The organism is Pseudomonas sp. ACN8 (genome assembly GCF_002303925.1).
Classification (GTDB): Bacteria; Pseudomonadota; Gammaproteobacteria; order Pseudomonadales; family Pseudomonadaceae; genus Aquipseudomonas.
Genome location: NZ_MRCS01000055.1, coordinates 1 through 43,096, shown reverse-complemented (window position 1 = coordinate 43,096; position 43,096 = coordinate 1). Strand labels below are relative to the sequence as shown.

Genomic DNA, 43,096 nt, shown 5'->3' with positions numbered 1-43,096 from the left:
CGCTCCTACAGTGGGGTTGTGGTGTTATCGAGGGCGAATTGCGGGCATAAAAAAGCACCCCGCAGGGTGCTTTTTTGTCGCTGGAAGCTTAGCGCTTCAGCGAGGCTGGCAGGTGCGGCTGGATCGCCGTCAATACTGCCTTGAAGCACTTGGTGTTACCGGCAACGACGTGGCCTTTTTCAAGGAAGTCGTGACCGCCGGTGAAGTCGCTCACCAAGCCGCCAGCTTCCTGGATCAACAGGGCGCCTGCAGCCATGTCCCACTCGGACAGGCCCGACTCCCAGAAGGCGTCGAAACGGCCGGCGGCCACGTAGGCCAGGTCCAGGCTCGCCGAACCTGCGCGGCGGATGCCGGCAGTCTGGCCAACCAGGGCGCGGAACATGCCCAGGTAGTTGTCGAGGTTGTCCATCTGGTCGTCACGGAACGGGAAGCCGGTACCCAGCAGGGCGCCGTCCAGGCTGGTGCGGCCGCTGACGCGCAGGCGACGACCGTTCAGTTGAGCGCCGCGACCACGGCTGGCGGTGAATTCTTCCTGGCGAACCGGGTCCAGAACAACAGCGTGCTCAAGACGGCCGCGGTATTTGCAGGCAATGCTGACAGCGAAGTGAGGAATGCCGCGCAGGAAGTTGGTGGTGCCATCCAGCGGATCGATGATCCACAGGTACTCTTCGCCTTCGATGCCGGTGCCGGCGTGCATGCCGGTCTCTTCACCCAGGATCGAGTGATTCGGGTAGGCCTTGCGCAGGGCGTCGATGATTTTCTGTTCGGCGGCGCGATCCACCTCGGATACGTAATCCTTGGCGTCTTTTTCGTCGACCTTGATGGTATCCAGGCGCTCGATGGAGCGGAAGATCAATTCACTGGCGCTGCGGGCGGCGCGCAGCGCGATATTCAGCATGGGCTGCATGGATGTGTCACCTAAGGTTGTTAAAGAAAGCCGGGCATTCTATCAGAAAGTTTCTACAGGAGAAGGACGGCGTTCGCTTTCATGGCTTAACGGTAGGATGAGCTGTAAGATTCCGCTCCCGATTATCGTGTTCGAGAGCGCCTCCCTTGCTGCAAAACATTCGTGTCGTCCTGGTCAATACCAGCCATCCGGGCAATATCGGCGGGGCTGCGCGTGCCATGAAGAACATGGGGCTGTCGCGGCTGGTGCTGGTCGAGCCTCGTGTGTTCCCGCATCACGAGGCCGATGCCCGCGCCTCCGGTGCCGGTGACATCCTTGAAAACGCGCAAGTCGTCGCCACCTTGGAAGATGCCTTGGTCGGTTGCAATCTGGTGCTTGGCACCAGTGCTCGCGACCGGCGCATTCCCTGGCCGCTGCTCGATCCCCGCGAATGCGGAACGAAAGTGGTCGAGGAAGCCGGGCAGGGCGCGGAAATCGCTTTGGTGTTCGGTCGTGAAGACTCCGGCCTGACCAACGAAGAGCTGCAGCGATGTCATTATCACGTGCACATTCCATCAGACCCGGAGTTCAGTTCGTTGAACCTTGGGGCGGCGGTGCAGGTGTTGGGTTATGAAGTGCGCATGTCCTGGCTGGCGGCCCAAGGTCAGCCGAGCAAGGTCGAGAAGGAAGAAGTGGCTTCGGTCAAAAGCGCCGAGCTTGCGACCATGGATGAGCTGGAGCGATTCTATGAACACCTGGAACAGACCCTGGTGGCCATCGAATTCCTCGATCCGGAAAAGCCACGGCACTTGATGGCGCGCCTGCGCCGGTTGTACGGACGCAGCTCGGTCAGCCGGGCGGAAATGAATATTTTGCGTGGCATCCTCACGGAAACCCAGAAAGCGGCCCGTGGTGAGCTCCTTAAGCGGAAGGATTAATGATGTTCGAGCGTTTGCGTGAAGATATCCAGAGCGTATTCCACCGAGACCCGGCGGCGCGTAACGCTTTTGAAGTCCTGACCTGCTATCCCGGCATGCATGCCATCTGGATTCACCGTTTGTCGGCGATGCTGTGGCGCGCGGACCTGAAGTGGCTGGCGCGGCTGGTGTCGAACTTCGGGCGCTGGTTGACCGGGATCGAGATCCATCCGGGGGCCAAGGTCGGCAGGCGCTTCTTCATTGACCATGGCATGGGCATTGTCATCGGTGAAACCGCCGAGATCGGCGATGACGTGACCATTTATCAGGGCGTAACCCTCGGTGGTACCAGCTGGAATAAAGGCAAGCGCCACCCGACGCTGGGTGATGGTGTCGTTGTCGGTGCCGGCGCCAAGGTGCTTGGCCCGTTCACTGTTGGTGCGGGAGCCAAGGTCGGTTCCAACGCCGTGGTGACCAAGGAAGTGCCGCCGGGCGCCACTGTGGTGGGTATTCCGGGGCGGATCATCGTCAAGCCCGACGAAGAACAGGACGCCAAGCGCAAGGCCATGGCCGAGAAGATCGGTTTTGATGCCTATGGCGTGACTGAAGACATGCCTGACCCGGTGGCGCGTGCCATTGGTCAACTGCTTGATCACCTGCAGGCGGTCGATGGGCGTCTGGAGGGGATGTGCGGAGCGTTGAAGGACTTGGGCAGCAATTACTGTGCGAAAGATCTGCCTGAGTTGCGTGAAGAAGACTTTGCCTGTGTGAAGGACAAGGATCAGAGTCAGGCCAGTTAGACCGAGTTGGGCTTATCGCGAGCAGGCTCGCTCCTACATTTGAAATGCGTTCCCCTGTAGGAGCGAGCCTGCTCGCGATGAACGATGACTCGGTATTACTGGCTGTTCACAGCCAGCCTTTGCTATGATGCTGCCGCTCTTTTGCGGGTAATCCTGACTAAAGTACTAGGTCTTATAGTTGACTTAAATACTCGGGAATTGCATACTCGCCTCATTCCGATTTCCGTGGTAATTGTCCATGCGACTGACTACAAAAGGCCGATACGCCGTGACCGCCATGCTCGATTTGGCGTTGCACGCGCAGCACGGGCCCGTGTCCCTGGCCGATATCTCCGAGCGCCAAGGCATCTCCCTGTCCTACCTCGAACAGCTTTTTGCCAAATTGCGCCGTAGCAATCTGGTGTCCAGCGTCCGTGGTCCAGGCGGCGGCTACCAGCTGTCCCGCGACATGCAGGGCATCCAGGTCGCCCAGGTGATCGATGCGGTGAACGAATCGGTCGATGCAACCAAATGCCAGGGGCAGGGTGATTGCCATTCCGGCGACACTTGCCTGACCCACCACTTGTGGTGCGATCTGAGCCTGCAGATTCACGAATTTCTGAGCGGTATCAGCTTGGCTGACCTTGTGACTCGCCGTGAGGTGCAAGAAGTAGCCCAGCGTCAGGACCAGCGCCGTTGCAACAGCAAGGCGCCACGCCTGGACAAGATTGAAGCGTCCGCCGTCGAATGACAGCCGAAGAGCTAGCGGCACGCCAGCCAGCCTGATTTAGGAGATAGTCCATGAAATTGCCGATTTACCTTGATTACTCTGCGACCACCCCGGTTGATCCGCGTGTTGCGCAAAAAATGAGTGAATGCCTGCTGGTCGACGGAAACTTCGGTAACCCGGCGTCCCGTTCCCACGTGTTCGGCTGGAAAGCCGAAGAGTCCGTCGAAAACGCCCGTCGTCAGGTCGCTGACCTGGTCAACGCCGACCCGCGTGAAATCGTCTGGACCTCCGGTGCCACCGAATCCGACAACCTGGCAATCAAGGGGGCGGCGCATTTCTATGCCACCAAGGGCAAGCACCTGATCACCACCAAGATCGAGCACAAGGCTGTCCTGGACACCATGCGCCAGCTGGAGCGTGAAGGTTTCGAAGTGACCTACATCGAGCCTCGTACCGATGGCCTGGTGACCCCTGAGATGATCGAAGCCGAACTGCGCGACGACACCATCCTGGTTTCGGTCATGCACGTGAACAACGAAATCGGCACCATCAACGACATCGCAGCGATCGGCGAACTGCTCCGTTCCAAGGGCATCCTGTTCCACGTCGACGCCGCTCAGTCCACCGGTAAGGTCGAGATCGACCTTTCGAAGCTGAAAGTCGACATGATGTCGTTCTCCGCCCACAAGACCTACGGCCCTAAAGGCATCGGCGCCCTGTACGTCAGCCGCAAGCCGCGCGTACGTATCGAGGCGACCATGCATGGTGGCGGCCACGAGCGCGGCATGCGTTCCGGCACCCTGGCGACCCACCAGATCGTCGGCATGGGTGAAGCTTTCCGCGTAGCCAAGGAAGACATGGCTGCCGAGAACGCGCGCATCAAGGCGTTGAGCGACCGCTTCTACAAGCAGGTCGAGCACCTGGAAGAGCTGTACGTCAACGGCAGCATGACCGCCCGCGTTCCGCACAACCTGAACCTGAGCTTCAACTACGTTGAAGGCGAGTCGCTGATCATGGCGCTCAAGGATCTGGCGGTGTCGTCCGGTTCGGCCTGCACCTCGGCATCCCTTGAGCCTTCGTACGTGCTGCGCGCCCTGGGCCGCAACGACGAACTGGCGCACAGCTCGATCCGCTTCACCTTCGGCCGTTTCACCACCGAAGAAGAAATCGACTACGCCGCGCAGAAAGTCTGCGAGGCCGTTACCAAGCTGCGCGCTTTGTCGCCGCTGTGGGACATGTACAAAGACGGCGTCGATATCTCGAAGATCGAGTGGGCGGCACACTAAACAAAGAAGCCGCCGGATACAGGTCCTGTAGCAGCGCGGCGGTAAACGCAGCGTAACTACAGGGTCTCAAGAGCGGCCCTGATGAGTGAGGATTGAGAATCATGGCTTACAGCGAAAAGGTCATCGACCACTACGAAAACCCGCGCAACGTCGGCAAGATGGACGCGCAAGATCCTGATGTCGGCACCGGCATGGTCGGCGCTCCGGCGTGCGGCGACGTGATGCGCCTGCAGATCAAGGTCAACGACGCCGGCATCATCGAAGATGCCAAGTTCAAGACTTACGGCTGCGGTTCGGCTATCGCCTCCAGCTCCCTCGCTACCGAGTGGATGAAGGGCAAGACCCTGGACGAAGCGGAAACCATCAAGAACACCCAGCTGGCTGAAGAACTGGCCCTGCCGCCAGTGAAAATTCACTGCTCGGTACTCGCTGAAGACGCCATCAAGGCGGCTGTTCGCGATTACAAGCAGAAGAAAGGCTTGATCTGATTTTTGGCGACGAGTAAGGAGTCACCGATGGCTATCAGCATGACAGAAGCGGCTGCTCGACACGTGCGGCGCTCCCTCGACGGGCGCGGCAAAGGTGAAGGGATTCGTCTGGGTGTTCGCACCACAGGCTGTTCCGGCCTTGCCTACGTGCTGGAGTTTGTCGACGAGGTGGTTGCAGAGGACCAGGTGTTCGAAAGTCACGGCGAAAAAGTGATCATCGACCCGAAAAGCCTGGCCTACCTGGACGGCACCGAGCTCGATTTCGTCAAGGAAGGGTTGAACGAAGGCTTCAAGTTCAACAACCCCAACGTACGCGGTGAATGTGGCTGCGGCGAAAGCTTCAACATCTGAGGCTTGTCGTGGGTACTCCTTGTCATTTCGCTTTATTTGAGCTGCAGCCGAGTTTCGATCTGGACCTCGATCAGCTGGCTACGCGCTACCGTGAGTTGGCGCGCAGTGTTCATCCAGACCGCTTTGCCGACGCTTCCGAGCGTGAGCAGCGCTTGGCGCTGGAGCAATCGGCGAGCCTCAACGAGGCCTACCAGACGCTCAAGAGTCCGCCCAAGCGCGCGCGTTACCTGCTCGCCCTGAATGGTGGCGAGCTGCCGCTGGAGGTCACGGTGCATGATCCGGAGTTCCTTCTGCAGCAGATGGAGTTGCGTGAAGAGCTCGAAGACCTGCAGGACAGCGCCGACCTCAATGGCGTTGCCGTCTTCAAGCGTCGCCTGAAGGCAGCCCAGGATGAACTGAACCAAAGCTTCGCAGCTTGCTGGAACGATGCCGCGCACCGTGAACAGGCCGAACGCCTGATGCGGCGCATGCAGTTCCTCGACAAGCTCACCTACGAAGTGCGCCAGTTAGAAGAGCGCCTCGACGATTAACCCAGTGCCGCTCCGGTCGCACGCCTGATATACAGATAAGTCCTGATAACGATGGCCCTACTGCAGATCGCCGAACCCGGCCAAAGTCCTCAACCGCACCAGCGTCGTCTGGCTGTGGGGATCGACTTGGGCACTACCAATTCGCTGGTCGCTGCATTGCGCAGTGGTCTTTCCGAGCCGCTTGCCGACGCAGAAGGGCGGGTCATCCTGCCGTCTGCCGTGCGCTACCACGCCGATCGCGTCGAGGTTGGCGAATCCGCCAGGCTGGCCGCCGCCACCGATCCGTTGAACACCGTGCTGTCGGTCAAGCGCTTGATGGGGCGTGGTCTGTCCGACGTCAAACAGCTGGGTGATCAGTTGCCGTACCGCTTTGTCGGTGGCGAGTCGCACATGCCGTTCATCGAGACGATCCAGGGCCCGAAAAGCCCGGTGGAAGTGTCCGCCGACATCCTCAAGGTCCTGCGCCAGCGCGCTGAAGCGACTCTGGGTGGTGAATTGGTGGGTGCGGTGATCACCGTTCCGGCCTATTTCGACGACGCCCAGCGTCAAGCCACCAAGGACGCGGCCAAGCTGGCCGGTCTGAACGTGCTGCGCTTGCTCAATGAGCCGACCGCTGCAGCCGTGGCTTACGGCCTGGACCAGCACGCCGAAGGCCTGGTCGCGATCTACGACCTGGGCGGCGGTACCTTCGATATTTCGATTCTGCGCCTGACCGGCGGTGTCTTCGAGGTTTTGGCTACCGGTGGCGACAGCGCCCTGGGTGGTGATGACTTCGACCACGCAATCGCTGGCTGGATCATCGAGAGCGCCGGCCTGTCCGCCGATCTCGATCCGGGCGCGCAACGCAATTTGCTGCAAACTGCCTGTACGGCCAAGGAAGCCCTGACCAATGCGGCGGCCGTTGAAGTGGCCCATGGCGACTGGAAAGCCGAGCTGACCCGCGAAGCCTTCAATGCGCTGATCGAGCCGATGGTCGCTCGCAGCCTGAAAGCCTGCCGCCGCGCCGTTCGCGACTCCGGTATCGAACTGGACGACGTGCATGCCGTGGTCATGGTCGGTGGTTCGACTCGTGTGCCTCGCGTTCGCGAAGCCGTTGCCGAAGCCTTCGGTCGCCAGCCGCTGACTGAAATCGACCCGGATCAAGTGGTCGCCATCGGTGCTGCGATCCAGGCCGATACCCTGGCCGGCAACAAGCGCGACGGCGACGAACTGCTGCTGCTCGACGTGATTCCGCTGTCCCTGGGGCTGGAAACCATGGGCGGCCTGATGGAGAAGGTGATTCCGCGCAACACCACCATCCCCGTCGCCCGCGCTCAGGACTTCACCACTTACAAAGACGGCCAGTCGGCCATGGCCATCCACGTATTGCAGGGCGAGCGCGAGCTGATCAGCGACTGCCGCTCCCTGGCGCGCTTCGAGCTGCGCGGCATTCCGGCGATGGTGGCTGGTGCGGCGAAGATTCGCGTGACCTTCCAGGTCGATGCCGATGGTCTGCTGAGCGTTTCCGCTCGGGAACTGGGTTCGGGCGTTGAGGCGAGCATTCAGGTCAAGCCGTCCTATGGCCTGACCGACGGCGAAATCGCCAAAATGCTCAAGGATTCGTTCCAGCACGCCAATGACGACAAGGTTGCCCGTGTATTGCGTGAGCAGCAGGTCGACGCCCAGCGCCTGATCGAGGCGGTGCAGGCTGCTCTGGAGGCCGATGGCGAGCGCTTGCTCGACGCCGAAGAGCGCCTGGTCATCGACATGCAGGTGCAGGAACTGACCGAACTGATGAAAGGTACCGATGGTTACGCCATCGAGCAGCAGACCAAGCGTCTGTCGCAAGTGACCGACGCCTTTGCTGCCCGCCGCCTGGACTCGACGGTGAAAGCCGCGCTAGCGGGGCGCAACCTGAATGAGATTGAGGAATAACGATGCCGCAGGTCATTTTTCTGCCACACGAGAAGTTTTGCCCCGAAGGCATGGTTGTTGAGGCTGAGCCGGGGATTTCCATCCTCGAGTTGGCCCACGAGCACCACATCGAGATGGAAAGCGCCTGTGGCGGCGTCTGCGCCTGCACTACTTGCCACTGCATCATTCGCGAGGGTTTCGACTCGCTGGAAGAGGCCGACGAGCTGGAAGAGGACTACCTTGATAAAGCCTGGGGTCTTGAGCGCGAGTCCCGCCTGGGGTGCCAGGCCAAGGTCGGCACCGAAGACCTGACCGTCGAGATTCCGAAGTACTCGCTCAACCACGCAGCCGAAGCACCGCACTGATTCAAGGAATTGTCATGAAACTCAAGTGGACTGATGTGCTGGAGATCGCGATCCAGCTGGCTGAAAGCAAGCCCGACGTGGACCCTATGTCGGTCAACTTCGTCGATCTGCGTAAATGGGTGATGGAACTACCCGATTTCGACGACATGCCTGAGCATTGTGGCGAAAAGATCCTGGAGGCCATTCAGGCCCACTGGATCGAAGAACGCGACTGAGCCACGCCGCAGGTTAGGCAATACCCGAGAACCCGCGTATAATTCGCGGGTTTAATTTTTCGTAAATTACCGTTTCTGGAGTTACACCATGGCTGTTCAACGTACTTTCTCCATCATCAAGCCTGACGCCGTTGCTAAAAACGTGATCGGCGAGATCACCACTCGTTTCGAAAAAGCTGGCCTGCGCGTTGTAGCTTCGAAACTGAAGCAACTGTCCAAAGCCGAAGCTGAAGGCTTCTACGCTGAGCACAGCGCTCGTGGTTTCTTCAACGACCTGGTTGCTTTCATGATCTCCGGTCCGGTTGTCGTTCAGGTTCTGGAAGGCGAAAACGCTATCGCTCTGAACCGTGAGCTGATGGGCGCTACCAACCCTAAAGAAGCTGCTGCCGGCACCATCCGTGCTGACTTCGCTGACTCCATCGACGCCAACGCCGTACACGGTTCGGACTCCGAAGCCGCTGCCGCTCGCGAAATCTCGTACTTCTTCGCAGCTACTGAAGTAACCACTCGCTAAGCATTGGCTTAAGAGTGAAGGTGAATCCATGACTACATCGACTGTAAAAACTAACCTGCTGGGTCTGACTCAGCTGGAAATGGAAAAATTCTTCGACTCAATCGGGGAGAAGCGTTTCCGTGCCGGTCAGGTAATGAAATGGATTCACCACTTTGGTGTCGATGATTTCGATGCCATGACGAACGTCAGCAAGGCCTTGCGCGAAAAGCTCAAGACTGTTGCCGAGGTCCGTGGTCCGGAAGTGGTCAGCGAGGACATCTCCAGCGACGGCACCCGCAAGTGGGTGGTGCGCGTGGCGTCCGGCAGCTGCGTCGAGACCGTGTACATTCCCCAGGGCAAACGCGGCACCTTGTGCGTTTCGTCCCAGGCAGGCTGTGCCCTGGATTGCAGTTTCTGCTCCACCGGCAAGCAAGGCTTCAATAGCAACCTCACCGCCGCCGAAGTCATCGGCCAGGTGTGGATTGCCAACAAATCCTTTGGCAGCGTCCCGGCAACCGTCGACCGTGCCATCACCAACGTGGTGATGATGGGCATGGGTGAGCCGCTGCTGAACTTCGACAACGTCGTCGCGGCCATGCATCTGATGATGGACGACCTGGGCTACGGCATTTCCAAACGCCGCGTGACCCTGTCGACCTCCGGCGTGGTGCCGATGATCGATGAGCTGTCCAAGCACATCGACGTCTCCCTGGCGTTGTCCCTGCACGCACCGAATGACGCATTGCGTAACCAATTGGTGCCGATCAACAAGAAGTATCCGCTTAAGATGCTGCTCGAGTCGTGCCAGCGCTATATGTCGAATCTCGGCGAAAAGCGCGTACTGACCATCGAATACACCTTGCTCAAAGACATCAATGACAAGGTCGAGCACGCGGTGGAAATGATCGAGCTGCTCAAGAACATCCCGTGCAAGATCAACCTGATCCCGTTCAACCCGTTCCCGCACTCCGGTTACGAGCGCCCGAGCAATAATGCGATTCGTCGCTTTCAGGATCAGCTTCACCATGCAGGTTTCAATGTCACGGTCCGTACCACCCGTGGTGAAGACATCGACGCCGCATGTGGTCAACTGGTAGGGCAGGTGCTGGATCGCACCCGTCGCAGCGAACGTTATATCGCCGTGCGTGAACTGAACGCCGAAAACGATGTAGCGCAAGACGCCGCGAAATAACCAAGAGAGGATCTCTATGTCCCTGCGCTTTGCGCTGCTTTTGCTGTTGGCCAGCCTGTGTGCTGGCTGCGTGCTTTCGGGCGATTACAACCCGATGAAGACCAGCAAGGGCCGTGATGAAGCGCGTGAGGCGTACGTGCAACTCGGTATCGGGTATTTGCAACAAGGCATGACCGAGCGTGCCAAGGTTCCACTGAAGAAAGCGTTGGAGCTCGATAGCTCCGATCCTGATGCCAACGCGGCGCTGGGGTTGGTGTTCCAGGCCGAGATGGAGCCGGAGCTTGCCGACGAGCATTTTCGCAAGGCACTGTCTTCCCGTCCCGCCGATGCACGGATCCTCAATAACTACGGCAGTTTTTTGTTCGAGCAGAAGCGTTACAGCGAAGCCTACGAGCGCTTTGAACAAGCCGCTGCCGATACCCTGTATCCTGAGCGTTCGCGGGTGTTCGAGAACCTGGGCATGACCGCTGCAATGCTCGGTCAGCGGGATCTGGCCCAACAGCAACTGGAAAAAGCCCTGCGCCTGAACCACCAACAACCACGTGCATTGCTGGAAATGGCTGAGTTGTCTTACGAAGACAGGCATTATGTGCCCGCGCGTGACTATTACGACCGTTTTAGCCAGCTCTCCGAGCAAAATGCACGTAGTCTATTGCTCGGCGTTCGGCTGGCAAAAGTGTTCGAAGACCGCGACAAGGCCGCAAGCAAAGGCCTGCAACTAAAAAGACTCTATCCCGGTACGCCGGAATATCAGCAATACCTGTCGGAGCAATGATGAAAGCGGCGCATCCCGAAGTTGTAGCAGCGAATCGCGTAAACCCCGGTGAGACCTTGCGCCAGGCCCGCGAAAGCAATGGCTGGTCGCTGGCCGAAGTGGCCCTCAAGCTCAACCTCACCACCACTTCCCTGAGCAATCTGGAAGCCGGCGCCTTCGACAAGCTGCCCGGGCATACCTTTGCCCGCGGTTACATTCGTGCCTATGCCAAATTGCTCGGCATGGACCAGGCCGTTCTGGTCCGGCAATTCGATCAATCCACCGGTACCGATTCCCAGGGCAGCAATGTTCACAGCCTGGGTCGTATTGAAGAGCCGGTGCGGGTTTCACACACCATTTTGCGAATCGTCAGCCTGCTGTTGCTGGTCGCGGTGATCGGTGGCGGTTTCGTCTGGTGGCAGGATCAGACCTCGATGCGCACCAAGGACCTGATCGGTCTGGCACCCGAGCACGTAGAAGTCGAAGGCGCCGACGGTACGACTCAGATTCACCCGCTGGACGAGCCGGAAGACCAGGCCGTCGCGGAAGGTCAATCCGAAGGCGGAACCGCCCTCGCGCTGCCACAGGCTGATGCTCCGGCTGAAGCACCAGAACCGGCTCAAGCGACTGCGCCAGCCGCTCCGGCAGCGCCGACCACGCCAGCCGCGCCTGTTGTCGCAGCGCCGGTGACCCCGGTAACTCCGGCTCCGGCAGCTCCAGTCGTTCCGGCCCCGGTGGCGACTGCACCGATAGCCCCTGTTGCTCCAGCGCCAGCCGCATCGGTGGCCGGTCAAGGCCAGGTTCAGGTGCAGTTCACCTCCGATTGCTGGACACAAGTGACCGACGGCAGCGGCAAGGTGCTGTTCAGCGGTCTCAAACGCAAAGGCGACAGCCTGGCAGTCAATGGCAAACCACCGTTTGCCGTGCGTCTGGGCTTTGCCCGCGGCGCTCAGGTCAGCTACAACGGCCAGCCGGTCGATGTCGCTCCGTTCACCAGTGGCGAGACTGCTCGCCTGAAGTTGGGTCAATAAGTCATGCACGGCGAATCTCCAATCAAACGTCGCGAATCCCGCAAGATCTGGGTCGGTAACGTGCCTGTTGGCGGCGATGCGCCTATCGCTGTGCAGAGCATGACCAACAGCGACACCAACGATGTCGCGGCCACAGTCGCGCAAATCAATCGCCTGGAAGCGGCCGGCGTCGATATCGTGCGGGTTTCCGTACCGGACATGGACGCCGCCGAAGCTTTCGGCAAGATCAAGCAGCTGGTCAAAGTACCCTTGGTTGCCGACATTCACTTCGACTACCGGATCGCTTTGCGCGTAGCCGAACTGGGTGTCGATTGCCTGCGGATCAACCCGGGCAACATCGGTCGCGAAGACCGTGTGCGTGCGGTGGTGGATGCCGCCCGTGACCGCGGGATCCCGATCCGTATCGGCGTCAATGCCGGTTCCCTGGAAAAAGACCTGCAAAAGAAATACGGCGAGCCGACCCCGGCTGCGCTGGTCGAGTCTGCCTTGCGCCACGTCGAACACCTTGAACGCCTGAACTTCCAGGACTTCAAGGTCAGCGTGAAGGCCTCCGACGTGTTCATGGCCGTCGAAGCCTACCGCTTGCTGGCCAAGGAAATCGTCCAGCCACTGCACCTGGGCATCACCGAAGCCGGTGGTTTGCGTTCCGGCACGGTGAAATCTGCCGTGGGCCTCGGTATGCTGCTCGCCGAAGGGATTGGCGATACTATCCGCATCTCGTTGGCGGCCGACCCGGTCGAGGAAGTGAAAGTCGGCTACGACATTCTCAAATCCCTGCACCTGCGTTCCCGTGGCATCAACTTCATCGCCTGCCCGAGTTGCTCGCGGCAGAACTTCGATGTGGTCAAGACCATGAATGAGCTGGAGGGGCGCCTCGAGGATTTGCTGGTGCCGTTGGATGTTGCGGTCATCGGTTGTGTGGTCAACGGCCCGGGTGAAGCCAAGGAAGCCCATATCGGCTTGACCGGCGGCACGCCGAACCTGATTTACATCGACGGCAAGCCGTCGCAGAAGCTGACGAATGACAATCTGGTGGATGAGCTTGAACGCTTGATCCGCCAGAAAGCGGCCGAAAAGGTCGAAGCTGACGCTGCCGTTATCGCGCGCGGCTGAACCTGACTGTAGAGCCGAACGAATTTAAGGATTTAAAGTGAGCAAGTCATTGCAAGCCATTCGTGGCATGAACGACATCCTGCCCGAACAGACTCCCCTGTGGCGTCATTTCGAAGGCACCGTTTCGCGCCTGCTGGATAACTATGGTTACAAGCAGATCCGCATGCCGATCGTCGAGTTCACCGAACTGTTCAAGCGTTCCATCGGTGAAGTGACCGACATCGTCGAAAAAGAGATGTACACCTTCGACGACCGCAACGGCGACTCCCTGACCCTGCGCCCTGAAGGCACGGCGGCCTGTGTGCGCGCGGTACTGGAACACGGCATCACCGGCGGCGGCCAGGTTCAGAAACTCTGGTACATCGGCCCGATGTTTCGCCACGAGCGTCCGCAGAAAGGCCGTTATCGCCAGTTTCACCAGATCGGTGTGGAGGTGTTCAACCTCGACGGTCCGGACATCGACGCCGAGCTGATCGTGCTGACCTGGCGCCTGTGGGGCGAACTGGGCATCCGCGATGCGGTCAAGCTCGAACTGAACAGCCTGGGTACCAGCGAGTCCCGTGGCCGTTATCGTGAAGCGCTGGTCGAGTTCCTGTCGCAACACCTGGACAAGCTGGACGAAGACAGCCAGCGCCGCCTGAAGACCAACCCGTTGCGCGTCCTGGACACCAAGAACGCCGAGACGCAGGCAATTCTGGTCGATGCGCCGAAAATGGCCGACTACCTCGACGAAGAATCCCGCGTGCATTTCGAGGGCCTCAAGGCTCGCCTGGACGCCGCCGGCATTCCTTACGTGATCAACCCGAAGCTGGTTCGCGGGCTGGATTACTACAGCAAGACCGTTTTCGAATGGGTCACCGACAAGCTCGGCGCCCAGGGCACCGTGTGTGCCGGTGGTCGTTACGACGGTCTGGTGGAGCAGATGGGCGGCAAGCCGACCGCCGGCGTTGGCTTTGCCATGGGCATCGAACGCCTGGTCCTGCTGCTGGAAACCCTGGAGCAGATTCCGCAAGAGATCTCCCGTCAGGTCGACGTCTACCTCTGCGCCTTCGGTGAAGCCGCCGAACTGGCTGGCCTGACCCTGGCGGAGCGCGTTCGTGACCAGTTGCCCAACCTGCGCCTGCAAGTGAATGCCGGCGCCGGCAGTTTCAAAAGCCAGTTCAAGAAGGCCGACAAGAGCGGTGCGCTGTACGCGCTGATCCTCGGTGACGACGAAATGGCCCAGCAAGTGGTAGGTTTCAAACCCCTGCGTGGCCAGGGCGAACAACAAAGCATTGCCTGGGATGCGCTTGCTGCACACCTGGCCACCTGCGTCGTGCAGGGTTGAAGCTGTCTAAACAGCCGAATTAGCGATTAAGGAGTATTGGGGTGTCGAGTACCGAAGACGAACATTTGATGGAACTGAAGGAATGGTGGTCACGCAACGGTAAGCCCCTGGTCACTGGTGGCCTGTTGGCGCTGGTCATCGTGTTCGGCTGGCAGGCGTTCCAGAAGTATCAGAGCAATCAGTCGCAAGGCGCCTCGATTCTCTATCAGCAATTGCTCGAAACCACGCTGACGCCTGACGGCAAGCCTGATGCGGCCCGTGTTTCGGACCTGGCCGGCAAGCTTAACAGCGAGTTCGGCGGCAGCGCCTATGCGCAGTACGGCAGCCTGTTCGTGGCCAAGGTGGCGGTCGACAGCGGCAAGCTGGACGACGCGGCCAGCGAGCTCAAAGCCATTGTCGCCAAACCGGCCAACCCGGCGCTGGGCGAAATCGCCCGTCAGCGTCTGGCCCAGGTACTCGGCGCGCAGAACAAGGCCGATGAAGCACTGAAGCTGCTCGAAGGCGATGCCGACAAGGCATTCCTGGCCACTCGCGAAGAACTCAAGGGCGACCTGCTGGTGCAGTTGGGTCGTACCGACGAGGCGAGCGCGGCGTATCAAAAAGCCAAGGCGGCACTGTCGGATGAAGCGGCGGTCGGTGGCCTGCAAATCAAGCTGGACGACCTGGCCAAAGGGGATGCGTGACGTGATTCGTTGGAAACATGCAGCATTGCTGGCCCTGGCCATTTTGGCCGCGGGTTGCAGCAGCAACAGCAAAAAAGAACTGCCTCCGGCCGAACTGGTCGACTTCAAAGAAGAAGTGGTTCTGCAAAAGCAGTGGAGTCGTTCGATCGGTGACGGTCAGGGCGAAACCTACAACATGCTGGTTCCGGCCATCGATGGCGATACCATCTATGCCGCCGACGTCACTGGCGTGTTGATGGCGATGGACCGCAACACCGGCGACGTCAAGTGGAAGAAAGACCTCGAACTGCCTGTCTCTGGCGCCGTTGGTGTTGGTTACGGACTGGTCACCATTGGTACGATCAAGGGTGAAATCGTTGCCCTGGACGCGATCAACGGTGAAGAAAAGTGGCGCGCTCGCGTGTCCAGCGAAGTACTGGCGCCGCCAGCCAACAACGGCGACGTCGTGGTGGTTCAGACCCAGGACGATCGTCTGATCGGTCTGGATGCCTCCACCGGTGACCGTCGCTGGATCTATGACAGTACGCCTGCGGTACTGACCCTGCGCGGTACCAGTGCGCCGATCGTGACCAACCGTCTCGCGGTGGCTGGCCTGTCGACCGGTAAAGTGGTTGCCGTGGACATCACCAACGGCGTACCGGTGTGGGAACAGCGCGTAGCGATCCCGCAAGGTCGTTCGGAGCTGGAACGCGTGGTCGACATCGACGGTGGCTTGCTGCTGTCGGGCGAGACGCTGTATGTCGCCAGCTATCAGGGGCGCGTTGCCGCTCTGGACCTGCAAAGCGGCCGTCAGCTCTGGCAACGTGATGCTTCCAGCTATGCCGGTGTCGCCCAGGGTTTCGGTACCGTGTACGTGAGCCTGTCTTCGGGCACCGTTGAAGGCGTCGACGAGCGTTCCACCACAGCCTTGTGGAGCAACGATTCGCTGGCCCGCCGTCAACTGTCGGCCCCGGAAGTGTTCTCCAGCTACGTTGCAGTCGGTGACCTGGAAGGTTACCTGCACCTGCTGAGTCAGGTGGACGGTCGTTTCGTCGGCCGCGAGCGCATCGACAGCGACGGCCTGCGCGCCCGTCCGCTGGTGGTGGGTGACACGATTTATGTGTATGGCAACAGTGGCAAACTGGAAGCCCTGACCATCAAGTAAGAACTATGCTTGGGGTTAACCACCCCAGGCTGCTTCACTTGTGGGTATGAATGTGGGAGCGAGCCTGCTCGCGATGGACGTCAACGATTACGTTTGCGTCCTGAATAAACGCGGTGCCCTGGCGTTTTTCGTCGGAACGCCGCCCGGAGCAGGCTCGCTCCCACAGACAAGCGCGCAGTGTTGCCCCGAGCACCAGCCGCTGCCTCGCAGCGGCTTTTGTATTTTCTGAAATAACGAAGTGGAGAGCCGCATGGTTCCCGTAATCGCCCTGGTGGGCCGACCGAACGTCGGCAAGTCCACCTTGTTCAACCGCCTGACCAGGACTCGTGACGCCATCGTCGGCGACTTGTCCGGTCTGACCCGTGATCGCCAGTACGGTGAGGCCAAGTGGCAAGGGCGTTCCTACATTCTGATCGACACCGGCGGTATCTCCGGTGACGAGCACGGTATGGACGAAAAGATGGCCGAGCAGTCGCTGCTGGCCATCGAAGAAGCAGATGTCGTTCTGTTCCTGGTAGATGCCAAGGCCGGTTTCACCGCCGCCGACCAGATGATCGCCGAGCATTTGCGCAAACGTAACAAGCGTTCCTACGTGGTTGCCAACAAGGTCGACAACATCGACCCGGAAATGGCCCGCGCCGAATTCGCTCCGTTGGGCATGGGCCATGCGATTCCGATCGCCGGTGCTCACGGTCGTGGCATCACCCAGATGCTGGAAATCGCCCTGAGTGACTTCCCGAAAGACGACGACGAGCTGGAAGAAGGCGAGGAAGAAGACGTCGCCGAAGGCGAGGAAGCCAAGCGCATTCCTGGCCCAAGCGAAAAAGACGGGATCAAGATCGCGATCATCGGCCGTCCGAACGTCGGCAAGTCGACCCTGGTCAACCGCATGCTCGGGGAAGACCGGGTCATCGTCTACGACCAACCCGGCACCACCCGCGACAGTATCTACATCCCGTTCGAACGTAACGACGAGAAGTACACGCTGATCGACACCGCCGGTGTGCGCAAGCGCGGCAAGATCCACGAAGAAGTCGAAAAGTTCTCCGTGGTCAAAACCCTGCAAGCGATCAAAGACGCCAACGTGGTGATCTTTGTGATGGACGCCCGCGAAGGCGTGGTGGACCACGACCTCAACCTGCTGGGCTTTGCCCTTGAGGCCGGTCGTGCATTGGTCATCGCGATCAACAAGTGGGACGGCATGACGCCGAGCGAGCGCGACTTCGTCAAGATCGAGTTGCAGCGTCGTCTGTTCTTCGTCGAGTTTGCCGATATTCACTTTATCTCGGCACTGCACGGCACCGGTGTGGGCAACCTCTACGCCTCGGTACAGAACTCGTTCAAGTCCGCGGTTACCCGCTGGCCGACCAGCCGCCTGACCCAGATCCTGGAAGACGCGGTCAGCGAGCACCAGCCGCCGATGGTCAACAGCCGCCGGATCAAGCTGCGTTATGCCCACCTCGGTGGCGCGAACCCGCCGATCATCGTGATCCACGGTAACCAGATCGAGAAGGTGCCGAAGTCCTATGTGCGTTACCTGGAAAACACGTACCGCCGTGTGCTGAAGCTGGTCGGTACGCCGATCCGCATTGAGTTCAAGGGTGGCGAGAACCCGTACGAAGGCAACAAGAACACGCTCACCGACCGTCAGGTCAACAAGAAGCGTCGCTTGATGTCGCACCACAAGAAGGCCGACAAGAAGCGTCGCGACAAGCGCTGATTGGGGTTTTTCCTGTGGGAAGAAGAGGGCGCCAATGGCGCCCTTTTTCATGCCTGCCGTTTGGGCTATTCTCGGACTCCCCCGCGCCGCCGTAGAGCCGGGTGTAGAGCAGGGAACCACCGATGATCACCAGTAAGCTGCCGAATGTCGGCATCACTATCTTCACTCAGATGTCTCAGCTCGCGGCTCAGACCGGCGCGCTCAATCTGTCCCAGGGTTTCCCCGATTTCGATGCCCCGCAGGCCCTGTGCGATGCGGTCGGCCGGCATATCGCCAGCGGCCATAACCAGTATTCGCCAATGACCGGGCTGGCGCTGTTGCGTCAGCAGATCGCAGCGAAGATCGCCCGTAGTTATGGCGTGCAGGTGGATGTCGATAGCGAAGTGACGGTCACCCCTGGCGCGACCCAGGCGATTTTCTGTGCCATCCAGGCGGTTATCCACAGTGGCGACGAAGTCATCGTGTTTGACCCGGCGTACGACAGTTACGAACCTTCGGTGGAGCTGGCCGGCGGTCGTTGCGTGCATGTGCAGCTGGGTCTCGACGATTTCAGCATCGATTTCCAGAAGCTCGCCGATGCCTTGAGCCCGCGTACGCGGATGATCATCCTCAACACTCCGCACAACCCCAGTGGCGCATTGATCAGCCGTGCCGAACTCGACCAGTTGGCAGCCTTGATCCGCGATCGCGACATCTACGTGATCAGCGACGAAGTCTATGAACATCTGGTGTTTGATGGCGTGCCCCATGTCAGCGTGCTGAATCATGAAGAGTTGTATAAGCGCGCCTTCGTGGTCAGCTCGTTCGGCAAGACCTACCACGTCACCGGCTGGAAAACCGGCTATGTGGTAGCGCCACCGGCCCTGACGGCGGAACTGCGCAAGGTGCACCAGTACGTCAGTTTCTGCGGCGTGACCCCGCTGCAATACGCCTTGGCCGATTACATGGCCGAGCATCCCGAGCACGTCGAAGAGCTGCCGGGTTTCTATCAGGCCAAGCGTGATCTGTTCTGCGATCTGCTGGCGCCGTCGCGTTTCAGCTTCACCCGGGTGACCGGCACCTATTTCCAGTTGGTCGATTACTCGCAGATCCGTCCGGACCTCAATGACGTCGAGATGGCCCTGTGGATGACTCGCGAACATGGCGTGGCCAGCATCCCGATCTCGGTGTTCTACCAGACGCCGCCGGTCGGCCAGCGCCTGGTGCGGCTGTGCTTTGCCAAGCGTGAGGAGACCCTGCGTGAAGCAGCGGAAAAACTATGCGTGATCTGAGTGCATTGCCCAAGCTGACCGTTGCGCTGATCCAGACGTCCCTGGCCTGGCACGACCGCCAGGCCAACCTCGAGCATTTCGAGCCGTTGCTGGAGCAGGCTCGCGGCGCCGACCTGATCATTCTGCCGGAGATGTTCACCACCGGGTTCTCCATGGAATCCGAGGCCCTCGCCGAAGCGGAAAACGGCCCCGCCAGCAAATGGTTGCGGGCTCAGGCAGCAAAGCTTGATGCGGTGATCACCGGTAGCGTGATCGTTCAGGCCGCCGATGGCAGTCATCGCAATCGCCTGCTGTGGGCACGCCCGGATGGCGAGGTGCTGCACTACGACAAGCGTCACCTGTTCCGCATGGCCGGTGAGCATAACCACTACACCCCCGGCGAGCGCCAGGTGCAGTTCGAGCTCAAGGGCTGGCGCGTGCGACCGCTGATTTGCTACGACCTGCGCTTCCCGGTGTGGAGCCGTGACGCCCAGGACACCGATCTGCTGCTGTACACCGCCAACTGGCCGGGTGCGCGGCGTCAGCACTGGAACCGCTTGCTGCCGGCGCGGGCGATCGAGAACCTGTGCTATGTGGCGGCGGTCAACCGCATCGGGACTGACGGCAAGGGCTTTGCCTATACCGGTGACAGCCAGGTGCTGGATTTCCAGGGTGAGACATTGCTCAGTGCGGGGGAGGCTGACGGGGTGTTCAAGGTGGTGCTGGATGCGGCGGAACTGGCGGCGTATCGCACGCGGTTTCCGGCGAATCTGGATGCCGATACCTTCGAGTTCACCTGAAATTCGCGGCGCCTGACAGGACCTCATCGCCAGCAGGCTGGCTCCCACATTGGAATGCGATCTCCTGTGGGAGCCAGCCTGCTGGCGATGGGGCCAGAACAGGCAACGCAAAACGGACAGGCAAACAAAAAGGCCCCGAGGTTCACACCCCGGGGCCTTTTGCTTTTCGGCTGACAGTTTACGCCGCTTTCGCTTCCGGCTGGCTCAGCGAACGGTTCAGTGCGCTGAACAGGGCCTTGAAGCTGGCGGTGGTGATGTTTTCGTCGATGCCGACGCCATGCACCGCACGTTCACCGTTCACACGCAGTTCAATGTAGGCCGCAGCCTTGGCATTGGTACCCGCGCCGATGGCGTGCTCGTTGTAGTCCATGATTTCCACCGGTACGGGCAGGCCGGCCACCAGCGCTTCCAGGGCGCCGTTGCCCTTGCCGCGCCAGTGCAGGTTGGTCTCGCCCTGGCCTTGGCTGGCCACTTCCACTTCAACGGCGCTGTGACCGTTTTCTTCCTGCAGGCGATGGCTGACCAGCGCGTACGGGGTGTTGGCCTGCAAGTACTCGCTGTGCAGCAGTGCGTGGATCTGCTGGGCGGTCATTTCCAGGCCCAGGCGGTCGGTTTCACGCTGCACGACCTGGCTGAACTCGATCTGCATGCGACGCGGCAGGCTGATGCCGTATTCCTGTTCCAGGAGGTAGGCGATACCGCCCTTGCCCGACTGGCTGTTGACGCGGATCACCGCCTCGTAGCTGCGGCCGATGTCGGCCGGGTCGATTGGCAGGTACGGTACTTCCCACAGTGCATCGGATTTCTGCTGGGCAAAGCCCTTGCGGATCGCATCCTGGTGCGAGCCGGAGAACGCGGTGTGTACCAGGTCGCCGACGTACGGGTGACGCGGGTGCACCTGGATCTGGTTGCACTCTTCGACGACTTTGCGCACGCCGTCGATGTCGGAGAAGTCCAGCTCAGGGTTCACGCCCTGGGTGTAGAGGTTCAGGGCCACGGTCACCAGGTCGACGTTACCGGTACGCTCGCCGTTGCCGAACAGGCAGCCTTCGACGCGGTCGGCACCGGCCATCAGGCCCAGTTCGGTGGCGGCAACGCCAGTGCCGCGGTCGTTGTGCGTGTGCAGGCTGATGATCACGCTGTCACGACGGTTGATGTGACGGCCGAACCATTCGATCTGGTCGGCATAGATGTTCGGGGTCGCGCATTCCACCGTGGCCGGCAGGTTGAGGATCATCTTGTGCGCGGGCGTCGGGTTCCAGACTTCGATCACCGCGTCGCAGACTTCCTTGGCGAACTCCATTTCGGTGGCGCTGAAGGTTTCTGGCGAGTACTCGAAGGTCCACTCGGTGTCCGGCTGCATGGCCGCGTATTTGACGAACAGCTTGGCGGCGTTCACGGCAATGGCCTTGACCCCGTCCTTGTCCTGGTTGAAGACAATGCGGCGGAAGGAAGGGGAGGTCGCGTTGTACAGGTGAACGATGGCTTTCTTCGCGCCGCGCAGGGATTCGAAGGTGCGCTCGATCAGGTCTTCACGGCCCTGGGTCAGTACCTGGATGGTGGTGTCGTCAGGGATGTGGTTGCCTTCGATCAGGGTGCGGACGAAGTCGAAGTCGGTTTGCGAGGCGGCCGGGAACGACGCTTCGATTTCCTTCACGCCAACCTGCACCAGGGTTTTCCAGAAGCGCAGCTTCTTGACGGCGTCCATCGGTTCGATCAGCGACTGGTTGCCGTCGCGCAGGTCGGAGCTGCACCAGATCGGCGCGGCGGTGATGGTTTTCGATGGCCAGGTGCGGTCCGGAATGTCGATGGTCGGGAACGCGCGGTATTTCGAAGACGGGTCTTTGAGCATGCTCATCGGGAAATCCTTATTGTGTGGGCCGAAAAAAGGCGGCCTGCCGGTGGATCAAAAGTTCTTGGAGTACGGTTTGGGACGAGACACCACGATTCAGCCCGGCAGTCGTGCACTGACGAGGCACAGGCTGCGGTGCTGGCGGAGCTGAATGAGGGTGTGAGAGGTTTTCATGCCTTCAACCCTAACCGCGAGGGTGAAGGTTGGCAAGCAGTCGAAAAAAATTGAGAGGAATACTCGAAAGGCAAGGTTCTGCGAGATTTTATTGTGCGTAACGACACAGATTGTTTTGATGATTGCGCAGGGTTTGATTGGTGCGCAATTGAGATTTTGGTGTGCATGATCGAGTTTCGATGGCTGTGAGTCTGTCATCGCCAGCAGGCTGGCTCCCACAGGGGATTTGTATTGTGAACACGATCCAATGTGGGAGCCAGCCTGCTGGCGATGAAGGTATTCGCCTCAAAACATATCTCAAGGCTGAAACGCACCAATGAAGATAGCCGGATCGACCCGCGCATCGTTCAGGCTGATGTTCCAGTGCATGTGCGGTCCGGTCGCGCGGCCGGTCGCGCCGACTTTGCCAACCACGCCACCACGGGCCAATTGTTGACCCACCTTCACGTCGATTTTCGACATGTGGCAGAACATGCTGATAAAGCCCTGGCCATGGTCGACGAACACCGTGTTGCCATTGAAGAAGTAGTTGCCGATCAGGATCACCTTGCCGGCGGCCGGGGTTTTGATCGGTGTGCCGGCGCCCACGGCGAAGTCCAGGCCGGAGTGAGGGTTGCGCTCTTCACCGTTGAAAAAGCGCCGCACGCCGAACTTGCTCGACAGCGGCCCGTTCACCGGTTTGTCCAGCAGCAGGTTGCTCGGGGTGTTGGGGCTGAACGTGCGGTAGGCGGCAATCTGCTCGGCCAGTTCACGCTCGATGCGCTTGAGATTTTCCGGGTCCGGATTGACCTGTTGGGTGTTCTTCAGGGTGATGCGCTGTTCCGGGTATTTCTTGTTGCCAACTGTAAAACTCAGATTACGACCGCCGCTGCTGAGCGATTGAGCCCCTGGCTTGACCGTCAGCGGTACGCCGACAATGGCCAGCCAGTTGTTCTGTTCCTTGACCACCAGCACCGGTTTGCCTTGATAAGTGGCTTTTGGCGCTTGGGCGGACGTGCCCAGGTCCACTACCGCCACGCCGCCCGGCACCGGTTTGTTCAACTGGCGGGTGATGTAGCTGTCGGCGTGGGCGTTGAAGGTCAGGAGCAGCAACAGCAACGGAGCAAAGAAACGCGGCATGGATCAATCCAGTAAAGAAAGGGTGACGGGCGTCAGGTGATTGTCTTCGACCCGCACTTGCAGTTCGCCTTCGCCCAGCTTGGCCTTCAGGCGCTGGCCGGTATGGGTTTGCGCGGCGTTGCGGATGGCGTTGCCACGCTCGTCCAGCAAAATGCTGTAACCACGGCCGAGGGTCGCCAACGGGCTGACCACATGCAGCGTCTGCATCTGGCTGTGCAACTGCAGGCGACGGTTCTTCAGTCCTTCGCGGATGGCGCGTGGCAGGCGTTCGGCCAGGCTGTCGAGGCGCTGGCGCAGCATTGCCAGTTGCCGCCCCGGATGTTGTGCGGCCAGACGGGTTTCCAGGCGGATCAAGCGTTCGCGACGGGTGTTGAGGCTGCGCTCGAACGCACGGCGCATGCGCATGTCCAGGTCATCCAGGCGTTGCGCTTGCTGGCGCAGGCGCTCGCCGGGATGACGCAGGCGCCGGGAAATGCCTTCCAGGCGCAGGCGATCGCGCATCAAGCGATCACGCATGCGCATCACCAACCGCCGGTGCAGGCTTTCGACCCGACGTACCAGATCGCTGGAGTCCGGTGCCAGCAGTTCGGCGGCAGCGGAAGGGGTGGGCGCGCGAACGTCGGCCACGAAGTCACTGATCGAAACGTCTGTTTCATGGCCGACCGCGCTGACAATAGGCGTCACGCAAGCGTCGACGGCACGGGCCACGGCTTCTTCGTTGAAGCACCAGAGGTCTTCCAGGGAACCGCCGCCCCGGGCCAGGATCAGTGCGTCGAAACCGCGGGCATCCGCCAGTTTCAACGCGCGGACAATCTGCGCAGTGGCTTCGCGGCCCTGTACGGCGGTAGGGATCAGGGTCAACTGCACCTGCGGCGCACGGCGACGGAACACGCTGATGATGTCGCGGATCACCGCCCCGGTGGGCGAACTGATGATGCCGATGCGTTGCGGGTGCGCCGGCAGCGGCACCTTGCGTTCGGCACTGAACAGGCCTTCGGCGCTGAGCTTTTCCTTGAGTGCATCGAAGGCCAGGCGCAAGGCGCCGTCGCCAGCCGGCTCCACGGTGTCGAGGATCAACTGATAATCACCGCGTCCCTCGAACAGCGAGACCTTGCCGCGGACCTTGACCGCCAGGCCGTCCTTCAAGGCCTGGCGAACCCGTGCCGCGTTCTGCCGGAACAGCGCGCAACGCACCTGGGCGCCGCTGTCCTTGAGGGTGAAATACACGTGGCCGGACGCCGGGCGGGCGAGGTTGGAGATTTCGCCTTCGACCCAGATGTTGCTGAACACGTCTTCGAGCAACACCCGCGCGCGGCCGTTGAGCTGGCTGACGGTCAGGACTTCGCGGTCCAGGCCGAGTCTTGCAAAGGGATCTTTAATCATGGGGCGCAGTTTAAAGGCATTCGGTGGTCAATCTCCATGCATCCGCACAATTCCCTTGTGGGAGCGAGCCTGCTCGCGAAGAGGGAGTGTCAGGCAACATAATGTAACTGACACACCGCTTTCGTGAGCAGGCTCGCTCCTACAGGAGGTAAAGTCGTCAGCGGTATTCAAGGAAGATGGAAGAATGAATGTGTTCGAACTGTTGAACCAATGGCCCTTCGGCCCGCTGGACTGGATGGTCATCGGCGCGGGCATCGCGCTGGCCTATATCGTGTTCGGCGTCGCCGGTTTCGGCACAGCGCTGGTGGCGGGGCCGATTCTGATTCTGTTCATGCCGCTGTCGAAGATTGTGCCCTTGCTGGTGCTGCTCGATTTTGTCGCGGCATTCGGCAATCTGCTGCCTTCGCGGCGTGACGTGGCCAGGCCGGAGTTGTTGCGGTTACTGCCCTGCATGGCGGTGGGGTGCACGCTGGGGGTGATTTTCCTGCTGAACCTCAAGTCCGATCTATTGCTGCTGCTGATGGGGCTGTTTATCAGCGCCTATGCCATTTACAGCCTGTGGATAAAGGTCCGTCCGGCGCAGTTGTCCGCCGCGTGGGCGCTGCCGATGGGGACGGTGGGCGGAATGTTTGGCGCGTTGTTTGGCAGCGGCGGCTTTCTCTATGCGATCTATTTGAACAGCCGGTTGCCCAAGGAGGCGGCCCGGGCCACCCAGAGTGCGTTGATCAGTTGCAGCACGGTGGTGCGTCTGAGCCTGTTTGCAATCGCCGGTGTGTATGCCGATCTGCCGTTGCTGGCGCTGGCGGTTTGTCTATTGCCGGCGATGGTGCTGGGGCTGTGGTTCGGACGACGGCTGACCATGCGCTTGTCCCGCGAGGCGTTCGTGCGTCTGGTGACGTGGCTGGTGCTGGCCAGCGGGATCGCGTTGATCGGGCGTTACTTGAGCACTTGAACATTCAAACTGTGGCGGGGAGCTTTGTGTGGGAGCGAGCCTGCTCGCGATGATCTGTCAGCTACATGGGTGTCGACTGACACTCCATCGCGAGCAGGCTCGCTCCCACAGAAAAGCCCCGCGTAGGTTGTTTAGTCGTTGTACTGGCTCAACAACCGCTCCAGCCGCGCACTCAGGCGGCGTTTGATTTCGGTCTCGATGTGCGGGGCGAAATCGTCGATAACGTCTTGCATGATCAACTGCGCGGCGGCGCGCAATTCGCTGTCCAGGTGCAGCAAGTCATCCGGGTTCTTGCTGGCGGCGGGCGCCGGCGGCGCCGTGGTGACGGGTTCAACGATGGGGGCTGGGGTGGTCGCTACGACGGGTGGCGAAGGTTCGCTCACGGTGTCGAACAACATCGGAATCTGTTCCTGATCGCCGTCCTCGACCGTGTCGGTCAGCAGGGGCGGTTGCAGGTTGTCATCGCCGAGCAATTGGCGGATCGACTCAAGGTCATCCAGCAAGTGCGCGGACTGTTGCAGCGGTTTTGGAGTGTCCATTGGAAGGCTCAGAGTCGCTGTAATCGGTGATCTTGCAGAGGATAGCCCTGTTCGCGGTAGAAACGGAAACTCTCCCGCGCGGCCGCTCTGATCGTCGGATCCTCCACGACCACTTCCGCCACCCGGGCGAACCTGTTGGCGAAGGCCGGGACTTTCAGGTCGAGATTGACCAGCAAATCCTGATGCTGACCGCAGTCATCGCCCAACCCCAGGACAATCAAACCCTCAGGCTCGCTGTCGGCAGGGCCGTGGGGCACGAAGCTTTCGCCCTTGAACGCCCACAGCCGCGCATCGAGATCGTCACGCTGGGCCGCGTCGCTGCAGTGCAGGTAGATGCGGTGGCCCATGCGCCAGGCTTTCTCGGTGAGCTTGCAGGCAAAGTCCAGGCGTGCCGAAGGATCGGCGCTGGGCAGGATATAGAAGTCGACTTTGGTCATTGCGGTTCCAGAGCGGCAAGCGGCGTCACCGGGAAGTGACGCCGCCTTTCAACGGTTTCAGGCTTTGGCGCGGTCCAGCAGGTATTGGGTCAGCAGTGGAACCGGACGGCCAGTGGCGCCCTTGTCCTTGCCGCCGCTGGTCCAGGCCGTGCCGGCGATGTCCAGGTGCGCCCAGTTCAGATTCTTGGTGAAGCGCGACAGGAAGCAGGCCGCGGTGATGGTGCCGGCTTTCGGGCCGCCAATGTTGGCGATGTCGGCGAACGGGCTGTCCAGCTGTTCCTGGTACTCATCGAACAGCGGCAGTTGCCAGGCGCGGTCGTCGGCGGTCTTGCCTGCGCTCAGCAGTTGGTCGATCAGTTCGTCGTTGTTGCCCAGCAGGCCCGAGGTGTGGGAACCCAGGGCAACCACGCAGGCGCCGGTCAGGGTCGCGATGTCGATGACCGCTTGCGGCTTGAAGCGCTCGGAGTAGGTCAGGGCGTCGCACAGCACCAGGCGGCCTTCGGCGTCGGTGTTGAGGATTTCCACGGTCTGGCCGCTCATGGTGGTGACGATATCGCCCGGGCGCGAAGCGTTGCCGCTCGGCATGTTCTCGGCGCAGGCCAGGATGCACACCAGGTTGATCGGCAGCTTCAGTTCGAGCACGGCACGCAGGGTGCCGAACACGCTGGCGGCGCCGCCCATGTCGTACTTCATTTCATCCATGCCGGCACCCGGCTTGAGGCTGATGCCGCCGGTGTCGAAGGTGATGCCTTTGCCGACCAGCGCGTACGGCTTCTCGGATTTCTTGCCGCCGTTGTACTGCATGACGATCAGGCGCGGAGGCTGGGCGCTGCCCTGACCGACGGCGTAGAACGAGCCCATGCCCAGGGCCTTGATCTTCTTCTCGTCGAGGACTTCGACCTTCAGGTCCTTGAATTCCTTGCCCAGGTCTTTGGCCTGCTCACCGAGGAAGGTCGGGTGGCAGATGTTCGGCGGCAGGTTGCCCAGGTTGCGGGTGAAGGCCATGCCGTTGGCGATGGCGGTGGCGTGGGTCACGGCGCGTTGCACTTCAGCCTGGGCGGCCTTGATGGTCAGCAGGGTGATTTTCTTCAGGGCGCGGGGTTCGGCTTTCTGGCTCTTGAACTGGTCGAAGCTGTACTCGCCGTCCACCAGGGTTTCGGCCAGCAGGCGGGTCTTGCCATAGCTGTCGCGGCCTTTGACCACGACTTCGTCGAGGGCCAGCACTGCATCGCTGCCGCCCAGGCCTTTGAGGGTATTGAGGATGCCGGCGATGATCTTGCGGAACGGGCGGTCACCTAGCTCGTCGTCCTTGCCCACGCCCACCAGCAGCACGCGCTCGGCCTTGAGGTTCGGCAGGCTGTGCAGCAACAGGCTCTGGCCAACCTTGCCAGCCAGGTCGCCGCGCTTGAGCACTGCGCTGATCGCGCCGCCGCTCAGTTCGTCGAGTTGCCTGGCAACAGCGCCGAGCCTGCGGCCTTCGCCGACGGAGACCACGAGAGTGGCGGTCTTCAACGTTTCGGGGTTGACGCTTTTTACAACCAGTTCCATGTCCGGGTCCCTGAATTGATGGTTATCACGCATGCGCCCGACACTTTATGTGCGTCGATTGCTTATAGATAGAAAGGCGCCAGGATCGACCGGCGACAAAGGCCGCAGTTTGAACCTCGCTACCGGCGGCTGACAACCCTCGGTTGTACGATTGTAGGAGCGAGCCTGCTCGCGAAGAACCTGAGGCCGCCTCGGGGTTTCAGGCTTATCGCGTAATCGTTGACGACCATCGCGAGCGAGCTCGCTCCTACAAGCCCGGGATGCATTGCGCAGTGACAGGCGCACCCAATCACAGGATAATGCGCCATCTTTTTTCGGCGGCTCTGCCTTGCGGGCTGTCCGATACGTTTGCTTGTTTGGCCGCCTTAGCCTGACAACCCTGGAGTGTCTGGTTTGATCGTCTTCCGTTATCTATCCCGCGAAGTCCTGTTGACCTTGAGCGCCGTCAGTGCCGTGCTGCTGGTCATCATCATGAGCGGTCGCTTCATCAAATACCTCGCCCAGGCGGCTTCGGGCCTGCTCGATCCGGGCTCGTTGTTCCTGATCATGGGCTTTCGCCTGCCGGGGTTTCTCCAGCTGATCCTGCCGCTGGGGCTGTTTCTCGGGATCCTGTTGTCCTACGGGCGCCTGTACCTCGAAAGCGAAATGACCGTGCTCTCGGCCACCGGCATGAGCCAGCAGCGGCTGTTTTGCATGACGCTGTTCCCGGCCACCCTGGTTGCGCTCCTCGTGGCGTGGCTGAGCCTGAGCCTGGCGCCACAGGGGGCCAATCAGTTCCAGTTGCTGCTGAACAAGCAGGATGCCCTGACCGAGTTCGATACCCTGGAACCGGGGCGCTTCCAGGCTTTGCGCGACGGCACCCGGGTCACCTACACCGAGAGCATGTCCGATGACCGCGTCAATCTGGGCGGTGTGTTCATCTCGCAGAAAAACATCAGTTCAAACAACAAGGATCGCGGGATTTCCGTGCTGGTGGCGGAAAAGGGGCGCCAGGAAATTCGCCCCGACGGCAACCGCTATCTGATCCTCGATAACGGCTATCGCTATGACGGTAGTCCGGGGCAGGCCGACTACCGGGCGATCAAGTACGACGAGTACGGCGTATTGCTGCCAAAACCGGACGTCAGCGACGAAGTCACCGACCGTGATGCGATGCCGACCAGTGAGTTGATCGGCAGCGACGACATTCGCCTGCGCGCCGAGCTGCAATGGCGCATGTCTCTGCCGTTGCTGGTGTTCATCGTGACCTTGATGGCGGTGCCGCTGTCGCGGGTCAACCCGCGCCAGGGCCGATTCCTCAAATTACTGCCGGCGATTCTTCTTTATATGGCTTACCTGACCATTCTGATTGCCGCCCGCGGCGCCCTCGACAAGGGCAAGATCCCTGCGGTGTTTGGCTTGTGGTGGGTGCACGGGATTTTCCTGTCCATCGGCCTGGGCTTGCTCTATTGGGAACCCTTGCGCTTGAAGATGGCGAGTCGCCGCAGCGCGCTGGAGGTGGCCCGTGGTTAAGCTGGATCGCTACATTGGTAGCAGTGTGTTCATGGCGATCCTGGCGGTGCTCGGGATCATTCTTGGTCTGGCGACACTGTTTGCCTTCATCGACGAGATGAGTGAAGTCAGCGATACCTACACCCTGGTCGATGTGCTGAGTTATGTGGTGTTGACCGCTCCGCGGCGGATGTACGAAATGCTGCCGATGGCTGCGCTGATCGGCTGCCTGATCGGTCTGGGCAGCCTGGCCAGCAACAGTGAGCTGACCATCATGCGCGCCGCCGGTGTGTCGATCGGCCGGATCGTCTGGGCGGTCATGAAGCCGATGCTGGTATTGATGCTGGCCGGCTTGCTGATCGGCGAGTATGTCGCTCCGCCCGCTGAAACCGCAGCGCAGGCCAATCGCTCGCTGGCCCAGGGCAGCGGTGATGCACAAAGCGCCAGGCACGGCTTGTGGCACCGCCAGGGCGATGAGTTCATTCACGTCAACTCGGTACAACCCGGCGGCATCCTGTATGGCGTGACCCGTTATCGCTTCGACAATGAACGGCACATGCTGTCGGCGAGCTTCGCCAAGCGTGCCGACTTCGAAAACGATCATTGGCAGTTGTCGGATGTCACGACCACGCTCTTCCACGAGCGCAGCACCGAAGTGGTTTCGACCCCGGAAGAGCGCTGGGACGTTGCGTTGAGTCCACAGTTGCTGAGCACCGTGGTCATGGTGCCCGAGTCGCTGTCGATCAGCGGTCTGTGGAGTTACATCCACTATCTGGCGGACCAGGGGCTGAGCAATGGCCGCTACTGGCTGGCATTTTGGGTCAAGGTGTTGCAACCGCTGGTGACTGCCGCTCTGGTGTTGATGGCGATTTCCTTCATCTTTGGTCCGCTGCGTTCGGTGACCCTGGGTCAACGGGTGTTCACCGGCGTGCTGGTGGGCTTCTCCTTCCGCATCGTTCAGGATCTGCTGGGGCCTTCGAGCCAGGTGTTCGGCTTCCCGCCGTTGCTTTCGGTGCTGGTGCCGGCGGGTGTTTGTGCCGTTGCGGGGCTCTGGCTGTTGCGTCGAGCTGGCTGATGGCGGGCATTTTTCAACCGCTTTGACGTTAAAAACGCCCTTGTCGCAAGACCGGGGCGTTTTTTGTAGGCACCGTCTGACCTGCGAACGTGACGCTTGCGCCGTGGATCAGGTACAATTCCCGGCTATTTTTCGGCGGGCCATGCCTGCAGCCTTTTTGAGTGTTGATCCGTGAGTGATTTGAGTCATATCCGCAATTTCTCCATCATCGCCCACATTGACCATGGCAAGTCGACGCTGGCCGATCGCTTCATCCAGATGTGTGGCGGCCTCGCCGAGCGTGAAATGGAAGCCCAGGTCCTGGACTCCATGGACCTTGAGCGTGAACGCGGGATCACCATCAAGGCGCACAGCGTCACCCTGTATTACAAGGCTCGCGACGGTATCAACTACCAGCTGAACTTCATTGATACCCCCGGCCACGTTGACTTCACCTATGAGGTGAGCCGTTCGCTGGCTGCCTGTGAAGGCGCGCTGCTGGTGGTCGATGCCGGTCAAGGCGTCGAGGCGCAGTCGGTCGCCAACTGCTACACCGCGATCGAGCAGGGCCTGGAAGTGATGCCGGTGCTGAACAAGATCGACCTGCCACAGGCCGATCCGGACCGCGTCAAAGAAGAAATCGAAAAAATCATCGGCATCGATGCCACCGACGCGGTCGAGTGCTCGGCCAAGACCGGCCTGGGCGTCGACGCAGTGCTCGAGCGCCTGGTCGCCACCATTCCTGCACCGACCGGCAACTACGAAGATCCGCTGCAAGCGTTGATCATCGACTCCTGGTTCGACAACTACCTGGGCGTTGTTTCCCTGGTACGCGTGCGCCACGGTCGTGTGAAGAAGGGCGACAAGATCCTGGTCAAGTCCACCGGCAAGATCCACCTGGTGGACAGCGTCGGTGTATTCAACCCGAAGCACACCCCTACCGCTGACCTCAAGGCCGGTGAAGTGGGCTTCATCATCGCCAGCATCAAGGACATTCACGGTGCGCCAGTGGGCGACACCCTGACCTTGAGCTCGACGCCGGACGTTGATGTACTGCCAGGCTTCAAACGTATTCAGCCGCAGGTTTACGCCGGTCTGTTCCCGGTCAGCTCCGACGACTTCGAAGACTTCCGCGAAGCGCTGCAAAAGCTCACCCTGAACGACTCGTCGCTGCAATACACCCCGGAAAGCTCCGACGCCCTGGGCTTCGGTTTCCGTTGCGGGTTCCTCGGCATGCTGCACATGGAAATCATCCAGGAGCGCCTGGAGCGCGAGTACAACCTGGACCTGATCACCACGGCGCCGACGGTAATCTTCGAGCTGCTGCTCAAGACCGGCGAGACGATCTACGTCGATAACCCGTCGAAGCTCCCGGACCTGTCCTCGATCGAAGACATGCGTGAACCGATCGTGCGGGCCAATATTCTTGTGCCGCAAGAGCACCTGGGCAACGTCATTACCCTGTGCATCGAAAAACGTGGTGTGCAGGTTGACATGCTGTTCCTCGGCTCCCAGGTACAAGTGACCTACGACCTGCCGATGAACGAAGTGGTACTGGACTTCTTCGACCGTCTGAAGTCCACCAGTCGCGGCTATGCTTCGCTGGACTATCATTTCGATCGTTATCAATCGGCCAGTCTGGTGAAACTGGACGTGCTGATCAACGGTGACAAGGTCGACGCCCTGGCGCTGATCGTGCACCGCGACAACTCGCACTACAAAGGTCGCCAGTTGACCGAGAAGATGAAAGAACTGATTCCGCGGCAGATGTTCGACGTGGCAATCCAGGCCGCCATTGGCGGGCAGATTGTGGCGCGGACGACCGTCAAGGCGCTCAGAAAGAACGTATTGGCCAAATGCTACGGTGGTGACGTCAGCCGTAAGAAGAAGCTGCTGGAAAAGCAAAAGGCCGGTAAGAAACGCATGAAGCAGGTCGGCAACGTGGAAATTCCACAGGAAGCCTTCCTTGCAGTGCTCAGGTTGGATAGTTAGGTCCTATGTCGCTAAATTTCCCGCTGTTGCTGGTCATTGCCGTGTTCGTCTGCGGCCTGTTGGCGTTGCTCGATCTCTTGGTCCTGGCCCCGCGCCGGCGTGCCGCCATCGCCTCCTATCAGGGCAGCGTCAGCCAGCCTGACAGGGTCGTGGTCGAGAAGCTGAACAAAGAGCCGCTGCTGGTTGAATACGGCAAGTCGTTCTTCCCGGTGTTGTTCATCGTGCTGGTGCTGCGTTCGTTCCTGGTGGAACCGTTCCAGATTCCTTCCGGTTCGATGAAGCCAACCCTGGATGTCGGCGACTTCATCCTGGTGAGCAAGTTTTCCTACGGGATCCGCTTGCCGGTGATCGACAAAAAAGTCATCGATGTCGGTGACCCGCAGCGCGGCGATGTGATGGTGTTCCGCTACCCGAGCGACCCGAACGTCAACTACATCAAGCGTGTGGTTGGCTTGCCGGGCGACACGGTTCGCTACACCGCCGACAAGCGCTTGTTCGTCAACGGTCAATCGATTGCCGAGCAACTGGTCGGCTCCGAGCCGGGCACGCTGGGCAGCGCCGAGCTCTACAAGGAAAAACTCGGTGCGGCCGAGCACATGATCCGCAAGGAAATGAGCCGCTACCGGGCCATGCCGGACCATTCGTGGACCGTGCCGGCCGGGCACTACTTCATGATGGGCGACAACCGCGACAACTCGAACGACAGTCGCTACTGGGATGATCCGAACATTCCCAAGGATCTGCTGGGCATGGTTCCCGACAAGAATATCGTCGGCAAGGCCTTTGCGGTCTGGATGAGCTGGCCGGAACCCAAACTCAGCCACCTGCCGAATTTCTCGCGGGTTGGCCTGATCAAGTAATCAGACACGGCGCTGTTGAACACAGCGCCGAATGCATTTCTGGAGCCGGCACAATGGGCGCCAGAGGCATGAAAACAATGATATTCAGGACGTTATTTTTGAACACAGCTTTAATTGTCCCAAGCCTGCGCCAACTTACGGCGATGGCGGTGGAATCCAGCCACGAACTCAGCGTGGGTAAACCGTGAGCGTCTCCTTAAGCCGTCTAGAGCGTCAGCTCGGCTACACCTTCAAGGATCAGGAACTGATGGTCCTGGCCCTGACTCACCGCAGCTTTGCCGGGCGTAACAACGAACGCCTGGAATTCCTCGGTGACGCCATTCTCAACTTCGTCGCCGGCGAGGCGCTGTTCGAGCGTTTCCCGCTGGCTCGCGAAGGCCAGTTGTCGCGTTTGCGCGCGCGTCTGGTCAAAGGTGAGACCCTGGCCGTACTGGCCCGTGGTTTCGATCTGGGCGAATACTTGCGCCTGGGTTCCGGCGAGCTGAAAAGCGGCGGCTTCCGTCGCGAGTCGATTCTGGCCGATGCCCTCGAAGCGCTGATCGGTGCGATCTACCTCGATGCCGGCATGGAAATGGCCCGCGAGCGTGTGCTCGCCTGGCTGGCTGGCGAGTTCGAAGGCCTGACACTGGTCGACACCAACAAAGATCCAAAGACCCGCCTGCAGGAATTCCTGCAGTCCCGTGGTTGTGAGCTGCCGCGTTACGAAGTGGTGGATATCCAGGGTGAGCCGCATTGCCGGACGTTCTTCGTCGAATGCGAAATCATCTTACTGAATGAAAAAAGCCGAGGTCAGGGTGTGAGCCGTCGTATTGCCGAACAGGTAGCGGCCGCCGCAGCACTGATTGCCCTGGGTGTGGAGAATGGCAATGACTGATACAAACGCAACTCGCTGTGGCTATGTTGCCATCGTCGGCCGTCCGAACGTGGGCAAGTCCACGCTGCTGAACCACATCCTGGGTCAGAAGCTGGCGATCACCTCGCGCAAACCGCAAACCACCCGTCACAACATGCTCGGTATCAAGACCGAGGGCGATGTGCAGGCGATCTACGTCGACACCCCCGGTATGCACAAGGGTGGCGAGAAGGCCCTGAACCGCTACATGAACAAGACCGCTTCGGCGGCGTTGAAGGACGTCGACGTGGTGATCTTCGTGGTCGACCGCACCAAGTGGACCGAAGAGGACCAGATGGTTCTCGAGCGCGTCCAGTACGTGACCGGCCCGCTGATCGTGGCGTTGAACAAGACCGATCGCATCGAAGACAAAGCCGAGCTGATGCCGCACCTGAGCTGGTTGCAGGAGCAGTTGCCGAACGCGCAGATCATCCCGATTTCCGCACAGCACGGGCATAACCTCGATGCATTGGAGCGCGTGATCGCCGAGCACCTGCCGGAAAACGATCACTTCTTCCCGGAAGACCAGATCACCGACCGCAGCAGCCGTTTCCTCGCCGCCGAACTGGTGCGTGAGAAAATCATGCGCCAGATGGGCGCCGAGCTGCCGTACCAGATCACCGTTGAAATCGAAGAGTTCAAGCAGCAGGGCAAGACCCTGCACATCCATGCCCTGATCCTCGTCGAGCGCGATGGCCAGAAGAAAATCATCATTGGCGACAAGGGCGAGCGCATCAAGCGCATCGGCACCGAAGCGCGCAAGGACATGGAGCTGCTGTTCGACTCCAAGATCATGCTCAACCTGTGGGTCAAGGTTAAGGGTGGCTGGTCCGATGACGAGCGTGCGTTGCGTTCGTTGGGTTATGGCGACTTGTAATACCTGATCTGGATGTACGAGGATCCCCTGTGGGAGCGAGCCTGCTCGCGATAGCGGTCTGTCAGTCAACAACTCTGTTGAATGTTAGTCCCCCATCGCGAGCAGGCTCGCTCCCACAGTGGTTTTGGGGTTGTCAGTAATACCGTGCTCACTCATTGAGATCTGCGATTTCCATGTCCCAACCCATCGCCCAACCCGCCTATGTCCTGCATTCCCGCGCCTACCGTGAAAACAGTGCGCTGGTGGACTTCCTCACGCCGCAAGGTCGGCTGCGGGCGGTATTGCGCAGTGCGCGGGGCAAGGCCGGGACGCTGGCGCGGCCATTCGTGCCGCTGGAAGTCGAGTTCCGGGGCAAGGGCGAGCTGAAGAACGTCGGGCGCATGGAAAGTGCCGGGGTTTCCACCTGGCTCAACGGCGAGGCGCTGTTCAGTGGGCTTTATCTCAATGAGCTGCTGATTCGCCTGCTGCCCGCTGAAGATCCGCTCCCATCGGTGTTCGATCATTACGCCGCCACTTTGTTGGCCCTGGCCGAAGGTCGCCCACTGGAGCCCTTGCTGCGCTCCTTCGAGTGGCGCTTGCTCGATGACCTCGGCTACGGGTTTTCCCTGACTGCTGATGTTCATGATCAGCCCATCGCGCCGGACGGCCTCTACCGCCTGCAAGTGGATGCGGGGCTTGAACGGGTCTATCTGCTGCAGCCGGGCCTGTTCAATGGTGCCGAGCTGTTGGCCATGGCTGAAGCCGACTGGTCCGCCCCCGGCGCTCTGTCCGCCGCCAAGCGCTTGATGCGCCAGGCGTTGGCCGTTCACCTGGGCGGCCGTCCACTCGTCAGTCGCGAGCTGTTTCGCAAGCCCTGATCACACCGTATGCTGTGCACCGAACTTTCTCTTCTTCTGGAGCGCTTCCGTGACCACCAGCACCCGTATTCTTCTTGGCGTGAACATCGACCACGTTGCCACCCTGCGTCAGGCCCGGGGCACCCGTTACCCGGACCCGGTCAAGGCAGCACTGGACGCGGAAGAGGCGGGTGCCGACGGCATCACCGTGCACCTGCGCGAAGACCGTCGGCATATTCAGGAGCGCGACGTTCTGCTGCTCAAGGACGTGCTGCAAACCCGCATGAACTTCGAAATGGGCGTCACCGAAGAAATGATGCAGTTCGCCGAGCGCATCCGCCCGGCGCACATTTGCCTGGTGCCGGAAACCCGTCAGGAGCTGACCACCGAAGGCGGCCTGGACGTGGCGGGGCAGGAAGCGCGGATCAAGGCGGCGGTCGAACGTCTGGCGAAGATCGGCTCCGAAGTGTCGTTGTTCATCGATGCCGATGAGCGCCAGATCGAAGCCTCCCGCCGTGTCGGCGCCCCGGCCATCGAGTTGCACACCGGGCGTTATGCCGATGCCGAGACCCCGACCGAAGTCGCCGAAGAACTCAAGCGGGTGGCCGATGGCGTTGCGTTTGGTTTGGCCCAGGGCCTGATCGTCAATGCCGGCCATGGCCTGCACTATCACAACGTTGAAGCCGTGGCGGCGATCAAGGGCATCAACGAGCTGAACATCGGCCATGCGCTGGTGGCCCATGCGCTGTTCGTGGGCTTCAAATCCGCCGTGTCCGAAATGAAAGCCCTGATCTTGGCTGCTGCCAAGGCCTAAGCAACAACGCAAAACCAATGTGGGAGCTAGCCTGCTGGCGATAACGGAGTGTCAGTCAACAAAGATGTCGAATGATGAACCGCTATCGCCAGCAGGCTGGCTCCCACATTTGGTTAAAGGCGTCTGTCAGAGCGGGGCTGGCTCTTGGGCCGGTTTTGATTTGTCGATCCCCGGAACAAGCAGTTTGCCCTCGGCGACCTGATCGCCTTCAAGCTGCGGCTGCGTGACCCAGGTCAGGATGTCGTAGTAGCGACGGATGTTCGCCACGAAATGCACCGGTTCGCCGCCACGGGCGTAGCCGTAACGGGTTTTGCTGTACCACTTCTTTTCCGACAGGCGCGGCAGGATCTTCTTCACGTCCAGCCATTTGTCCGGGTTCAACCCTTCCTTGGCCGCCAGTTTGCGGGCGTCGTCGAGGTGGCCGCTGCCGACGTTGTAGGCTGCCAGGGCAAACCAGGTCCGGTCCGGTTCCTGAATCGAATCGTCGAGCTGGTCTTTCATGTAGGCCAGGTACTTGGCGCCGCCCATGATGCTCTGCCGGGGGTCCAGGCGGTTGGACACGCCCATGGCCTGCGCGGTGTTCTGGGTCAGCATCATCAGGCCGCGCACGCCGGTCTTGGACGTGACCGCCGGTTGCCACAACGATTCCTGGTACCCGATGGCCGCCAGCAGGCGCCAGTCGACTTTCTCCTTCTTGGCGTAGGCCTTGAAGTGCTGTTCGTACTTGGGCAGGCGTTGCTGCAAGTGTTGGGCAAAGGTGGTGGCACCCATGTAGCCGAGGACGTCGACATGCCCGTAGTAGCGGTCCTTGAGACGTTGCAGCGTGCCGTTCTTCTTGACCTTGTCGAGGTAATCATTGATTTCGTTGAGCAGGCTGTTGTCGTCGCCCGGGGCGACGGCCCAGCTCTGGTTGCTGGCGTCACCGAGGTCGAAGGCGACCCGGATGTTGGTGAAGTACACCTGGTTCATCGCCACTTCGTTGGAGTCGACCAGTGTCAGGTCGATCTGGCCTTCGTCCACCATGCGCAGGAGATCGACGACCTCGACTGCGTCGGACTCTTCGTATTCGATGCCGGGAAATTTCTGTTTCAGCTGCGCCAGTTGTTCAGCATGGGTGCTGCCCTTGAGCACCATGATCTTCTTGCCCACCAGATCCTTCGCATCGGTCGGCCGGGACTGGCCGTTGCGGTAGATGATCTGCGGGGTGACTTCCAGGTAGGAATGGGAGAAGCGCACTTGCTTCTTGCGCTCTTCGCTGCTGACCAGGCCGGCCGCCGCCAGCACCGGGCCATTGGGCTTGCCGACCTGGTTGAACAGGTCATCGAGGTTGTCGGCGGTCTCGATCTTGAGCTCGACCCCCAGATCGTCGGCGAAGCGCTTCACCAGCTCGTATTCGAAGCCGGTTTCACCGTTGCGATCCTGAAAGTAGGTGGCGGGGCTGTTTCGGGTAACCACCCGCAGCACACCATCCTCCTTTACGCGCTCGAGCGTGTTGGGTTTATCAACACAGCCACCGAGCATCAGGAAGAGTCCGGTTGCGATCAGCCATTTGGCGTACCGCGGACGCAAAGCCGTTGGGAAAAACATCTGCGCAGTATACGCAAAGGACCACGGGCGCCATATCTCGACAGCGAGGGGGTTGTCTGCTAGAGATCCCAAAACCGACCGAAACCCCGCAGGAATGGGCTTTGTCTGCATTTTGTTACAGCAAAAATAAGCTGTCGCCACACGCCCCATTAACCTGACTTTCGAGGCAGAAACACAGATCGACACCCGAGTGCAACCGTGCGTAGCGTTTCGGGTGATGTCGCGGCCTGTTTAGGCTAGAATGCACGGCCTCAAAGCACACCCCTTCCCGAGGCTGTCCCGAAGATGTTGATCCTGCGCGGCGCTCCTGCCCTTTCTGCCTTTCGCCACAGCAAACTCCTTGAGCAACTGAGCCAGAAGGTTCCGGCTGTCAGTGGCCTGTATGCTGAATTCGCTCACTTCGCCGAAGTTACCGGCGTCCTGACCGGCGACGAACAGCAGGTGCTTGCGCGCCTTCTGAAGTACGGTCCAAGCGTTCCGGTACAGGAACCGACCGGTCGTCTGTTTCTGGTGCTGCCGCGTTTCGGCACCATCTCGCCATGGTCGAGCAAAGCCAGCGACATCGCCCGCAACTGTGGCCTGGCGAAAATCCAGCGCCTGGAGCGCGGTATTGCGTTCTACGTGGCCGGCCAGTTCAGCGACGCTGAAGCCCAGCTGATCGCCGACGGTCTGCACGACCGCATGACCCAGATCGTCCTGGGCAACCTCGAACAGGCCGCCGGCCTGTTCAGCCACGCCGAACCGAAACCCCTGACCGCGATCGACGTGTTGGGTGGCGGCCGCGCCGCGCTGGAAAAAGCCAACACCGAGCTGGGCCTGGCCCTGGCCGAAGACGAGATCGACTATCTGGTCAACGCCTTCGTCGGCCTTTCGCGCAACCCGCACGACATCGAACTGATGATGTTCGCCCAGGCGAACTCCGAGCACTGCCGTCACAAGATCTTCAACGCCAGTTGGGACATCGACGGCGAGAGCCAGGAAAAAAGCCTGTTCGGCATGATCAAGAACACCTACGTGATGCACAGCGAAGGCGTTCTGTCGGCTTATAAGGACAACGCTTCGGTGATCGTCGGCTCCGTGGCCGGGCGTTTCTTCCCGGACCCTGAGACCCGCCAGTACGGCGCGGTGCAGGAGCCGGTGCATATCCTGATGAAGGTCGAGACTCACAACCACCCGACCGCGATTGCCCCGTTCCCGGGCGCATCCACCGGTTCCGGTGGCGAGATCCGCGATGAAGGCGCCACCGGTCGCGGCGCCAAGCCGAAAGCCGGCCTGACCGGTTTCACCGTGTCGAACCTGCAGATCCCGGGCTTCGAACAGCCGTGGGAAGTGCCGTACGGCAAGCCCGAGCGCATCGTTACCGCGCTGGACATCATGATCGAAGGCCCGCTGGGCGGCGCTGCGTTCAACAACGAATTCGGCCGTCCGGCCCTGACCGGCTACTTCCGTACCTTCGAACAATCGATCACCACCCCGCACGGTGACGAAGTTCGTGGCTACCACAAGCCAATCATGCTGGCCGGTGGCATGGGCAACATCCGTGAAGAACACGTCAAGAAAGGCGAGATCCTGGTCGGCTCCAAGCTGATCGTGCTCGGCGGCCCGGCGATGCTGATCGGCCTGGGCGGCGGCGCGGCTTCCTCCATGGCCACCGGCACCAGCTCGGCGGACCTGGACTTCGCTTCGGTACAGCGCGAAAACCCTGAGATGGAACGTCGCTGCCAGGAAGTCATCGACCGTTGCTGGCAGTTGGGCGACAAGAACCCGATCAGCTTCATCCACGACGTGGGTGCGGGTGGTCTGTCCAACGCCTTCCCGGAACTGGTCAACGACGGCGACCGCGGTGGTCGTTTCGAACTGCGCAACATTCCAAACGACGAGCCGGGCATGGCCCCGCACGAGATCTGGTCCAACGAATCCCAGGAACGTTACGTTCTGGCGGTCGGTCCGGCTGACTTCGAGCGCTTCAAGGCGATCTGCGAACGCGAGCGTTGCCCGTTCGCCGTAGTCGGTGAAGCCACCGCCGAACCGCAGCTTACTGTCACGGATAGCCACTTCGGCAACAGCCCGGTGGACATGCCACTGGAAGTGCTGCTGGGCAAAGCCCCGCGCATGCACCGTTCGGTGGTTCGTGAAAACGAACTGGGCGACGATTTCGATCCGTCGACCCTCGACATCGCCAACTGCGTCGAGCGCGTCCTGCATCACCCGGCCGTGGCGAGCAAGAGCTTCCTGATCACCATCGGCGACCGCACCATCACCGGCCTCGTGGCCCGTGACCAGATGGTCGGCCCGTGGCAGGTTCCGGTGGCCGACGTTGCCGTCACCGCCACCAGCTTCGACGTCTACACCGGTGAAGCCATGGCCATGGGCGAGCGTACTCCGCTGGCACTGCTGGACGCTCCGGCGTCGGGCCGCATGGCCATTGGCGAAACCCTGACCAACATCGCGGCATCGCGCATCGGCAAGATCTCCGACATCAAACTGTCGGCGAACTGGATGTCCGCTGCCGGTCACCCGGGTGAAGATGCACGCCTGTACGACACCGTGAAAGCGGTCGGCATGGAACTGTGCCCTGAGCTGGGCATCACCATTCCCGTGGGCAAGGACTCGATGTCCATGGCCACGCGCTGGAACGACGAAGGCGTGGACAAGTCCGTGACTTCGCCAATGTCCCTGATCGTGACCGGTTTCGCGCCAGTGACTGACATCCGTCAGACCCTGACCCCGCAACTGCGCATGGACAAGGGCACCACCGACCTGATCCTGATCGATCTGGGCCATGGCCAGAACCGCATGGGCGCCTCGATCCTGGCACAGGTTCACGGCAAGCTCGGCAAGCAGGCGCCGGACGTCGATGACGCCGAAGACCTCAAAGCCTTCTTCGCGGTGATCCAGGGCCTCAACGCCGACGACCACCTGCTGGCTTACCACGACCGTTCCGACGGTGGTCTGCTGACCAGCGTAGTGGAAATGGCCTTCGCCGGTCACTGTGGCCTGAGCCTGAACCTCGACGGTCTGGCGGAAACCTCCGCCGACATCGCTGCCATCCTGTTCAACGAAGAACTGGGTGCCGTGATCCAGGTTCGCCAGGATGCTACCCCGGACATCCTCGCGCAGTTCAGCGCTGCCGGTTTGGGCGACTGCGTGTCGGTGATCGGTCAGCCGATGAACAACGGCGAGATCAGCATCACCTTCAACGGCGACACCGTGTTCGAAGGCCAGCGTCGTCTGCTGCAACGCCAGTGGGCCGAGACCAGCTATCAGATCCAGCGTCTGCGTGACAACGCCGACTGCGCCGAACAGGAATTCGACGTACTGCTGGAAGAAGACAACCCGGGTCTGAGCGTCAAGCTGAGCTATGACATCAACCAGGACATCGCCGCGCCTTACATCAAGAAAGGCATTCGCCCACAGGTTGCCGTACTGCGTGAGCAGGGCGTCAACGGTCAGGTGGAAATGGCGGCTGCGTTCGACCGCGCCGGTTTCAACGCGATCGACGTGCACATGAGCGACATTCTGGCCGGCCGTGTCGACCTGAACGAGTTCAAGGGCATGGTCGCTTGCGGTGGTTTCTCTTACGGCGACGTACTGGGTGCCGGTGAAGGCTGGGCGAAATCCGCACTGTTCAACAGCCGTGCCCGCGATGCGTTCCAGGGCTTCTTCGAACGCAACGACAGCTTCACCCTCGGCGTGTGCAATGGTTGCCAGATGATGTCCAACCTGCATGAGCTGATCCCGGGCAGCGAGTTCTGGCCGCACTTCGTGCGCAACCGTTCCGAGCAGTTCGAAGCCCGCGTTGCCATGGTGCAGATCCAGGAATCGAACTCGATCTTCCTGCAAGGCATGGCCGGTTCGCGCATGCCGATCGCCATCGCCCACGGCGAAGGCCACGCCGAGTTCGCCAGCGAAGAAGCACTGCTGGAAGCCGATCTGTCCGGTTGCGTGGCGATGCGTTTCGTCGACAACCACGGCAAAGTCACCGAAAGCTACCCGGCCAACCCGAACGGCTCGCCGCGCGGGATCACCGGTTTGACCAGCCGCGACGGTCGCGTGACCATCATGATGCCGCACCCGGAACGTGTGTTCCGCGCCGTGCAGAACTCGTGGCGCTCCGATGACTGGAACGAAGATGCACCGCTGATGCGTATGTTCCGTAATGCTCGGGTCTGGGTAAACTAAAAGCGGGTGAACTAAGCGCCGTGTACAAGCTCAGCTTTTTCGTTCCAACCAGTCACGTCGAAGACGTGAAGAGTGCCGTATTCGCCGCCGGTGGCGGGCGGATCGGTGCTTACGACCACTGTGCGTGGCAGGTGTCGGGCCTGGGCCAGTTTCGCCCACTGGATGGCAGTCAGCCGTTCATTGGCGAGGCAGGGCAGGTCGAACAGGTCGAGGAATGGAAGGTTGAGCTGGTGGTGGCCGATGAGTTGATTCGCTCGGTGGTGGCGGCTCTGAAACAGAGCCATCCCTACGAGACACCGGCTTATGAAGTGTGGCGGTTGGAGGATTTCTGATCTTCCTGGCTGCTGAAATGAGAAACCCGCTGAAAGTGATTTCAGCGGGTTTTTTGTTGCTCAGGATTCAGTGGTGTCAGTGAGGGCCTCATCGCGAGCAAGCTCGCTTGTATGGTAGGACTTGAAGGGAGGAGGAGGGACAAGGCTCGATTCTGACTGTTAGCGCAGTACAGACCGTGGGAGATTTCGCCCCTCCTCCTTTCACCCAAGCGCCGATAAAGAATGCAT

Annotated in this window: 40 protein-coding genes; 32 read left to right on the top strand and 8 right to left on the bottom strand. The window is 60.6% G+C overall.

Features of this window, described 5'->3' with window-relative positions:
• Positions 1 to 88: 88 nt before the first annotated feature.
• Complete coding sequence (suhB, locus tag BSF44_RS25010; protein WP_008053258.1) at positions 89 to 907, bottom strand: inositol-phosphate phosphatase; 819 nt, start codon at positions 905 to 907, stop codon at positions 89 to 91.
• A gap of 146 nt (positions 908 to 1,053) precedes the next feature.
• Here suhB and trmJ point away from each other — a divergent pair, with 146 nt between their 5' ends.
• From trmJ to BSF44_RS24905, 21 genes are all read left to right on the top strand, one after another.
• Complete coding sequence (gene trmJ / locus BSF44_RS25005; protein WP_008053257.1) at positions 1,054 to 1,824, top strand: tRNA (cytosine(32)/uridine(32)-2'-O)-methyltransferase TrmJ; 771 nt, start codon at positions 1,054 to 1,056, stop codon at positions 1,822 to 1,824.
• Positions 1,825 to 1,826: 2 nt separating this feature from the next.
• Positions 1,827 to 2,603 (top strand): serine O-acetyltransferase, encoded by a 777-nt coding sequence (cysE, locus tag BSF44_RS25000; protein WP_095945783.1) that lies wholly within the window; start codon positions 1,827 to 1,829, stop codon positions 2,601 to 2,603.
• A 238-nt stretch (positions 2,604 to 2,841) separates the two neighbouring features.
• Positions 2,842 to 3,333: a Fe-S cluster assembly transcriptional regulator IscR gene (gene iscR, locus BSF44_RS24995; protein WP_003227911.1), complete on the top strand. Its 492-nt coding sequence runs from the start codon at positions 2,842 to 2,844 to the stop codon at positions 3,331 to 3,333.
• Positions 3,334 to 3,383: 50 nt separating this feature from the next.
• Positions 3,384 to 4,598: an IscS subfamily cysteine desulfurase gene (locus BSF44_RS24990; protein WP_095945782.1), complete on the top strand. Its 1,215-nt coding sequence runs from the start codon at positions 3,384 to 3,386 to the stop codon at positions 4,596 to 4,598.
• 101 nt (positions 4,599 to 4,699) lie between these two features.
• On the top strand, positions 4,700 to 5,086 hold the full coding sequence (iscU, locus tag BSF44_RS24985) for a Fe-S cluster assembly scaffold IscU (RefSeq protein ID WP_056721266.1): 387 nt from the start codon (positions 4,700 to 4,702) through the stop codon (positions 5,084 to 5,086).
• Positions 5,087 to 5,113: 27 nt separating this feature from the next.
• Entirely contained in the window at positions 5,114 to 5,437 is a 324-nt protein-coding gene (gene iscA / locus BSF44_RS24980) for an iron-sulfur cluster assembly protein IscA (protein WP_003227904.1), read from the top strand.
• An 8-nt stretch (positions 5,438 to 5,445) separates the two neighbouring features.
• On the top strand, positions 5,446 to 5,967 hold the full coding sequence (hscB, locus tag BSF44_RS24975) for a co-chaperone HscB (protein ID WP_046040913.1): 522 nt from the start codon (positions 5,446 to 5,448) through the stop codon (positions 5,965 to 5,967).
• A 51-nt stretch (positions 5,968 to 6,018) separates the two neighbouring features.
• The gene (gene hscA, locus BSF44_RS24970) at positions 6,019 to 7,881 is read left to right on the top strand and encodes a Fe-S protein assembly chaperone HscA (protein ID WP_095945781.1); all 1,863 of its coding nucleotides are present in this window, start codon (positions 6,019 to 6,021) and stop codon (positions 7,879 to 7,881) included.
• 2 nt (positions 7,882 to 7,883) lie between these two features.
• Positions 7,884 to 8,225 carry an ISC system 2Fe-2S type ferredoxin gene (fdx, locus tag BSF44_RS24965; protein ID WP_020795601.1) on the top strand — a complete coding sequence of 114 codons (342 nt, stop codon included), beginning with the start codon at positions 7,884 to 7,886 and terminating at the stop codon, positions 8,223 to 8,225.
• Between the two features lie 14 nt (positions 8,226 to 8,239).
• Positions 8,240 to 8,440 (top strand): Fe-S cluster assembly protein IscX, encoded by a 201-nt coding sequence (iscX, locus tag BSF44_RS24960; protein WP_007973999.1) that lies wholly within the window; start codon positions 8,240 to 8,242, stop codon positions 8,438 to 8,440.
• 88 nt (positions 8,441 to 8,528) lie between these two features.
• Positions 8,529 to 8,954: a nucleoside-diphosphate kinase gene (gene ndk, locus BSF44_RS24955; protein WP_007903599.1), complete on the top strand. Its 426-nt coding sequence runs from the start codon at positions 8,529 to 8,531 to the stop codon at positions 8,952 to 8,954.
• A 28-nt stretch (positions 8,955 to 8,982) separates the two neighbouring features.
• A complete protein-coding gene (gene rlmN, locus BSF44_RS24950; RefSeq protein ID WP_056721259.1) occupies positions 8,983 to 10,125 on the top strand; it encodes a 23S rRNA (adenine(2503)-C(2))-methyltransferase RlmN in 1,143 nt (380 codons plus the stop codon).
• 16 nt (positions 10,126 to 10,141) lie between these two features.
• Positions 10,142 to 10,900, top strand: a complete 759-nt coding sequence (pilW, locus tag BSF44_RS24945) for a type IV pilus biogenesis/stability protein PilW (protein WP_095945780.1) — start codon at positions 10,142 to 10,144, stop codon at positions 10,898 to 10,900.
• Positions 10,900 to 11,910 (top strand): RodZ family helix-turn-helix domain-containing protein, encoded by a 1,011-nt coding sequence (locus BSF44_RS24940; RefSeq protein WP_095945779.1) that lies wholly within the window; start codon positions 10,900 to 10,902, stop codon positions 11,908 to 11,910. The genes pilW and BSF44_RS24940 overlap by 1 nt, the downstream gene beginning before the upstream one ends.
• A gap of 3 nt (positions 11,911 to 11,913) precedes the next feature.
• Complete coding sequence (gene ispG / locus BSF44_RS24935) at positions 11,914 to 13,023, top strand: flavodoxin-dependent (E)-4-hydroxy-3-methylbut-2-enyl-diphosphate synthase (protein WP_003185136.1); 1,110 nt, start codon at positions 11,914 to 11,916, stop codon at positions 13,021 to 13,023.
• Between the two features lie 37 nt (positions 13,024 to 13,060).
• On the top strand, positions 13,061 to 14,350 hold the full coding sequence (gene hisS / locus BSF44_RS24930; protein ID WP_046040930.1) for a histidine--tRNA ligase: 1,290 nt from the start codon (positions 13,061 to 13,063) through the stop codon (positions 14,348 to 14,350).
• 41 nt (positions 14,351 to 14,391) lie between these two features.
• Complete coding sequence (locus tag BSF44_RS24925) at positions 14,392 to 15,033, top strand: tetratricopeptide repeat protein (RefSeq protein WP_095945778.1); 642 nt, start codon at positions 14,392 to 14,394, stop codon at positions 15,031 to 15,033.
• Positions 15,026 to 16,177, top strand: a complete 1,152-nt coding sequence (gene bamB / locus BSF44_RS24920) for an outer membrane protein assembly factor BamB (protein WP_095945777.1) — start codon at positions 15,026 to 15,028, stop codon at positions 16,175 to 16,177. The genes BSF44_RS24925 and bamB overlap by 8 nt, the downstream gene beginning before the upstream one ends.
• A gap of 250 nt (positions 16,178 to 16,427) precedes the next feature.
• Positions 16,428 to 17,897 (top strand): ribosome biogenesis GTPase Der, encoded by a 1,470-nt coding sequence (gene der / locus BSF44_RS24915; RefSeq protein WP_046040936.1) that lies wholly within the window; start codon positions 16,428 to 16,430, stop codon positions 17,895 to 17,897.
• A gap of 122 nt (positions 17,898 to 18,019) precedes the next feature.
• Entirely contained in the window at positions 18,020 to 19,168 is a 1,149-nt protein-coding gene (locus BSF44_RS24910) for a pyridoxal phosphate-dependent aminotransferase (protein ID WP_095945776.1), read from the top strand.
• Positions 19,156 to 19,947: an amidohydrolase gene (locus BSF44_RS24905; RefSeq protein WP_095945775.1), complete on the top strand. Its 792-nt coding sequence runs from the start codon at positions 19,156 to 19,158 to the stop codon at positions 19,945 to 19,947. The genes BSF44_RS24910 and BSF44_RS24905 overlap by 13 nt, the downstream gene beginning before the upstream one ends.
• Before the next feature lie 178 nt (positions 19,948 to 20,125).
• On the opposite strand, the gene leuA is transcribed toward BSF44_RS24905, so the two are convergent.
• From leuA to xseA, 3 genes are all read right to left on the bottom strand, one after another.
• On the bottom strand, positions 20,126 to 21,805 hold the full coding sequence (gene leuA / locus BSF44_RS24900; RefSeq protein WP_095945774.1) for a 2-isopropylmalate synthase: 1,680 nt from the start codon (positions 21,803 to 21,805) through the stop codon (positions 20,126 to 20,128).
• Positions 21,806 to 22,270: 465 nt separating this feature from the next.
• Entirely contained in the window at positions 22,271 to 23,092 is an 822-nt protein-coding gene (locus tag BSF44_RS24890) for a M23 family metallopeptidase (RefSeq protein WP_095945773.1), read from the bottom strand.
• A gap of 3 nt (positions 23,093 to 23,095) precedes the next feature.
• Positions 23,096 to 24,475 carry an exodeoxyribonuclease VII large subunit gene (gene xseA, locus BSF44_RS24885; RefSeq protein WP_008053235.1) on the bottom strand — a complete coding sequence of 460 codons (1,380 nt, stop codon included), beginning with the start codon at positions 24,473 to 24,475 and terminating at the stop codon, positions 23,096 to 23,098.
• A 184-nt stretch (positions 24,476 to 24,659) separates the two neighbouring features.
• On the opposite strand from xseA, the gene BSF44_RS24880 reads away from it, so the two are divergent.
• A complete protein-coding gene (locus BSF44_RS24880; protein WP_095945772.1) occupies positions 24,660 to 25,427 on the top strand; it encodes a sulfite exporter TauE/SafE family protein in 768 nt (255 codons plus the stop codon).
• Between the two features lie 131 nt (positions 25,428 to 25,558).
• Here BSF44_RS24880 and BSF44_RS24875 read toward each other — a convergent pair whose 3' ends face one another.
• The 3 genes from BSF44_RS24875 to BSF44_RS24865 are packed head-to-tail and all read right to left on the bottom strand — an operon-like array spanning position 25,559 to position 27,951.
• On the bottom strand, positions 25,559 to 25,966 hold the full coding sequence (locus BSF44_RS24875; protein WP_095945771.1) for a DNA polymerase III subunit chi: 408 nt from the start codon (positions 25,964 to 25,966) through the stop codon (positions 25,559 to 25,561).
• 8 nt (positions 25,967 to 25,974) lie between these two features.
• Positions 25,975 to 26,403 (bottom strand): DNA polymerase III subunit chi, encoded by a 429-nt coding sequence (locus BSF44_RS24870; protein WP_095945770.1) that lies wholly within the window; start codon positions 26,401 to 26,403, stop codon positions 25,975 to 25,977.
• Positions 26,404 to 26,460: 57 nt separating this feature from the next.
• Positions 26,461 to 27,951 (bottom strand): leucyl aminopeptidase, encoded by a 1,491-nt coding sequence (locus tag BSF44_RS24865; RefSeq protein WP_095945769.1) that lies wholly within the window; start codon positions 27,949 to 27,951, stop codon positions 26,461 to 26,463.
• A 393-nt stretch (positions 27,952 to 28,344) separates the two neighbouring features.
• Here BSF44_RS24865 and lptF point away from each other — a divergent pair, with 393 nt between their 5' ends.
• From lptF to pdxJ, 8 genes are all read left to right on the top strand, one after another.
• Positions 28,345 to 29,463, top strand: coding sequence for an LPS export ABC transporter permease LptF (lptF, locus tag BSF44_RS24860; RefSeq protein ID WP_095945768.1), 1,119 nt, complete (start codon positions 28,345 to 28,347; stop codon positions 29,461 to 29,463).
• Positions 29,456 to 30,517, top strand: coding sequence for an LPS export ABC transporter permease LptG (gene lptG / locus BSF44_RS24855; protein WP_095945767.1), 1,062 nt, complete (start codon positions 29,456 to 29,458; stop codon positions 30,515 to 30,517). The genes lptF and lptG overlap by 8 nt, the downstream gene beginning before the upstream one ends.
• A gap of 171 nt (positions 30,518 to 30,688) precedes the next feature.
• Entirely contained in the window at positions 30,689 to 32,488 is a 1,800-nt protein-coding gene (lepA, locus tag BSF44_RS24850) for a translation elongation factor 4 (RefSeq protein WP_095945766.1), read from the top strand.
• A 5-nt stretch (positions 32,489 to 32,493) separates the two neighbouring features.
• Entirely contained in the window at positions 32,494 to 33,348 is an 855-nt protein-coding gene (gene lepB, locus BSF44_RS24845) for a signal peptidase I (protein ID WP_095945765.1), read from the top strand.
• A gap of 184 nt (positions 33,349 to 33,532) precedes the next feature.
• Positions 33,533 to 34,222 (top strand): ribonuclease III, encoded by a 690-nt coding sequence (gene rnc / locus BSF44_RS24840; protein ID WP_008053221.1) that lies wholly within the window; start codon positions 33,533 to 33,535, stop codon positions 34,220 to 34,222.
• Complete coding sequence (era, locus tag BSF44_RS24835) at positions 34,215 to 35,117, top strand: GTPase Era (protein ID WP_007973959.1); 903 nt, start codon at positions 34,215 to 34,217, stop codon at positions 35,115 to 35,117. Before rnc ends, era begins: the two co-directional genes overlap by 8 nt.
• A 173-nt stretch (positions 35,118 to 35,290) precedes the next feature.
• Complete coding sequence (gene recO / locus BSF44_RS24830; protein ID WP_095945764.1) at positions 35,291 to 35,974, top strand: DNA repair protein RecO; 684 nt, start codon at positions 35,291 to 35,293, stop codon at positions 35,972 to 35,974.
• 49 nt (positions 35,975 to 36,023) lie between these two features.
• On the top strand, positions 36,024 to 36,767 hold the full coding sequence (gene pdxJ, locus BSF44_RS24825) for a pyridoxine 5'-phosphate synthase (RefSeq protein WP_095945763.1): 744 nt from the start codon (positions 36,024 to 36,026) through the stop codon (positions 36,765 to 36,767).
• A gap of 126 nt (positions 36,768 to 36,893) precedes the next feature.
• Here the strand turns inward: pdxJ and mltF are convergent, their stop codons facing one another.
• The gene (mltF, locus tag BSF44_RS24820; protein WP_095945762.1) at positions 36,894 to 38,354 is read right to left on the bottom strand and encodes a membrane-bound lytic murein transglycosylase MltF; all 1,461 of its coding nucleotides are present in this window, start codon (positions 38,352 to 38,354) and stop codon (positions 36,894 to 36,896) included.
• Between the two features lie 285 nt (positions 38,355 to 38,639).
• Between mltF and purL the strand changes: the two genes are divergently transcribed.
• Together purL and BSF44_RS24810 are read left to right on the top strand one after the other, a co-directional pair.
• Positions 38,640 to 42,536, top strand: a complete 3,897-nt coding sequence (gene purL / locus BSF44_RS24815) for a phosphoribosylformylglycinamidine synthase (protein ID WP_095945761.1) — start codon at positions 38,640 to 38,642, stop codon at positions 42,534 to 42,536.
• 20 nt (positions 42,537 to 42,556) lie between these two features.
• Positions 42,557 to 42,868, top strand: a complete 312-nt coding sequence (locus BSF44_RS24810; RefSeq protein WP_095945760.1) for a YqfO family protein — start codon at positions 42,557 to 42,559, stop codon at positions 42,866 to 42,868.
• The last annotated feature ends 228 nt before the right edge of the window (positions 42,869 to 43,096 follow it).

Excerpts from the sequence above, each read along its gene's own strand:
- suhB (WP_008053258.1), bottom strand. The coding sequence starts at position 907 with ATGCAGCCCATGCTGAATATCGCGCTGCGCGCCGCCCGCAGCGCCAGT.
- cysE (WP_095945783.1), top strand. The coding sequence starts at position 1,827 with ATGTTCGAGCGTTTGCGTGAAGATATCCAGAGCGTATTCCACCGAGAC.
- iscR (WP_003227911.1), top strand. The coding sequence starts at position 2,842 with ATGCGACTGACTACAAAAGGCCGATACGCCGTGACCGCCATGCTCGAT.
- BSF44_RS24990 (WP_095945782.1), top strand. The coding sequence starts at position 3,384 with ATGAAATTGCCGATTTACCTTGATTACTCTGCGACCACCCCGGTTGAT.
- iscU (WP_056721266.1), top strand. The coding sequence starts at position 4,700 with ATGGCTTACAGCGAAAAGGTCATCGACCACTACGAAAACCCGCGCAAC.
- iscA (WP_003227904.1), top strand. The coding sequence starts at position 5,114 with ATGGCTATCAGCATGACAGAAGCGGCTGCTCGACACGTGCGGCGCTCC.
- hscA (WP_095945781.1), top strand. The coding sequence starts at position 6,019 with ATGGCCCTACTGCAGATCGCCGAACCCGGCCAAAGTCCTCAACCGCAC.
- fdx (WP_020795601.1), top strand. The coding sequence starts at position 7,884 with ATGCCGCAGGTCATTTTTCTGCCACACGAGAAGTTTTGCCCCGAAGGC.
- iscX (WP_007973999.1), top strand. The coding sequence starts at position 8,240 with ATGAAACTCAAGTGGACTGATGTGCTGGAGATCGCGATCCAGCTGGCT.
- ndk (WP_007903599.1), top strand. The coding sequence starts at position 8,529 with ATGGCTGTTCAACGTACTTTCTCCATCATCAAGCCTGACGCCGTTGCT.
- rlmN (WP_056721259.1), top strand. The coding sequence starts at position 8,983 with ATGACTACATCGACTGTAAAAACTAACCTGCTGGGTCTGACTCAGCTG.
- pilW (WP_095945780.1), top strand. The coding sequence starts at position 10,142 with ATGTCCCTGCGCTTTGCGCTGCTTTTGCTGTTGGCCAGCCTGTGTGCT.
- BSF44_RS24940 (WP_095945779.1), top strand. The coding sequence starts at position 10,900 with ATGAAAGCGGCGCATCCCGAAGTTGTAGCAGCGAATCGCGTAAACCCC.
- ispG (WP_003185136.1), top strand. The coding sequence starts at position 11,914 with ATGCACGGCGAATCTCCAATCAAACGTCGCGAATCCCGCAAGATCTGG.
- bamB (WP_095945777.1), top strand. The coding sequence starts at position 15,026 with ATGCGTGACGTGATTCGTTGGAAACATGCAGCATTGCTGGCCCTGGCC.
- der (WP_046040936.1), top strand. The coding sequence starts at position 16,428 with ATGGTTCCCGTAATCGCCCTGGTGGGCCGACCGAACGTCGGCAAGTCC.
- BSF44_RS24910 (WP_095945776.1), top strand. The coding sequence starts at position 18,020 with ATGATCACCAGTAAGCTGCCGAATGTCGGCATCACTATCTTCACTCAG.
- BSF44_RS24905 (WP_095945775.1), top strand. The coding sequence starts at position 19,156 with ATGCGTGATCTGAGTGCATTGCCCAAGCTGACCGTTGCGCTGATCCAG.
- leuA (WP_095945774.1), bottom strand. The coding sequence starts at position 21,805 with ATGAGCATGCTCAAAGACCCGTCTTCGAAATACCGCGCGTTCCCGACC.
- BSF44_RS24890 (WP_095945773.1), bottom strand. The coding sequence starts at position 23,092 with ATGCCGCGTTTCTTTGCTCCGTTGCTGTTGCTGCTCCTGACCTTCAAC.
- xseA (WP_008053235.1), bottom strand. The coding sequence starts at position 24,475 with ATGATTAAAGATCCCTTTGCAAGACTCGGCCTGGACCGCGAAGTCCTG.
- BSF44_RS24880 (WP_095945772.1), top strand. The coding sequence starts at position 24,660 with ATGAATGTGTTCGAACTGTTGAACCAATGGCCCTTCGGCCCGCTGGAC.
- BSF44_RS24875 (WP_095945771.1), bottom strand. The coding sequence starts at position 25,966 with ATGGACACTCCAAAACCGCTGCAACAGTCCGCGCACTTGCTGGATGAC.
- BSF44_RS24870 (WP_095945770.1), bottom strand. The coding sequence starts at position 26,403 with ATGACCAAAGTCGACTTCTATATCCTGCCCAGCGCCGATCCTTCGGCA.
- BSF44_RS24865 (WP_095945769.1), bottom strand. The coding sequence starts at position 27,951 with ATGGAACTGGTTGTAAAAAGCGTCAACCCCGAAACGTTGAAGACCGCC.
- lepB (WP_095945765.1), top strand. The coding sequence starts at position 32,494 with ATGTCGCTAAATTTCCCGCTGTTGCTGGTCATTGCCGTGTTCGTCTGC.
- era (WP_007973959.1), top strand. The coding sequence starts at position 34,215 with ATGACTGATACAAACGCAACTCGCTGTGGCTATGTTGCCATCGTCGGC.
- recO (WP_095945764.1), top strand. The coding sequence starts at position 35,291 with ATGTCCCAACCCATCGCCCAACCCGCCTATGTCCTGCATTCCCGCGCC.
- mltF (WP_095945762.1), bottom strand. The coding sequence starts at position 38,354 with ATGTTTTTCCCAACGGCTTTGCGTCCGCGGTACGCCAAATGGCTGATC.
- purL (WP_095945761.1), top strand. The coding sequence starts at position 38,640 with ATGTTGATCCTGCGCGGCGCTCCTGCCCTTTCTGCCTTTCGCCACAGC.